Annotated in this window: 63 protein-coding genes and 2 tRNA genes (1 of these 65 cut by a window edge); 44 read left to right on the plus strand and 21 right to left on the minus strand. The window is 66.2% G+C overall.

Translation table 11 applies throughout. The annotated features are described in order from the left end of the window. The first annotated feature begins 304 nt into the window (after nt 1-304). From J7S20_RS15165 to J7S20_RS15180, 4 genes are all read left to right on the plus strand, one after another. Nucleotides 305-550, plus strand: a complete 246-nt coding sequence (locus J7S20_RS15165) for a hypothetical protein (protein WP_284055097.1) — start codon at nt 305-307, stop codon at nt 548-550. Nucleotides 551-577: 27 nt separating this feature from the next. Beyond that, complete coding sequence (locus J7S20_RS15170) at nt 578-1189, plus strand: hypothetical protein (RefSeq protein WP_284055098.1); 612 nt, start codon at nt 578-580, stop codon at nt 1187-1189. A gap of 105 nt (nt 1190-1294) precedes the next feature. Next, the gene (locus tag J7S20_RS15175) at nt 1295-1837 is read left to right on the plus strand and encodes a hypothetical protein (protein ID WP_284055099.1); all 543 of its coding nucleotides are present in this window, start codon (nt 1295-1297) and stop codon (nt 1835-1837) included. A gap of 27 nt (nt 1838-1864) precedes the next feature. After that, nucleotides 1865-2635, plus strand: coding sequence for a MobA/MobL family protein (locus J7S20_RS15180; RefSeq protein ID WP_284055100.1), 771 nt, complete (start codon nt 1865-1867; stop codon nt 2633-2635). Nucleotides 2636-2668: 33 nt separating this feature from the next. On the opposite strand, the gene J7S20_RS16375 is transcribed toward J7S20_RS15180, so the two are convergent. After that, on the minus strand, nt 2669-3157 hold the full coding sequence (locus tag J7S20_RS16375; RefSeq protein ID WP_430980957.1) for a helix-turn-helix domain-containing protein: 489 nt from the start codon (nt 3155-3157) through the stop codon (nt 2669-2671). Between the two features lie 230 nt (nt 3158-3387). Between J7S20_RS16375 and J7S20_RS15185 the strand changes: the two genes are divergently transcribed. Continuing rightward, nucleotides 3388-4632, plus strand: a complete 1245-nt coding sequence (locus J7S20_RS15185) for a hypothetical protein (protein WP_284055101.1) — start codon at nt 3388-3390, stop codon at nt 4630-4632. A 258-nt stretch (nt 4633-4890) separates the two neighbouring features. On the opposite strand, the gene J7S20_RS15190 is transcribed toward J7S20_RS15185, so the two are convergent. The 7 genes from J7S20_RS15190 to dapB all read right to left on the minus strand — a co-directional run bounded on the left by J7S20_RS15190 (nt 4891) and on the right by dapB (nt 9119). Further along, nucleotides 4891-5118 carry a hypothetical protein gene (locus J7S20_RS15190; protein WP_284055102.1) on the minus strand — a complete coding sequence of 76 codons (228 nt, stop codon included), beginning with the start codon at nt 5116-5118 and terminating at the stop codon, nt 4891-4893. Nucleotides 5119-5279: 161 nt separating this feature from the next. Beyond that, the gene (locus J7S20_RS15195) at nt 5280-6287 is read right to left on the minus strand and encodes a patatin-like phospholipase family protein (protein ID WP_347709244.1); all 1008 of its coding nucleotides are present in this window, start codon (nt 6285-6287) and stop codon (nt 5280-5282) included. Next, nucleotides 6284-6727, minus strand: a complete 444-nt coding sequence (locus J7S20_RS15200) for a hypothetical protein (RefSeq protein ID WP_284055104.1) — start codon at nt 6725-6727, stop codon at nt 6284-6286. The genes J7S20_RS15195 and J7S20_RS15200 overlap by 4 nt, the downstream gene beginning before the upstream one ends. Next, nucleotides 6724-7170 (minus strand): hypothetical protein, encoded by a 447-nt coding sequence (locus J7S20_RS15205; RefSeq protein ID WP_284055105.1) that lies wholly within the window; start codon nt 7168-7170, stop codon nt 6724-6726. Before J7S20_RS15205 ends, J7S20_RS15200 begins: the two co-directional genes overlap by 4 nt. Nucleotides 7171-7581: 411 nt before the next feature. Beyond that, nucleotides 7582-7658 (minus strand) — tRNA-Arg (locus tag J7S20_RS15210). Between the two features lie 79 nt (nt 7659-7737). Further along, nucleotides 7738-8394, minus strand: coding sequence for an endonuclease III (nth, locus tag J7S20_RS15215; protein ID WP_284055106.1), 657 nt, complete (start codon nt 8392-8394; stop codon nt 7738-7740). Continuing rightward, nucleotides 8391-9119 carry a 4-hydroxy-tetrahydrodipicolinate reductase gene (gene dapB / locus J7S20_RS15220; protein WP_284055107.1) on the minus strand — a complete coding sequence of 243 codons (729 nt, stop codon included), beginning with the start codon at nt 9117-9119 and terminating at the stop codon, nt 8391-8393. Before dapB ends, nth begins: the two co-directional genes overlap by 4 nt. 102 nt (nt 9120-9221) lie before the next feature. Here dapB and J7S20_RS15225 point away from each other — a divergent pair, with 102 nt between their 5' ends. Beyond that, nucleotides 9222-9926: an NAD-dependent deacylase gene (locus J7S20_RS15225; RefSeq protein WP_284055108.1), complete on the plus strand. Its 705-nt coding sequence runs from the start codon at nt 9222-9224 to the stop codon at nt 9924-9926. Between the two features lie 164 nt (nt 9927-10090). On the opposite strand, the gene era is transcribed toward J7S20_RS15225, so the two are convergent. The 3 genes from era to lepB are packed head-to-tail and all read right to left on the minus strand — an operon-like array spanning nt 10091 to nt 12529. Continuing rightward, nucleotides 10091-10996 (minus strand): GTPase Era, encoded by a 906-nt coding sequence (era, locus tag J7S20_RS15230; protein WP_284055109.1) that lies wholly within the window; start codon nt 10994-10996, stop codon nt 10091-10093. Between the two features lie 10 nt (nt 10997-11006). Further along, nucleotides 11007-11699 (minus strand): ribonuclease III, encoded by a 693-nt coding sequence (gene rnc, locus J7S20_RS15235; RefSeq protein ID WP_430980958.1) that lies wholly within the window; start codon nt 11697-11699, stop codon nt 11007-11009. Further along, on the minus strand, nt 11696-12529 hold the full coding sequence (lepB, locus tag J7S20_RS15240; RefSeq protein WP_284055110.1) for a signal peptidase I: 834 nt from the start codon (nt 12527-12529) through the stop codon (nt 11696-11698). Before lepB ends, rnc begins: the two co-directional genes overlap by 4 nt. Before the next feature lie 116 nt (nt 12530-12645). On the opposite strand from lepB, the gene pgi reads away from it, so the two are divergent. Continuing rightward, entirely contained in the window at nt 12646-14145 is a 1500-nt protein-coding gene (gene pgi, locus J7S20_RS15245) for a glucose-6-phosphate isomerase (protein ID WP_284055111.1), read from the plus strand. A 20-nt stretch (nt 14146-14165) separates the two neighbouring features. Continuing rightward, a complete protein-coding gene (gor, locus tag J7S20_RS15250) occupies nt 14166-15515 on the plus strand; it encodes a glutathione-disulfide reductase (protein ID WP_284055112.1) in 1350 nt (449 codons plus the stop codon). Between the two features lie 13 nt (nt 15516-15528). On the opposite strand, the gene J7S20_RS15255 is transcribed toward gor, so the two are convergent. Then, nucleotides 15529-16794, minus strand: a complete 1266-nt coding sequence (locus tag J7S20_RS15255) for a dicarboxylate/amino acid:cation symporter (protein ID WP_284055113.1) — start codon at nt 16792-16794, stop codon at nt 15529-15531. Between the two features lie 71 nt (nt 16795-16865). Here J7S20_RS15255 and glmM point away from each other — a divergent pair, with 71 nt between their 5' ends. The 5 genes from glmM to folP all read left to right on the plus strand — a co-directional run bounded on the left by glmM (nt 16866) and on the right by folP (nt 22871). After that, a complete protein-coding gene (gene glmM, locus J7S20_RS15260) occupies nt 16866-18206 on the plus strand; it encodes a phosphoglucosamine mutase (RefSeq protein ID WP_284055114.1) in 1341 nt (446 codons plus the stop codon). Between the two features lie 189 nt (nt 18207-18395). Then, nucleotides 18396-19604, plus strand: coding sequence for a bifunctional hydroxymethylpyrimidine kinase/phosphomethylpyrimidine kinase (gene thiD / locus J7S20_RS15265; protein WP_284055115.1), 1209 nt, complete (start codon nt 18396-18398; stop codon nt 19602-19604). 44 nt (nt 19605-19648) lie between these two features. Continuing rightward, a complete protein-coding gene (rnhB, locus tag J7S20_RS15270) occupies nt 19649-20290 on the plus strand; it encodes a ribonuclease HII (RefSeq protein WP_284055116.1) in 642 nt (213 codons plus the stop codon). Nucleotides 20291-20512: 222 nt separating this feature from the next. Next, nucleotides 20513-21646 carry a site-specific DNA-methyltransferase gene (locus J7S20_RS15275; RefSeq protein ID WP_284055117.1) on the plus strand — a complete coding sequence of 378 codons (1134 nt, stop codon included), beginning with the start codon at nt 20513-20515 and terminating at the stop codon, nt 21644-21646. Between the two features lie 97 nt (nt 21647-21743). Continuing rightward, entirely contained in the window at nt 21744-22871 is a 1128-nt protein-coding gene (gene folP / locus J7S20_RS15280) for a dihydropteroate synthase (protein WP_284055118.1), read from the plus strand. A 104-nt stretch (nt 22872-22975) separates the two neighbouring features. Here folP and J7S20_RS15285 read toward each other — a convergent pair whose 3' ends face one another. Both J7S20_RS15285 and J7S20_RS15290 read right to left on the minus strand, forming a co-directional pair. Beyond that, the gene (locus tag J7S20_RS15285) at nt 22976-24001 is read right to left on the minus strand and encodes a hypothetical protein (RefSeq protein ID WP_284055119.1); all 1026 of its coding nucleotides are present in this window, start codon (nt 23999-24001) and stop codon (nt 22976-22978) included. A 50-nt stretch (nt 24002-24051) separates the two neighbouring features. Beyond that, nucleotides 24052-25479, minus strand: coding sequence for a sigma-54-dependent transcriptional regulator (locus J7S20_RS15290; RefSeq protein ID WP_284055120.1), 1428 nt, complete (start codon nt 25477-25479; stop codon nt 24052-24054). Nucleotides 25480-25632: 153 nt separating this feature from the next. On the opposite strand from J7S20_RS15290, the gene J7S20_RS15295 reads away from it, so the two are divergent. From J7S20_RS15295 to J7S20_RS15335, 9 genes are all read left to right on the plus strand, one after another. After that, nucleotides 25633-25758 carry an aa3-type cytochrome c oxidase subunit IV gene (locus J7S20_RS15295; RefSeq protein ID WP_284055121.1) on the plus strand — a complete coding sequence of 42 codons (126 nt, stop codon included), beginning with the start codon at nt 25633-25635 and terminating at the stop codon, nt 25756-25758. A 1-nt stretch (nt 25759) separates the two neighbouring features. Continuing rightward, nucleotides 25760-26884, plus strand: coding sequence for a Re/Si-specific NAD(P)(+) transhydrogenase subunit alpha (locus J7S20_RS15300; RefSeq protein WP_284055122.1), 1125 nt, complete (start codon nt 25760-25762; stop codon nt 26882-26884). Nucleotides 26885-26911: 27 nt separating this feature from the next. After that, nucleotides 26912-27196 (plus strand): NAD(P) transhydrogenase subunit alpha part 2, encoded by a 285-nt coding sequence (locus J7S20_RS15305; protein WP_284055123.1) that lies wholly within the window; start codon nt 26912-26914, stop codon nt 27194-27196. Nucleotides 27197-27347: 151 nt separating this feature from the next. Continuing rightward, nucleotides 27348-28760, plus strand: coding sequence for an NAD(P)(+) transhydrogenase (Re/Si-specific) subunit beta (locus J7S20_RS15310; RefSeq protein ID WP_284055124.1), 1413 nt, complete (start codon nt 27348-27350; stop codon nt 28758-28760). A gap of 87 nt (nt 28761-28847) precedes the next feature. Then, a complete protein-coding gene (locus tag J7S20_RS15315) occupies nt 28848-29765 on the plus strand; it encodes a hypothetical protein (RefSeq protein WP_284055125.1) in 918 nt (305 codons plus the stop codon). Between the two features lie 82 nt (nt 29766-29847). After that, nucleotides 29848-30828 (plus strand): hypothetical protein, encoded by a 981-nt coding sequence (locus J7S20_RS15320; protein ID WP_284055126.1) that lies wholly within the window; start codon nt 29848-29850, stop codon nt 30826-30828. Nucleotides 30829-30930: 102 nt separating this feature from the next. After that, nucleotides 30931-31006: transfer RNA gene (locus tag J7S20_RS15325), tRNA-Val, on the plus strand. A 199-nt stretch (nt 31007-31205) separates the two neighbouring features. After that, nucleotides 31206-32033: a glycine/sarcosine N-methyltransferase gene (locus tag J7S20_RS15330; protein WP_284055127.1), complete on the plus strand. Its 828-nt coding sequence runs from the start codon at nt 31206-31208 to the stop codon at nt 32031-32033. After that, a complete protein-coding gene (locus J7S20_RS15335) occupies nt 32023-32847 on the plus strand; it encodes a methyltransferase domain-containing protein (protein ID WP_284055128.1) in 825 nt (274 codons plus the stop codon). The genes J7S20_RS15330 and J7S20_RS15335 overlap by 11 nt, the downstream gene beginning before the upstream one ends. Nucleotides 32848-32977: 130 nt before the next feature. Here J7S20_RS15335 and J7S20_RS15340 read toward each other — a convergent pair whose 3' ends face one another. The 3 genes from J7S20_RS15340 to J7S20_RS15350 form a co-directional block, all read right to left on the minus strand. Then, nucleotides 32978-33328, minus strand: a complete 351-nt coding sequence (locus J7S20_RS15340; RefSeq protein WP_284055129.1) for a hypothetical protein — start codon at nt 33326-33328, stop codon at nt 32978-32980. 74 nt (nt 33329-33402) lie between these two features. Next, nucleotides 33403-34230 (minus strand): glutaminyl-peptide cyclotransferase, encoded by an 828-nt coding sequence (locus J7S20_RS15345; protein ID WP_284055130.1) that lies wholly within the window; start codon nt 34228-34230, stop codon nt 33403-33405. A gap of 38 nt (nt 34231-34268) precedes the next feature. Continuing rightward, the gene (locus J7S20_RS15350; protein WP_284055131.1) at nt 34269-34832 is read right to left on the minus strand and encodes a helix-turn-helix domain-containing protein; all 564 of its coding nucleotides are present in this window, start codon (nt 34830-34832) and stop codon (nt 34269-34271) included. Between the two features lie 99 nt (nt 34833-34931). Here J7S20_RS15350 and J7S20_RS15355 point away from each other — a divergent pair, with 99 nt between their 5' ends. After that, nucleotides 34932-35417: a DUF6456 domain-containing protein gene (locus J7S20_RS15355; protein WP_284055132.1), complete on the plus strand. Its 486-nt coding sequence runs from the start codon at nt 34932-34934 to the stop codon at nt 35415-35417. Between the two features lie 24 nt (nt 35418-35441). On the opposite strand, the gene J7S20_RS15360 is transcribed toward J7S20_RS15355, so the two are convergent. Continuing rightward, nucleotides 35442-36077: a YqaA family protein gene (locus J7S20_RS15360; RefSeq protein ID WP_284055133.1), complete on the minus strand. Its 636-nt coding sequence runs from the start codon at nt 36075-36077 to the stop codon at nt 35442-35444. Between the two features lie 41 nt (nt 36078-36118). Further along, the gene (locus J7S20_RS15365; RefSeq protein WP_284055134.1) at nt 36119-38548 is read right to left on the minus strand and encodes a DUF2339 domain-containing protein; all 2430 of its coding nucleotides are present in this window, start codon (nt 38546-38548) and stop codon (nt 36119-36121) included. 115 nt (nt 38549-38663) lie between these two features. Here J7S20_RS15365 and dapF point away from each other — a divergent pair, with 115 nt between their 5' ends. The 5 genes from dapF (at nt 38664) to J7S20_RS15390 (ending at nt 42715) form a co-directional block, all read left to right on the plus strand. Continuing rightward, nucleotides 38664-39608, plus strand: a complete 945-nt coding sequence (dapF, locus tag J7S20_RS15370; RefSeq protein WP_284055135.1) for a diaminopimelate epimerase — start codon at nt 38664-38666, stop codon at nt 39606-39608. Nucleotides 39609-39640: 32 nt separating this feature from the next. Next, entirely contained in the window at nt 39641-40528 is an 888-nt protein-coding gene (locus J7S20_RS15375) for a DMT family transporter (RefSeq protein ID WP_284055136.1), read from the plus strand. 122 nt (nt 40529-40650) lie between these two features. Beyond that, nucleotides 40651-40803 (plus strand): hypothetical protein, encoded by a 153-nt coding sequence (locus J7S20_RS15380; protein WP_284055137.1) that lies wholly within the window; start codon nt 40651-40653, stop codon nt 40801-40803. A 149-nt stretch (nt 40804-40952) separates the two neighbouring features. Next, nucleotides 40953-41438, plus strand: coding sequence for a hypothetical protein (locus J7S20_RS15385; protein WP_284055138.1), 486 nt, complete (start codon nt 40953-40955; stop codon nt 41436-41438). After that, nucleotides 41435-42715: a DNA-packaging protein gene (locus tag J7S20_RS15390; protein WP_284055139.1), complete on the plus strand. Its 1281-nt coding sequence runs from the start codon at nt 41435-41437 to the stop codon at nt 42713-42715. Before J7S20_RS15385 ends, J7S20_RS15390 begins: the two co-directional genes overlap by 4 nt. A gap of 1 nt (nt 42716) precedes the next feature. On the opposite strand, the gene J7S20_RS15395 is transcribed toward J7S20_RS15390, so the two are convergent. Continuing rightward, nucleotides 42717-43241 carry a hypothetical protein gene (locus J7S20_RS15395; protein ID WP_284055140.1) on the minus strand — a complete coding sequence of 175 codons (525 nt, stop codon included), beginning with the start codon at nt 43239-43241 and terminating at the stop codon, nt 42717-42719. Nucleotides 43242-43318: 77 nt separating this feature from the next. Between J7S20_RS15395 and J7S20_RS15400 the strand changes: the two genes are divergently transcribed. From J7S20_RS15400 to J7S20_RS15410, 3 genes are all read left to right on the plus strand, one after another. Continuing rightward, nucleotides 43319-44092: an NRDE family protein gene (locus J7S20_RS15400; RefSeq protein WP_347709245.1), complete on the plus strand. Its 774-nt coding sequence runs from the start codon at nt 43319-43321 to the stop codon at nt 44090-44092. Beyond that, nucleotides 44089-44763, plus strand: a complete 675-nt coding sequence (locus tag J7S20_RS15405; protein ID WP_284055141.1) for a spermine/spermidine synthase domain-containing protein — start codon at nt 44089-44091, stop codon at nt 44761-44763. Before J7S20_RS15400 ends, J7S20_RS15405 begins: the two co-directional genes overlap by 4 nt. Nucleotides 44764-44834: 71 nt before the next feature. Further along, the gene (locus J7S20_RS15410; RefSeq protein ID WP_284055142.1) at nt 44835-45944 is read left to right on the plus strand and encodes a phage portal protein; all 1110 of its coding nucleotides are present in this window, start codon (nt 44835-44837) and stop codon (nt 45942-45944) included. Here the strand turns inward: J7S20_RS15410 and J7S20_RS15415 are convergent. Further along, nucleotides 45904-46098 carry a hypothetical protein gene (locus J7S20_RS15415; protein WP_284055143.1) on the minus strand — a complete coding sequence of 65 codons (195 nt, stop codon included), beginning with the start codon at nt 46096-46098 and terminating at the stop codon, nt 45904-45906. The genes J7S20_RS15410 and J7S20_RS15415 overlap by 41 nt on opposite strands. 46 nt (nt 46099-46144) lie before the next feature. Here J7S20_RS15415 and J7S20_RS15420 point away from each other — a divergent pair, with 46 nt between their 5' ends. The 13 genes from J7S20_RS15420 to J7S20_RS15480 all read left to right on the plus strand — a co-directional run. After that, complete coding sequence (locus J7S20_RS15420) at nt 46145-46453, plus strand: DUF6127 family protein (protein ID WP_284055144.1); 309 nt, start codon at nt 46145-46147, stop codon at nt 46451-46453. After that, nucleotides 46453-46929, plus strand: coding sequence for an HK97 family phage prohead protease (locus J7S20_RS15425; protein ID WP_284055145.1), 477 nt, complete (start codon nt 46453-46455; stop codon nt 46927-46929). The genes J7S20_RS15420 and J7S20_RS15425 overlap by 1 nt, the downstream gene beginning before the upstream one ends. Before the next feature lie 67 nt (nt 46930-46996). Beyond that, nucleotides 46997-48055: a phage major capsid protein gene (locus tag J7S20_RS15430; protein WP_284055146.1), complete on the plus strand. Its 1059-nt coding sequence runs from the start codon at nt 46997-46999 to the stop codon at nt 48053-48055. A gap of 78 nt (nt 48056-48133) precedes the next feature. After that, a complete protein-coding gene (locus J7S20_RS15435; protein WP_284055147.1) occupies nt 48134-48706 on the plus strand; it encodes a head-tail connector protein in 573 nt (190 codons plus the stop codon). Continuing rightward, the gene (locus tag J7S20_RS15440; RefSeq protein ID WP_284055148.1) at nt 48706-48912 is read left to right on the plus strand and encodes a hypothetical protein; all 207 of its coding nucleotides are present in this window, start codon (nt 48706-48708) and stop codon (nt 48910-48912) included. The genes J7S20_RS15435 and J7S20_RS15440 overlap by 1 nt, the downstream gene beginning before the upstream one ends. Beyond that, nucleotides 48909-49310, plus strand: coding sequence for a DUF3168 domain-containing protein (locus tag J7S20_RS15445; RefSeq protein WP_284055149.1), 402 nt, complete (start codon nt 48909-48911; stop codon nt 49308-49310). Before J7S20_RS15440 ends, J7S20_RS15445 begins: the two co-directional genes overlap by 4 nt. Nucleotides 49311-49339: 29 nt before the next feature. After that, nucleotides 49340-49747 carry a phage major tail protein, TP901-1 family gene (locus tag J7S20_RS15450; RefSeq protein WP_284055150.1) on the plus strand — a complete coding sequence of 136 codons (408 nt, stop codon included), beginning with the start codon at nt 49340-49342 and terminating at the stop codon, nt 49745-49747. After that, complete coding sequence (locus J7S20_RS15455; RefSeq protein ID WP_430980959.1) at nt 49747-50115, plus strand: gene transfer agent family protein; 369 nt, start codon at nt 49747-49749, stop codon at nt 50113-50115. Before J7S20_RS15450 ends, J7S20_RS15455 begins: the two co-directional genes overlap by 1 nt. Beyond that, nucleotides 50115-50312 (plus strand): phage tail assembly chaperone, encoded by a 198-nt coding sequence (locus tag J7S20_RS15460; protein ID WP_284055152.1) that lies wholly within the window; start codon nt 50115-50117, stop codon nt 50310-50312. Before J7S20_RS15455 ends, J7S20_RS15460 begins: the two co-directional genes overlap by 1 nt. After that, on the plus strand, nt 50305-50871 hold the full coding sequence (locus tag J7S20_RS15465) for a tail tape measure protein (RefSeq protein WP_284055153.1): 567 nt from the start codon (nt 50305-50307) through the stop codon (nt 50869-50871). The genes J7S20_RS15460 and J7S20_RS15465 overlap by 8 nt, the downstream gene beginning before the upstream one ends. A gap of 81 nt (nt 50872-50952) precedes the next feature. After that, nucleotides 50953-53262 (plus strand): DUF2460 domain-containing protein, encoded by a 2310-nt coding sequence (locus J7S20_RS15470; protein WP_430980960.1) that lies wholly within the window; start codon nt 50953-50955, stop codon nt 53260-53262. Continuing rightward, nucleotides 53255-54064 (plus strand): DUF2163 domain-containing protein, encoded by an 810-nt coding sequence (locus tag J7S20_RS15475; protein WP_284055154.1) that lies wholly within the window; start codon nt 53255-53257, stop codon nt 54062-54064. The genes J7S20_RS15470 and J7S20_RS15475 overlap by 8 nt, the downstream gene beginning before the upstream one ends. After that, a protein-coding gene (locus tag J7S20_RS15480; RefSeq protein ID WP_284055155.1) for a peptidoglycan endopeptidase crosses the window boundary here: on the plus strand, nt 54061-54220 show its start. The gene runs 281 nt beyond the window's last position; the window shows 160 of its 441 coding nt (coding positions 1-160); its start codon is at nt 54061-54063; the stop codon falls past the right edge of the window. The genes J7S20_RS15475 and J7S20_RS15480 overlap by 4 nt, the downstream gene beginning before the upstream one ends.

Below are 54220 nucleotides of genomic sequence, written 5' to 3' on the forward strand. Positions count from 1 at the left end.
TCCGCCCAAAACTACATCAGGCGCTGTAGTTATTACGCGCTTCGCACGTAACAACTACAGCGCCCGCCTTGCGGATTGGCTCGGCCCCGGTTCGGGGCCTCCAGGCATGACCTGCGAAGCAACGGTCGTGTCGCCGCTCCAGCGGCTCGGGGCGGCTCGCTCCGGCGGGCCTTGGGTTGCGCCAGCCCTTCGGGCGGCGCTGGGACAGGGCTTCTCGCCTGTCGGTCGAAGGATCGCATTGAGCGGAAAAAGACCCTGATCCGGTCCTTCCGGCGCCGGCCGTCCCCGGCATCGGAGACCGAAGATGGTTCCCTACAGCCAGGATGGCGATCCCATCCTCAATCGATATGCTCGCCAGCTCGAGGCTGACGCGAATAACTTCCGGGCGCTACGGCGCCTGCCCTCCATCGAAGAAATGTGGTGCGTACCGACGCCGGCCGCCGGGCCGGACATCGTGCTTGGCGTCGTCGACATCGAGACGACCGGCCTAGGCGACGATGCCAAGGTCATCGAGATCGCGATCACCAAGATCTCGCTGGTCGACGGGTAACTCGCCAGCATCGCGCCACCGTTAGTGATGGTGGAGAATCCCGGCGAGCCGCTCGCCGACGATATCGGGACGATCACCGGCATCACCGATGCCGAACTAGCCGGCCAATCGTTCGACGAAGAGCTCCTCGCGCATGAGCTTTCCGACGTCGATGCCCTAGTCGCATTCAACGCGAAATTCGACGGCCCGCACATGCAGCGCCGGTTTACCGGGCTGCGTCACCCCTGGATCTGCGCCCGCCTTGATTACGATTGGAGGGCGGCCGGATACGAGGGTCGGAGCCAGTCCGCGCTGCTCACCGAGTTCGGACTGTTCTATAAGGCCCATCGCGCAGCGATTGATGCATGGGCACTTGCTGTGCTCATCTCGATGCCTGCCCCGGATGGCCGGACCATCGCCGCGCACCTCGTCGACCGTGGTCGCGCGCTCGAATGCCGCATTGCGGCGAACGCCGCGCCGTTTAGTGTGAAGGACGACCTCAAGGCGCGCCACTATCGCTGGAACGCGCGCGAACGCGTGTGGTCGATTGATGTCAGGCAAAACGACGTCGGGGGCGAAATCGAAGCCCTAAAAGCGATCCATCCGGCAATCCGGCCCAGCCTGTCCGACATCGATTGGTTCAACCGTCACGCCGGGTGAGCGGCGCCCGCTTCCACATCACCATCATCACAATTCGACGTCCGGAACGGAGCGGCAAAAGAGGTCCGCATCCGTGCGGCGTCGCGCACATTAAAAGGAAATGAAATGAGCTTCTCCAACGTCATCCAGCGCCGTCAGGCGCTTGTCTTCACCCTGCGTGTTCTGCTCGGCTACCCGCGTCATCGTCCAATTTCGAATCCGACCGCGTTCCTTGCGGCAGGTCCGATCGACGCGGTCCTACGTCGTCAGCTGCAACGAATGGCCAGCGATCTAGGCCAGGATCTTGTGGTGGTGCACCTTGATCTCGAGACCGAGGAACCAACGAGCCTCTCGCTCGCGATCCGGCGCACCGACACCGTTGAAATCATTACCGGCTGCGAGCCCTATGCAGCGAGCGAAACGGCACCCCTTCAGCTTCTCGGCGACGGCGTCGCTTGGCGGATCGGCGAACGCCACGCGCTGACGGCGCGCAAGCCTCCGGCGGCGAAGCGTCGACCGCGCGGCATCGCCGTCGCGCGACGGCGCTGGCTGAGGGCCGCCGAACAACTCGGTTCTGTTCGCCTCGAAGGCGGCCGCCTGCTCGAGCGTGGCGCAAGCCTTGAAGCCTCGGTCGATACGAACGAGGCACTCGCGGCCGCCGCGGCCTGAGCACTCTTTTAGTCAACAGTGATAACGGTGCCGGTCGATCCGGCCGGCACCGAAACGGAGAAAGATATGCACGTCACAAAGGAAGACGTTGATGCGGTCCGGCGCAAATGGGGGATGCTTGCGAATGACGACGATGCCCCGGATTTCAAGATCAGGCCGATATCCGAGGCATGGCGATGGTCGTCGCGACGCCCGGCGTATCGAACCGCACATTGCAATGTGGCGTATATCTGGCGTGATGCATCGCCTATGGATCGGTTCGGGTCGATGCCGTCGAGTTTCGCGGAGCGACGGTTCGAACTTCGCGGTGCCGGTCTGCTCCTGCCAGCGAGTGCGCCCTCTTGGGCAGCCGAACCGTATCGCATCTGGCAGAACGCCGACGCAGCGACCGCCGCCACCGAAGATCCCACCGCAGTCTCTGCATGGCATGTGATGATGCAGATTCCGGACCGACTGCCAGCCACTGCATGGCGCTCGCTCGTGACCGGTTTCGCGACACGCGAGCTGATCCGCCGCGGCGCGGCGGTCGCCTGGGCGGTGCACTCCATTGAAGCAGACGGCGGATGGATCGTCGCGCCGCACGCGCATCTGATTGTCACGGCTCGCCACTGGCGGAACGATTATCGCCACGGCAGCCGGAACGACCGGTGGTGCGGAAGTTGGGCGCGGCAACGCTCGCTCCAGATGGCGTGGCGCCGTGCGTGCACAGTCGCTTTTCATACACCTGTCAGGGGAGCGGGCCCTATAGGATCGACCGATATTCTTCGCATTTCTGAGTCAACGCCTCGGCCGAGCTGAAGCCTAGAAGCGTTGCCAATGCTTCATTCGTAATTACAGGCTCGTCGTAATCCTGCGAACCTTGGCCTCCTCTAGCAGCGATACGGCGCGGGATAACGGACATTCCCCGCTCAAACCGCGACAGTGTCGCAGAACTGACGCCGGCAGCCTCAGTGCCTGCGCCAACGTGACGCCCGCTCGAAGCCTTGCGTCCCTCAAGCCTAAGCCGAGAGACGCAATCCCGGCCTCTCGCGCCATTACGACCGTGCCCCACCGGGGGCACAGGTCATAGATTTCGACCCCCAACGCGGTGGCAATCAACAGGAGTGTTTCCGCAGACGGACGCTGTCCGCGTTCGATTCTGGCAACCGTGCGATGATCCACGCCCGCCTTTCGCGCAAGTCCGCCTTGCGAAAGTCGACAGGCCTTTCTTTTCGTTGCGATTGTTGTGCCGACCCCGGCTGAAAGCTCAGCTCGTAAAAAAAACCGTTTCGGCGTTGCGCGGCATCTGAACCTTCCTGCCTTTGTCAGCAAATGGGGCACGTTTGCACTTTAGCGGAAGTTGGCGTTCCAAAACAGGTCGTGGCTTCGGTCGGTTCGGCTGCGGCGAAAGGATGGAAAATGAAAACACTCTCAGAAATCGCGCGCCGATGGTCGCGCGCGTCTGAAATCCAAAAGGGAATTCGGCTCGAAGCCGAGGACATCGACAGGATGAATGCGGTTGGCATCGGACTGAACCTGCTCACCGCCGCAGCAGAAGAACAGAGGAAAGCATGCGAAAGAAGGATGACCCCATCGTCTACGAGCGGGGAAAGTATCGGCTCGTCTATGACAGGCGAAAGGATGGGACGCTCCGCACCCCATACCTCCAGGTCGAATGGTATGATGCCGAAAAGCGCCGTGTCCGAAGCCGCTCAACGGGCACGGCGTGCCGTGAAGACGCCGAGCGCCAGCTAGACGCGATATACCTCGCCAGCGAGAAGGGTAAGGCTATCTGCCCCACATGCGGCCAGCCGCTGAACGGCGCCGATAACTACCTCGTCACCGAAGCGATCGAGGCCTATCTCGAAGCCCGGAAGGGGCGGACAAGCATCGGTGCCATCCGACCCCGCCTGGGCCACATCGTAAACTACCTCACCGACAATAGTCTGGTCGCGACGCAGTGCAACGAGATCGATGAGGACTGGATAGAGGATTTCCGCGAATGGAACATTCTTATTCCAGTCGAGCAGGGTAACGGTTCAACCCGCGAACGGGCGCCGGGCACCGTCGAGGCCAGCGTTCGACAGCTCGCAGCTGTCGTCAATTTCGCGAAGCAGAAGGGCCACACGCTTAAAGGCGCGCAGTTCAAACCGAAGAAGGCCGCCGAGGTTAGCCATACACCAACCTATCGGGCCTCGGTTCAAGAGCTTGCGAAGATGTTCCGCTATTGCACCGAGCCCGCCCGCAAGGATGGTGAAAGCGACAAGGCCTATACGAAGCGCATCGCAGGGCGCCGCCAACTCCTGCGATTTTTGCAGATCAGCGTCGCCACTTGGGCGCGGCCGGACGCAGCGCACGATGTCTCGACAGACCCCAGAAGGGGTCAATGGGATTCGCACCGCCGCCGGCTCAATCTCAACCCGCGTGGCCGTGCCCAAACGCGCAAGTATCGTCCCGTCGTTCCGATCGCCCGCCAAGTTGCGCCGCTGCTCAACGAAACCAAAGGCTATTTCGTCACGGTTTCCTCGGTTCGGCAGGCGTTCGAAGCGATGCAGGGTGCTCTCGCGCTACCGGGCGACCGTGAAGCCGGTTTGAAGGTCATCCGGCGCTCCATGGCGCAACTTGGCCGCGACCGTCTCGGGCGGACCGGATGGATCGAGGGCAAATACATGCTCGGCCACCACAGACCGGCCATTTCGGATCTCTACGCGATCGACGAGCCGGGCGACTATCCGCTCGCTCTCGAGGTCACCGAACAGATCATAGACGAAATCATCGCGCTGGCGCCGTTGGCGTTTGGTCCCGTCCAGGACTGAAAGGTGGACGCGACCGGCACTGAGGAGGCCCTGCTGGCCCCGGTCGATGGCCGCATTGCGCCCCAGTTGCGGTCGTTCACCGAGCCAGCCGCAAGTTGTGAAAGCAGACGTTCGTCGAGGTCAGGGCCCCGAACAAGATTGGGGGGGAAGGCGGCCTGACTGCTTTTGGTCCACCAGCCGACCGGCGACGCCCTGCACGACGGGAAGGATTCCGGCGAGAAGCTGCTCGATGTGGCTCGACACGCTGTCGGCGACAATTCACTTGCGCATCGAGCCGTCGGCCTCGACGAGGCGCTTATACCAGTGCGCCAGCGCGGGCTTGTCCTCGAGCGCCGTGCGCTGCGCGACCATTCCCATCTCGGCCATTTCCGCCCGCAGCTTTGCATGGATCAGGCGGGAGGGCTCCGGTGCCGAAGCCGCAAGTGCGGGCTTCAGCTCCTCGATCAGATCCCCCTCGTCGTTCTTGTCAGAGAAAGCGATGAACACGGAGTCCGTGCAGATATAGCGCTTGCCGCTGGCGTTCCACGACGGCGATAAGTCCTCGGGTGCGAAAGCGGTTCTAATGACCGCTTGTAGGTCCTTGCTATCGCGTGCTTACCGGCGACGATTTGCCGCTTGTACGGGCACCTTAATGCGCCAAGCTTGGCTCAGCGCAGGCCGAATAGTTCTCTTGTCGCGTCGACGGCGCTAGGCGCGGTTGCCTCCTCGGCCAGGAACAGCAGGGTCCGTGTCGCCTCTTCGGTCGCGAGATCAAGTGCCAGCACCTCGCCTTGCGCGGGAGCCGGTGTCGCATTAACCCGCAAATAATTACGACCAAACAGCGCGGCCGCCTGGGCGGTGACGAGCTTTTCCTGCGCGTCAAGGGTCATCGGCACCAGGTCGCCTTTCAGCCAAGCGGCGAGCCCGCGGCGGCCGATCAGCGACGGCGCTGCGCCCGCATCCGGCGCGGCAGTGCCGATCGAGAGGATGCGGAAGTCTGGCTGCTCCACGCCGCGCAACGCGGCCAATTCGGCGCAGCCGACGAGCTCAGGCGCGTTCGCGACTAGCCCGCCATCCACCAGTGTTCGCAGATTCAGATCGACGGCTGGGAAGTAGCCGGGCGCCGCTGCGGTCGCGCGTAACGCCACGCGCAACGGCAAGTCCGCGCCAGGCGTTCCAGGCCGGAGCGATGACATAAGGAAGGGTGCCATGCTCGTGGCACAGGTGGCGACCAGCACAAGTGGACGGGGAACATCGGCGACCCTCAGCTCCTTGTCGCCGCCTAGTATAGCATCGATCGCCGCTTCGAGTGCCTTTGCTTTGAACTTGGACTTGAGCAGCCCGCCGAGATGGCCTTTGGGTTTGCGCGCTATCGTCATCCGACCAACCTTGATGCGGTCGTCGAAGATCGCGGGCCCATGCTCGAGTATGGCGTCACGCATCGCTGCTGGGGAGCGGCCGATGGCGAGACCAGCCGCAACCAACCCGCCCACCGACGTGCCGGCAAAGAGCCGAACCCCGGCCATGAACGTCGGTCCGATGGCACATTCAAGCCGCGCAAGAACCTCGGCTGAGAACAGTCCGCGATAACCGCCCCCAGAGAGCGCAAGCACTCGCCACGGCTCTGGCTTCGGCATCGTCTTTACGCCAGACGGTAACTTGGTCGGTCGCCTCATGATTCCTCAATCGCAAGACCGTAGTCTTCTCGCAGCGTGTCGTTCCACTGACGGCGCGGAGTTAGGTAGATCAGGCCTAGGTCAGCCGCGGTGGCCACAACCAGCCGCTCTTCTGCGGACATCTCTTCCGGACCGTAGCCATAATCGTGCTGCAGGTTGAGAAGGAGGACCTTACCCCAATGCTCCAGTGCTTCACCCGACACCGCGGGCATTTGCCCCCCTGACTGGACCAGCAACTTGCGGAAGTTCGCGAGGTTGGTGCGCCATTTGCTGCGCTCGGAGGCCGAGAGCTCCGCGTCGAGTTCGATATCGGCGAGAATCCGCTCGAGCGACACCGCGCTTACTGCCAGGTCTGCCAGTTGGACCGGAGACATGCCAGCGCCACCGGTCACAAGATGGTCGAGCAGATAATCGGTCGCCGCCAAATAGCGGACAGTCATGCCTGTTCGACGAGCCGCGCGCGGCGGAGGAGTCCGCGTTCGGGCGGCCGATGTCGCCGTGCGGGTGACTTCAGCTCAGTCGGGGCATATGGCAGGCGTGAGACTGCGTCGGCCAACGTCAGCCCGCGGCGGTCCTCAAGGGTGGTCATCGCATCAGCCAGATTCTTAGCACTCATAATGACGATGGTCGCACCGTTGCCGGCGGTGACAAAATGGATCTCGCCCGCCGAGGCCTCGCGCAGCAGAGTCGGTAGCTGCGTCCTAGCCTCCTTGACACCCCAGACCTTCTTGAGGCTCATGTCACCCGGCATGCGGCGGTCATGGTCGAGGTTGAGCCGGTGGCCGACGTTGATCTCGACGAACTCGGCGATTGGCGCAAGCTTGTGAATGGTCTCGTCTTCCGCGACTTGCTCGAGCGTTTTCTTTGGCATCGTCGTCTCCACCTGAGTCGCGATTATGGCGAGTGTGACCACCATATGCAATGGCGGTGACCACAACCTTAACGCCCATCACGGAGGAAGGTTCGCTGCCCGGCAGGCTTTTACGAGATGCGCTCCGAAGATCGGCGGACCCAAGGGCGACGCAAGAGTTCGCGGGCAGCCGCCAGGCTGGAACCTGAAAAATGACGGAAGTTGGGACGCGGCGGCGGGCCTGAATGGCTGCTTGTGGTTCTTCCCGACTTCGAATGCCGCCGAAACGGGTGTCCGCTTAAGCTGTATCGTGACCCAATAGCTGCCAGTCGGCTGGCGGCGCAATCGCGGCCGCAGCCGCCCCGATTTCGCATGTTCCACCGCGTTTCACCGGAAACGCACCGGAACCCGAAGCGGGCGGTTCCAAAAAATTGGCGGAAAAGCTGGCGCACCCGACAGGATTCGAACCTGTGACCTCTGCCTTCGGAGGGCAGCGCTCTATCCAGCTGAGCTACGGGTGCGTGGCGCTCGCGCTTAGCATCGGTCGAAGGGCTGCGCCAGCCCGTTTGAAGCGTTTGGCGATATTGCGTGGCCCGACCGTCACCTGGCAGCCTTTTCCTCCGGCGCCGGCGTCTTCTTCTTGAACGCGCAAAGGTCGGCGACGATGCAGCGCCAGCATTCGGGTTTGCGCGCCTTGCAGACATAGCGGCCGTGCAGGATCAGCCAGTGATGCGCGTGCAGCCGGAACGGTTGCGGCGTGGCCTTGTCGAGCTTCAGCTCCACCGCGTGCGGCGTCTTGCCGGGTGCCAGGCCGGTACGGTTGCAGATGCGGAAGATGTGCGTGTCGACCGCGAAGGTTTCCTGACCGAAGGCGACGTTCATCACCACATTCGCGGTTTTGCGACCGACGCCGGGCAGCTGTTGCAGCGCATCGCGGTCGGCGGGAACCTTGCCGTCATGCTCGGCGATCAGCGCTTTGGAAAGCGCGATGACATTCTTTGCCTTGGTGTTGAACAGGCCGATCGTCTTGATGTGATCCTTCAGCCCGTCCTCGCCGAGCGCGACCATCTTTTCGGGCGTATCGACCTGCTGGAACAGCTCTTTCGTCGCGCGGTTGACGCCGGCATCGGTCGCCTGCGCCGACAGCACCACGGCGACGAGCAGCGTATAGTCGTTGACCGATTCAAGCTCTGTTTCGGGGTGCGGATTTTCCTCTGCCAGCCGCGAATAGAACTCGACGATGTCCGCCTTTTTCAAAGCCCGAGTACCTGGTCCATCGTGTAGCGGCCGGGCCCCTGCTTCGCGAGCCACAGCGCCGCGCGCACCGCGCCGCGGGCGAAGATGGTGCGGCTTTCGGCATGGTGCGACAGCGTGATGCGTTCTCCGTCGCCGGCGAAGACGACGCTGTGATCGCCGGCCACCGTACCGCCGCGCAGCGAGGCGAAGCCGATCGTCCCGCGCGCCCTGGCGCCCGTCAGCCCGGCGCGGCCGATGACGCTGGCGTCGGCGAGCGTGGTGCCGCGGCCCCCGGCCGCCGCTTCGCCGAGCATCAGCGCGGTGCCGGAGGGGGCATCGACCTTTTCGCGGTGGTGCATCTCGGTGAGTTCGATGTCCCAATCCTCATCGAGCCGGGCCGCCGCCTCGCGCACCAGCGCGGCGAGCATCGCGATGCCGAGCGAGGTGTTGCCCGTCTGGAGCACGGGAATGGCCCGGGCGGCTGCGTCGATCCGCTCATGGTGCGCCGATGACAGGCCCGTCGTACCGATGACGATTGGCGTGCCTGTCGCCTCTGCGGCGTCGAGATGCGCCTCGATCGCGCCGGGTGCGGAAAAATCGACCAGCACGTCACAGTCGCGCGCAAGTGCTTGCGGATCGCCGCCATGGTCGATCCCGCCGGCGAACTTCGCCCCCGCGTCGGGAATGACATCGGCAATCGCGGTACCCATGCGGCCGAGATGTCCGAAGATACCGATTGCCGTCATCGACTCGCTTTCCCCAAGTTATTCGCCAGGCATCGATCATAGGCGAAACGACGCCGGCGGGACAGGGCTTCCCAGCCCGATTGTCGCACCTATGTTGGGGGTGTGCGCGAGCTACGCAATATCGTCGTCCTGACCGGTGCCGGCATCTCCGCCGAAAGCGGTGTCGCGACCTTTCGCGGCCCTGGCGGGCTGTGGGAGGGGCACCGTGTCGAGGATGTCTGCACGCCCGAGGCGCTGGCGCGCGATCCCGAAACGGTGCACCGCTTCTATGACGAGCGGCGTGCCGGGCTGGCTACGGTCGAACCCAATGCAGCGCACCACGCGCTGGCGCGGCTCGACGCCGAATGGCGGGGCGAGCTGCTGATCGTCACGCAGAATGTCGATGACCTTCACGAGCGCGCCGGGGCGAAGCGGCTGCTGCACATGCACGGCGAGTTGCGCTCGGCACTATGCGCCAATTGCGGCGGGCGGCGGCACTGGCAGGGAGCGCTTGCACCCGGCCGCGATTGCGATGCCTGTGGCGAGGCGATGCTGCGTCCCGACATCGTGTTCTTCGGCGAGATTCCGTATCATATGGAAAGGATCGAACACGCGCTTGCCGACGCCGATCTGTTCGTGTCGATCGGGACGTCGGGCGCGGTGTATCCGGCGGCGGGCTTCGTCCAGAGCGCGCGCCGTCACGGCGCCGACACGCTCGAGCTCAATCTGGAGCCGTCTGGCGGGAGCATCTTCTTCGCCGAGAGCCGGATGGGGCCGGCGGGCGTGCTCGTGCCCGAATGGGTCGAGGAGGTTCTGGGCCGGCCGTGAACCGTCATGCCGAAGTCGTTTCGGCATCCGCTGCGGGTCTGGCGCGGGCGTCGATTGTCGGGAACCGCGCCAAGCGGCACGGTGGACCCTGAAACGAGTTCAGGATGACGACGTGGTCGGTTTTTCGCGGAGAAAGTGCAGACGGGGGCGAGCCGGAGACGGCTTCAGTCCGCCCAGTCGAGGCCGATTTCCTGATAGAGGCCGCGATCGTCTTCCCAGCCGGGCTTTACCTTGACGTGCAGATAGAGGTGGACGCGCGCGCCCATCAGCTTTTGCAGTTCGGCGCGCGCGGTGGCGCCGATTTCCTTGATCCGCTGCCCGCCCTTGCCGAGGATGATCGCGCGCTGGCTTTCGCGCTCGACGAGGATCTGCTGGTGGATTTCGACCGATCCGTCCTCGCGCTCCTTGTAGCGTTCGGTCTCGATCGCGCTGGCATAGGGAAGTTCGGCGTGGAGCTGCAGATACAGCTGCTCGCGCGTGATCTCGGCAGCGAGCATGCGGTCGGTCGCGTCCGACACCTGATCCGCCGGGAAATGCCACGGCCCTGCCGGCATGCGCGAGGCGAGCGCCGATTTGAGTTCGGGCACGCCGTCGCCGGTCGTCGCGCTGACGAAGAAGGTTTCGTCGAAGGCGAACTGTTCGTTGAGTTTTGCGGCATGGCCGAGCAGGCGCGGCTTGTCGGCGATATCGACCTTGTTAAGGACGAGGATCTTGGGCTCGCGCCGTTCGGCGAGCGCCTCCGCGATCGGGAGCACCTTGGGGCCGAGGCCACCCTTGGCATCGACGACGAACGCGATCGCATCGGCTCCTTCGGCACCGCCCCATGCGGCAGCGACCATCGCGCGGTCGAGCCGGCGGCGCGGATCGAAGATGCCGGGCGTATCGACGAGCAGGATTTGCGTATCGTCCTCGATGGCGATGCCCATCAGCCGTGTTCGCGTCGTCTGCGCCTTGGGACTGACGATCGCGACCTTCTGGCCGACGAGATGGTTCACGAGCGTCGATTTGCCGGCATTGGGGGCGCCGACGACGGCGACGAGGCCGCAGCGGGTTTCGGTCGATTCGGTCATTGCAGCGCCCTTAGCCCGATTTGGCTTTGCTTGTCGCCTCGAGTTGCGCGAGCAGCGCCTTGGCCGCCGCGGTTTCCGCTTCCTGTTTCGACGTGCCCTTGCCGGTCGCTTCGGCGAGCTTGCCGATGGCAACGCGGACCGTGAAATGCGGCGCATGGTGCGGGCCGGAGCGATCGACGACGCTATATTCGGGCGGGCGGCGATTGTGCGCGGCGGCCCATTCCTGAAGCCCGGACTTGGGGTGGGTGGGCGCGCGCGTCTGCGCATCGATGCGGTCGCCCCACGCGCTGCGGACGAAGTCGCGCACCTTGTCCAGCCCCGCTTCGAGATAGAGCGCGCCGAGCAGCGCCTCCATCACGTCGCCGAGAACATTGTCGCTGTGCGCGGCGCCGTCGTCGCGCGCCTGCTTGCCCAGCCTGAGATGCGGCACGACGCCTGCCTCGCGCGCGATTTCGGCGCAGGTCGCGCCCGATACGAGTACGTTCAGGCGGCGCGAAAGCGACCCTTCGGGTTCGTTGCGAAAGCGTTCGAACAGCCATTCGGCGATGATGAGCCCCAGCACGCGGTCGCCGAGAAATTCGAGCCGTTCGTAATTGGCCTTGCCCTGGCTGCCATGGGTAAGCGCACGCTCGAACCGGTCGCGGTCGCTCGGTGCGCAACCGAACGTCGCCTCCAGCCAGTCGCGCAGATCGGGGTCGTTCAAAAACCCTCCCCGATCCGGTTCCAGCGCGTCGCGGAGAACCACGTCCAGGGCAACACCCAGCTCGCCGTGCCGTCGGTCGACCAGAAGTTGACCACCGCCTTGCCCTCGAGATTCTTGATCGGCACGAAGCCGATACCTTCGCCCTCTACCTGCGGAAAGCGGCTGTCCTCGCTATTGTCGCGGTTGTCGCCCATCAGGAAGACATGGCCGGCGGGCACGGTATAGACCTGCGTGTCGTCTGCGATCGGCTGGTTGCCGAGATCGAGCACCTTGTAGCTGTACCCGCTGGGCAGTGTCTCGCGGTACTGCGGATAGTGGCAGATCGTCTTGCCGTTTTCGATTCGCTGGAAGACCGGCTCGCACGAGAAATTGGGCGTCACCGGCAGCGTGAAATCGGCGATGCGGACCTTGGGGATCGGCTTGCCGTTGAGGATGACCTGGCCGTTCCTGACCTGCACGGTATCGCCCGGCAGGCCGATGACGCGCTTGATCCAGTCCTCCTTGTTGGCGGGCGGCGCCTTGAACACCACCACGTCGCCGCGCTTGGGCGTGCCGGGAAGTATCCGCCCGGGAATCAGCGGCATGCTGAACGGCAGCGAATATTTCGAATAGCCGTAATTCCACTTGGTGATGAAGATGTAATCGCCGATCAGCAGGCGCGGCAGCATCGACCCCGACGGGATGACGAAGGGCGAGATGATGAAGCTGCGGATGATGAAGACGATCAGCACCAGCTTGACGACGAACCACGCGGTGTCGCGCGCTTCCGAATGCGGCTTGGCCGGTTTTGCCGATGCGCTGGGCGCGGCGGGATCTGCACTGTCTGCCATGCGCCAATGCTCTGCTGCGCGGAACCCAAGCCGTCAAGCCGCGCGTTACCGCTGGCAAGGCCGGCCGCGCGACGTTAGGGAAGCGCCGGCACCCCTTGGCTCGACAGGAGAATGACATGGCGAACGGCGACTGGTCGGCAATCGAGAAGCTGGAGCGCAAGCCGCTCGCGGAGCTTTTCGCGGACGATGCGAACCGCGTGTCGCTGCTGAGTCTCGATGTCGCGGGCATCCATTTCGACTGGGCCAAGACGCATCTGACCGCCGATGCGATCGACGCCTTCATCGCGCGCGCCGATGCGGCGGGCCTCGCCGAAAAACGCGATGCGCTGTTCGCCGGCGAAACCGTCAACGTGACCGAGGGCCGGGCCGCCGAACACACCGCCGAACGCGGCGAGGGCGCATCGGACAGCGTCGATCTCGCCAAAAGCTTCCATGCCCGGATGCGCGCGCTCATCGATGCGATAGAGGCCGATGCGCTCGGTCCCATACGCCATATCCTCCATGTCGGCATTGGCGGATCGGCGCTGGGGCCGGATCTGCTCGTCGATGCGCTGGGACGCGACAGCGACCGGTACGATGTCGCGATCGTCTCGAACGTCGATGGCGTCGCGCTGGAAGAGGCGTTTGCCAGGTTCGATCCGCAGGCGACGCTGCTCGTCGTCGCATCGAAGACCTTTACCACGACCGAGACGATGCTGAACGCGAACAGCGCGATTTCGTGGATGCGCCACGGCGGCGTTGCCGATCCCTATGGCAAGGTGGTGGCGCTGACCGCATCGCCCGACAAGGCGGTCGACTGGGGCGTCGACGAAACGCGTATCCTGCCATTTTCGGAAAGCGTCGGCGGGCGGTATTCGCTGTGGTCGTCGATCGGTTTTCCCGCCGCGCTGGGCCTTGGCTGGGACGTGTTCGAGGAACTGCTCGAAGGCGCGGCCGAGATGGACCGCCATTTCCGGTTTACCGATCTGAACGCCAACGCACCGGTGCTCGCGGCGTTCGCAGACCTGTATTACACGCAGGTCCGCGGCTGCGAGACGCGCGCGGTGTTCGCCTATGACGAACGGCTGCGGCTGCTGCCCGATTATCTCCAGCAGCTCGAAATGGAATCGAACGGCAAGGGCGTGACCGCCGAGGGCGAGAAGCTCGACCGGCCGAGCGCGCCGATCACCTGGGGCGGTGTCGGCACCGATGCGCAGCATGCGGTGTTCCAGCTTCTCCACCAGGGCACGCATCTGGTGCCCGTCGAATTCGTAGCGGCGGTCGAGCCGGGCGACGCGCTCGACCCTGATCATCACCGTCAGCTGCTGCTCAACGCCTTTGCACAAGGCGCCGCGCTGATGAAGGGGCGTGAAAATGCCGATGCGGCACGCGCCTATCCCGGCGACCGGCCATCCTCGACGCTGCTTCTCGACACGCTCGACCCGCGCACACTCGGCGCACTCATAGCGTTCTACGAACACCGCACCTTCGTGAACGCAGTGCTGCTCGGCATCAATCCGTTCGACCAGTTCGGCGTCGAGCTCGGCAAGGAAATGGCCAAGGCGGCAGGCGAGGGCGACCTCGACTTCGATGCTTCGACCAACGATCTGCTCGCACGCTCCTTTGGCGACGACTGACCAGCATTCCGGAGACGTACATGCCTTCCTACGACTATGATCTTTTCGTCATCGGTGCGGGCTCGGGCGGCGTGCGGGCTGCGCGTATTTCGGCGGCGCACGGGGCGAAGGTCGCGATTGCCGAGGAACACCGTGTCGGCGGCACCTGCGTCATTCGCGGCTGCGTGCCGAAAAAATTGCTCGTCTATGGCGCGCATTTCGCCGAGGATCTGCGCGATGCCGCGCGCTTCGGCTGGGAGGTGCCCGATCAATGCGCGTTCGACTGGCAGCGGCTGCGCGACAATGTGCTGGGCGAGGTCGACCGGCTGAACAATGCGTACAAGCAGACGCTGACCAACCACGGCGTCGAGATCATCCACAGCCGCGCGACCGTTTTCGGACCGCATTCGGTGAAGCTGGCCGATGGGCGCGAGGTGAGCGCGAAGACGATCCTGATCGCGACGGGCGCGCGACCGCATATCCCGAGCTGCCCGGGGCACGAGCATGGCATCACGTCGAACGAGATATTTCATCTCGACACGCTGCCGAAGCGCATCCTGATCGCCGGCGCAGGCTATATCGCCAACGAATTCGCCGGCATCTTTCAGGAATTCGGGACGAAGGTGACGCTCATCAACCGGACCGACGTGATCCTGCGCGGCTATGACGAATCGATCCGCGACCGCCTGCTCCAGATTTCGATGACCAAGGGCATCGACTTCCGCTTTCACGCCGAATTCCGCGACATCAGCAGGGGCGATGACGGATCGCTGACCGTCGAGATGATGGGGCACGACCCGATCACCGTCGATTGCGTTCTGTTCGCGACCGGCCGCGTGCCCAATACCGAAGGCCTGGGGCTGGAAAATGCCGGTGTGGAGATCGACGAAAAGGGCGCGGTGAAGGTCGATGCCCAGAATCGTTCAACCTGCGACAGCATCTATGCGGTCGGCGACGTCACCAACCGCGTCCAGTTGACGCCGGTCGCCATCCGCGAGGGGCAGGCCTTCGCCGATACGGTGTTCGGCGACAAGCCCACCACGGTCGATTATGACTGCATCCCGAGCGCGGTATTCAGCCATCCGCCGATGGCCGGCGTCGGCATGACCGAGAGCGAGGCGAAGGAAAAGCTGGGATCGGTAAAGGTCTACACCTCCGATTTTCGTGCAATGAAGAACGTGCTGGCCGAACGGAACGAGCGCGCGCTCTACAAGATGGTGTGCGACGGCGCGAACGGGAAGGTCGTCGGGCTGCACATGATCGGCCCCGATGCGCCCGAAATTCTGCAGGCGGCCGCGGTCGCGGTGAAGGCGGGGCTGACCAAGGACCAGTTCGACCAGACCGTCGCGCTGCACCCGAGCATGGCCGAGGAACTGGTGCTGCTGAAATAGCGGGCGGGCGCGGCTAGTCGGCGGCGAGCAGCGCGTCGGCCGCGCTCTCGGGCGCCTCGCCTTCTTCATCGACGATGACGGCGGTCACCGCGACGTCCATCATCACGTTGCCGATGGTGCGGATGATGTCGGGCATCGTCTCCACCGCGACGAGCAGCGCGAGCGGCGCGATCGGCACGCCCATCGCCACCGCGATCGGCGCGATCGAGCTGATGAAGCTGACCTGTCCGGGCAGGCCGACCGCGCCCATCGTCGTGATCGCCGCGGCGGCGACCCCGGCGGCAAGCTGGGCGGGACCCAGATGGATGCCGAAGACATGCGCGACATAGATTGCGACGGCGATGTTCATCACCGGACCCGTAAAGCGGAAGATCGCGACCGCCATCGGCAGGACGACGCCCGAACTGGCGACATGCAGGCCGACCTTTTCGGTGCTGCGCAGCATTTCGGGAAGCGAGGCGATCGACGACTGGGTCGAGGCGGCGACCGCCTGCGACGGCGCGACCGCGCGGGCGAAGCGGCCCAGCGGCACGCGGCCGAAGAAAAACGCGAGCGGATAGGCGATGAGCGAGACCACCGCACCGACACCCGCCACGATCAGGATATAGTGAACCAGCGCGCCGAACGCCGACGTGCCGGCACGCGCGCCGACGACATAGGCGAGCGCGAACACGCCGATCGGGCCGATCCACAGCACCCAGTTGATGACGATCAGCATCGCATCGGCAAGCGCCTGGAAGAAGCCGGTAAGGCGTTCGCGCTGGTTTTCGGGCAATTGCGTTACCGCGAAGGCGAAGACGGTGGTGAAGACGATGAGCGGCAGGAAGCTGCTGTTGGCGGCCGCCTCGACCGGGTTGGTCGGGATCATCGCCTGGAGAAATTCGGAAAATGGTGGAATCGGCCCGACCGGCTTCGCCGCGGCGAAGGTGTCGCGCAGCGCCGCCGCTGCATCGCCGGCGAGCGGGAACCAGTGGAGCGCGATCGGCGTAAGCAGCGCACCGAGGATCGACGATGTCCAAAGGAGCGCGATGAAGATCAGGATCGACCGCGTTGCCAGCCGGCTCGCACGCGCGGCCTTTGCCGTCGCGCCGATCCCGGTGACGAGCAGCGAGACGACGAGCGGCACGATCGTCATCTGGAGAGCGTTGAGCCAGGCGGTGCCGACCGGCTTGATATAGGCCGACCATGCGACCGCCGTGTCGGGGGCGAGTGCGGCGGCGCCGATGCCGACGGCCAGCCCGGCAATCAGGGCGATCAGAATGCGGGTGGCTCGGGACATGCTCGCTCTTTTTACCTTTGGTCGTTATCAACGGCTTCGACGTGTCGCGTAGCGTGAAGACGAGAGCAGGGATGGCAAGAAAATATTTTGGCACCGATGGCATTCGTGGGGTTACCAACCGTCTGCCGATGACCGCCGCGATGGCGATGAAGGTCGGCATGGCCGCAGGCGCGCATTTCCGGCGCGGCGATCACCGCCACCGCGTCGTGATCGGCAAGGACACGCGGCTTTCGGGCTATATGATCGAAAACGCGCTCGTCGCCGGTTTTACCAGCGTGGGCATGGACGTGGTGCAGGTGGGGCCGATGCCGACACCCGCCGTCGCGATGCTGACGCATTCGATGCGCGCCGATCTGGGCGTGATGATTTCGGCCAGTCACAACCCCTTCGCCGATAACGGGATCAAGCTGTTCGGCCCCGACGGGTTCAAGCTGTCCGATGCCGATGAGGAGGCGATCGAGGCGCTGATCGACGGCGAGGTGCCGCTCGCCCCCGCCGCCGATATCGGTCGGGCGCGCCGGGTGGAGGATGCGCGCGGGCGGTATATCCACGCCGCCAAGATGACCTTTCCGGAAGATCTGACGCTCGACGGGCTCAAGATCGTCGTCGATTGCGCCAATGGCGCGGCCTATCAGGTGGCGCCGTCGGCGCTGTGGGAACTGGGGGCGGAGGTCGTGACGGTCGGCGTCAGCCCCAACGGCAAGAATATCAACGACCGGGTCGGCTCGACCGCGCCCGATACGCTGTGCGAGACCGTTGTCGCGCACGGCGCCGCGATCGGCATCGCGCTCGACGGCGATGCCGACCGGCTGATCGTCGCCGACGAACGCGGCCATGTCGTCGATGGCGACCAGCTGATGGCGGCGATTGCCGGCGGCTGGGCGCGCGAGGGGCGGCTGAACGGTGGCGGGCTGGTTGCCACGGTAATGTCCAATCTGGGGCTCGAGCGCCATCTCGGCGCGCAGGGGCTGAACCTCGTCCGCACCAAGGTCGGCGACCGCTATGTGCTCGAGAAGATGCGCGCGAGCGGGTTCAATGTCGGCGGCGAGCAATCGGGGCATATCATCCTGTCGGACTATGCGACGACGGGTGACGGGCTGATCGCGGCGCTTCAGATCCTCGCCGAGGTTGTTCGCGCGGGCGCCCCGGCCAGCGAGGTTCTCAACCGGTTCGAACCGGTGCCGCAGCTCCTGAAGAATGTCCGCTTCGACGGCGGCAAACCGCTCGACGACGGCAAGGTGAAGGACGTGATCGCCAAGGCGGAGGAGGAACTGAACGGCACCGGCCGCCTCGTCATCCGCGCATCGGGCACCGAACCCGTTATCCGGGTGATGGCCGAAGGCGACGACAAGGCGCAGGTCGAAACGGTCGTCGATCGCATCTGCGAGGCGGTGCGGGCGGCGGCGGCATAGCCAGCGCACGAAAGATCGCGCGCCTTAAAACCCTTCCCTCTGTAAATGTTGGGAATGCGGTGGCACAGTCTTGCCCATGCCGATCCCGTGCCGTGCCTTGCTGACCAATGACCGCGCCGTCCGGGGTGCCGCGGGAAGGCGGGGCGAGGGGGGGCGTGGTGTAAACTTCGCTAACTTCCGGGTGCGGGCATGAGCGTTCCGCGCATCCTGATCGTCGCGGGGTCCGATTCGGGCGGTGGGGCCGGCATCCAGGCCGACATCAAGACGGTGACGATGCTCGGCGGGCACGCGATGACGGCGGTCACCGCGATCACCGCGCAGAACACGCGGGGCGTGCAGGCGGTACACGCTATCCCGACCGACATGGTGATGGCGCAGATCGATTCGGTGATCGACGATATCGGCGTCGATGCGATCAAGATCGGCATGATTGGTTCGGCGCGGACGGCACATGCGCTTGCCGACAAGCTGGCGGCGCTGCCCGACATGCCGATTGTGTTCGATCCGGTAATGGTGGCGACGAGCGGGGCGGCGCTGGCGGACACGCCGACAATCGCGGCGTTCGAACGGCTGATGGCGCTGGCGACGCTGACGACGCCCAATCTGCCCGAACTCGAAGCGCTGACCGACCGGGGCGTCGCGACGCGCGCGGCGCAGGTCAAGGCAGGCGCGGCGCTTGCCGAGCGTTGCGGTCGCGCGGTGCTCGTCAAGGGCGGGCACGGCGATGGCCACACGATCACCGACCGGCTGTTCAACGCGCATCCCGATCTGCCGCCGCTCGTCGAATGGAGCGATCCGCGAATCGACACCGACCAGACGCACGGCACCGGCTGCACGCTGTCGAGCGCGGTGGCGACCGAGCTTGCCAAGGACTGGTCGCTCGCCGATGCCATCGATCGCGGGCGGAGCTTCGTCCGGCTGGCGCTGCGCGAGGCGCCGGGGCTGGGTGCCGCATCGGGGCCGATGGGGCAGCAGTCGGTGCGCCTCGACCTCGGCCAGACGCGCTGGTCGCCGATGCTCAACCAGGTGACGGTGCCGGCCGACGATTTCGCGGCGAGCGAACATTTCTACCGGTTGCTCGGCCTGAAACAGATCGTGCGCACCCCGCCGCGCTATGCCCGCTTCGAATCGGAAGGTGGCGCGACGCTGTCGATCGAAGCGCGCGGCGAGATGGCGGGCGAGCCGGTCGTCTATCTGGAATGCGGCGATCTGGACGTGACAGTCGAGACGCTCAAATTGCTCGGCCTGAAATTCGATAGCGATCCGACCGACCAGAAATGGGGCTGGCGCGAGGCAAGGCTGTGCGATCCGGCGGGGAACATGGTCTGCCTGTATCAGGCGGGCGAAATGCGCCGCTATCCGCCCTGGCGGCTCGCCGAGGGCGATCCCGATGCGTAGCCGGACTTTTACCGCATGCCGCGACACGATAGTGGTGCGCGACCATGCCTAGCCGTAAACATGAAAAGCTCTATCCCGCACCCGTTTGCGGCGTGGACGAAGCGGGGCGCGGGCCGCTTGCCGGGCCGGTCGTCGCCGCAGCCGTCATCTTGCCGACACGCAACTGCCCACGCGGGCTCGACGATTCGAAGAAGCTGACCGCGACCACCCGCGCCACGCTATACGAGCGCATCCGCGAGCGCGCGGTCGTCGGCGTCGGCATCGTCGAACCCGACGAGATCGACCGGCTCAACATCTATTGGGCGACGATGAAGGCGATGACGCTCGCGGTCGAGGCGCTGGGGTGCCCGCCGGGGCATGTGCTGGTCGACGGCAACCGCCTTCCGCGCTGGAGCTACCCGGCGACGGCGATCGTCGGTGGCGACGCGCAGGCGATGTGCATCGCCGCCGCCTCGATCATCGCCAAGCACACGCGCGACACGATCATGATTCGCCACGCCGAAGCGCATCCGCATTATGGCTGGCATTCGAACAAGGGCTATGGCTGCCCGCACCATCTGAAGGCGCTGCGCGAACACGGCCCGAGCCCCCTGCACCGCCGCAGCTTCGCGCCGGTCGCGCAGGCGGAACTGCCGCTTGAGCAAGGTATCCAACCTCCGCCTTTGGTGGTTCGGTCCCGGCAGTAACTGCATGGCTGCGGCATTATGTCGACGCACGTGAAAGTGAGTCTTTCGCGCCACACCCCATCCCTTGTGCCTGTGGATAACTTTCGGACTCAACATCTTCCCGGATGCCATGATGTTCCGGACGTTAACCTTTCTTAACGCCTTGCCGTTAACCATTGTTCGCTTGACGGACTCTGCAGAATCCGCAGAAATCCGCCGCTCTCAAACGAAGGGGCAAGGGTGATGGGGGTTTTGGAAAAGGTCGCAGCGAAGCCGCGCGTGGCGAAGGAAGCGCCGTCAGCGCCGTTGCCGCTCGACACGATCCTTCAGGATGATTGTATCGCGGCGATGAAGTCGCTGCCGGCCAAATCGATCGATATGATCTTCGCCGATCCGCCCTATAACCTCCAGCTCGGCGGCGATCTCAACCGCCCCGACGGAAGCCAGGTCGATGCGGTCAACGATGCCTGGGACAAGTTCGACAGCTTCGCCGCCTATGACGCCTTCACCAAGGCCTGGCTCGCCGAGGCGCGCCGCATCCTGAAGGACAATGGCTCGATCTGGGTGATCGGCAGCTATCACAACATCTTCCGCGTCGGCACCGCGATCCAGGATTCGGGCTTCTGGATCCTGAACGACATCGTCTGGCGCAAGGCGAACCCGATGCCCAATTTCCGCGGCACGCGCTTCACCAACGCGCACGAAACGCTGATCTGGGCGTCGATGGGCGAGAAGGCGAAATACACCTTCAACTATCGCAGCATGAAGACGCTGAACGACGAGCTGCAGATGCGCTCCGACTGGGAATTCCCGATCTGCGGCGGGCCGGAGCGGTTGAAAAAGGACGGCCATAAGGTCCACCCGACGCAAAAGCCCGAGGCGCTCCTATACCGCGTGATGCTCGCGGCGTCGAAGCCGGGCGACGTGATCCTCGATCCGTTCTTCGGCACCGGTACCACCGGGGCGGTCGCCAAGCGGCTCGGCCGCCGCTGGATCGGCATCGAGCGCGAGGGCAATTATATCGAGGCGGCGCAGGAGCGTATCGACGCCGCGCTGCCGCTCGACGAATCGCAATTGAAGACGATGCAGGCGAATACGAAGAAGCCGCCGCGCGTCGCGTTCGGCCAGCTCGTCGAAAACGGCTATCTCGCCCCGGGCACCGTCCTCACCGACACCAAGCGCCGCTGGCAGGCGGTGGTCGGCGCCGACGGATCGCTCACCTGCGATGCGGTTTCTGGATCGATTCACAAGGTTGGTTCGACCATCCAGAATGCACCGTCCTGCAACGGCTGGACCTTCTGGCATTACGAGGCGGAAGGGGGGCTGAAGCCGATCGACGCGCTGCGCCAGACCTATCTGCTGGCGACGCAGCCCTGACGGCATCCTCCCTCCGGCCGAGGCTGGAGTCGCTGGCCGCAGGCGCTATGGATGCTGGCAGACGATCCCGGCTGTCGCCGGGATGACGGAGGAAAATGTGTCCGACTTCGCCAGCATCCCCGCGCATGCCGATCTCTATCTGCGGCCCGTGCAGTTCGTCGATTCGCCGATCGGCCTCGACGGCCAGGTCGCCCGGCTGGCGGGTGGGCTGGTGTGGTTCGCCGCCTATGAGCTGATCGCGGTCACAGGCGGGCGACGTGTCGTCCAGCAGCCGGTTCCCGTTGCCGGGTTCGAAGCGTTGCTCGATTCGGTCTCGGCGGCGCAGCGCGAGCGGCTGTCGCTGCTCGCCGAGCTTATTTCGGCGGCGCGCGCGCCGATCATCGCGGGCGAGCGCGTGTTGCGGCTCGATCAGCCGCTGGTGATGGGCATCCTCAACATGACGCCCGACAGTTTTTCCGATGGCGGCGCGAATATGGGCGATCCCGATGCGGCGGCGCAGGCGGGTTTCGACATGGGAACCGCGGGTGCGGCGATGGTCGATGTCGGCGGGGAATCGACGCGGCCGGGCGCGAAGACGGTCTGGGAGGGCGACGAGGTCGAGCGCACCCGGCCGGTGATCGAACGGCTCGCGCGGTCAGGCACGCCGGTGTCGATCGACACGCGCAAGGCCGCGGTGATGGAAGCGGCGCTGTCGGCGGGCGCGCATATCGTCAACGATGTTGCCGCGCTGCTGTGGGACGACCGTGCGCTCGAGGTGGTGGCGAAGGCCGGGTGTCCGGTCGTCCTGATGCACTCGCCCGAACCGACCAAGGGGCCGCATGGTGGATCGGGCTATGGCGACGTTCTGACGGAGACGTTCGACTGGCTGGAGGCGCGGATCGAGGCGGTGGTCGCCGGCGGCGTCGAGCGGGCGAAGATCATCGTCGATCCGGGCATCGGCTTCGGCAAGGCGATGCAGGACAATCTGGCGTTGCTGAACGGCCTGTCGCTGTTCCACGGGCTCGGCTGTCCGGTACTGCTGGGCGCAAGCCGCAAGCGGATGATCGGCGCGCTGTCGAACGAGGCGCCGGTGGGCGAACGGCTGGGCGGCTCGATCGCGCTGGCGCTGAAAGGGGCGGAGCAGGGCGTGCAGTTGCTGCGCGTCCATGACGTGCCCGAAACGGTGCAGGCGCTGCGCGTATGGCGCGGGATGAAGGACGCGGCGCTCGTCGGTCGGCCCGGGTGACGCTTCAGGGGTAATCTGGTTTCCCCGGCGCGCAGTTCGAGCACGTCTTCCGGTGCTTCGGTGCGGTTGGCGTGTGGCGGCGTGATGGGGATGTGGCTGTTCGGCTAAGCGCCTTGGTTGGTGGCAAAGCTGAGGTCGTGCAGCACGCCCTGATAGCCGGTTTGCGGTTTTTCATCGCGCCAGCTGCGTACAACGATGACAGTGCGCCCGCCGGCCGGAAGGAAGATGTAATCGGCGCCCTGTCCTTCGGCGCCCTCGCGTATGCGAAATCCGGTGCGGTCGGCGAGTGTCGCATCTTTCGCGCGCTTCGGACCGAAGCTGTCGCGCAGCGTGTCGATCGGCTGTTCGGCAAGCGCGAAGGCGAGCCCTGCTTCCTTTTCGGCGGTGCAGGTGGAGGCCTTTCCCGACAGGCCATAGCGGCAGCCATCATGGCCGAGCTTCGCCGCGCGCGCGACCGGCAGCAGCTTGGTCGCGGCAAGTTCGGTCTTGTGGTCGGGCGGGAGCGACACGGTGGTTTGTACCGCGCGCAGCCGATCGGGCCGGTAGCGATAGGTGAGCGGGCCGGTGCTGCCGAGCAGCATCAGGCTGTCGAGCGTCTTTTCGGCGACCTGCGCCATGTCGTTGGCGGGGGGATAGCTGAAATGCGCGGTGACGAGCCGCATGGCGTCCGGCCGGGCGAGGCGCAAGGCGACGCGATTGCCGACGCCGTCGCGCGCGGTGGCGCGCCAGGTGGTTGCGGTACGATTGACGACGCTGACATCGCTCAGCCCCTTGCTGGCCTGCGCGATCTGGCTGGCAAAGCTCTGACCCAGCGCGTTGTGCGTGCCGAAAATGCGCAGCGATGCCGTACCGCTGCGAAAGACGCGGCCGTCATTGTTCTGCGGCGCCGCTTCGGCGGTGAAGCCGGGCGGCGTGGCGATGGCATAGTCGAAGCGGCGATTGGTGTAGCGCGCCCATTCGCCCGTCGGGGTGGGCGTCGGTGCGGGCGCTGCACGAGGCTTGTCGAGGTTCGCGGTCGGCGTATTTCCAGCAGGCGCTCGATCGGGCGAGCGTTGCGGCGCTGGTTGGTCGCTACCCTGCGAACACGCGGCCAGAGCGACAAGCGCGGCGGTCGGAAACAGGTATCGCATGCCCCATCAAGGCACGCGATCGGCGCGTGGTTCCGAATCGCCTGCTCTTGTCAGGCGGCGTGCTGGTCGATGCCGAGTTCGCCGAGCTTGCGATACAGCGTCGAACGGCCGATGCCGAGGCGGCGCGCAACCTCTGTCATGCGGCCGCGATAATGGCCGATGGCGAGGCGGATGACATCGGCCTCGATATCGCCGAGCGCGCGCAGGTTGCCGTCGGGATGAAACAGCGTGACGCCGGCATGGCCGGTCTGGCGTTCCTTGCCCGATCCACCCGCCGGGATGCCGATCGCCAGTTCCGCGATCTGCGGAAAATCGGCGCGGGTGAGCGCTTCGCCCTCGCAGAGCACCGCTGCACGGAACAGCGCGTTGTGAAGCTGGCGAACATTGCCCGGCCAGTCATAGCTGGCGAGCAGGGCAAGCGCGTCGTCGGTAATGCCGAGCGGGCGCAGGCCCGGTTGCTCGGCGATGCGGCGCAGCAGGTGGCGCGCGAGCGGGGCGACATCGCCGCTGCGTTCGCGAAGCGGCGGGATCGTCACCTGGACGACGTTGAGGCGGTAATAGAGATCCTCGCGGAATCGCCCGGCCTCGATTTCCTCGCTGAGCGTCTTGTTGGTCGCAGCGATCACGCGGACATCGACATGCAGCGTGTGCCGCGCGCCGATCGGCTGGATCTCGCCCGATTGCAACACGCGCAGCAGCTTTACCTGCGCATCGACCGGCATCTCGCCGACTTCGTCGAGGAACAGCGTGCCGCCATCGGCTTCCTGAAAGCGACCGATCTTGCGTTCGAACGCGCCGGTGAAGGCGCCCTTTTCGTGACCGAACAATTCCGATTCGACGAGATTTTCGGGAATGGCGCCGCAATTGACGCGCACCATCGGCTTTGCATGGCGAGGCGATGCGGCATGGATGGCATCGGCGATGACTTCCTTGCCCGCACCGCTTTCTCCTTCGACAAGGACAGGAACGCGCGCGCGCGCCGCCTTTGCCGCGATGGCGAGCGCGGCGCGGAATTTGGGCGCGGAGCCGACCACCTCGTCGAAGGCGAGCGGCTGCGACATTTTTTCGGTGAGCGGGCGCAATTCTCCCTTCGCCTCTTCGCCGATCGCCGAATCGAGCGCGGCGAGCAGGCGTTCGGCGGCGATCGGCTTGACCAGGAAATCGGTCGCGCCCGCGCGCATCGCGCCGACCGCGTTCGACACAGACCCGTTGGCGGTGAGCATCAGGATCGGCAGCAGCGGACGGTTGGCGCGGAGTTCGGCGATGAGCGCCGCTGAATCGCAATCGGGCGCCCAATGGTCGAGCAGGATCGCGTCGAGCGCCATCCCGTCGGGCGTGCCGAGTGTCGCCAGCGCCATTTCGGCGTCGTCGGCAAAGACCGTGCGCCAGCCACGCCGCGCGGCAATCGCGGCGACAAGCCGGCGCTGTGCCGGTTCGTCGTCGATCAGCATCAACAACCGCTGTCCTTCTCGCGTCATCTGCCGGAATGTCCCTGTTGTCCCGTATCTGGTCAGTGGTGATAGGCAGAATGGGTAAAGGTCAGCTTAAATCACAAAGGTCGCGGAAGGGCTTGAGGGGGCGGGACCACACGGTTATTGATTCGTAACGAAACTATTGCCGAGGGGATTGCCATGGCCGGCGAAGGCGACATGCAGGCGCATGAACAGACATATAATTCGGTCATAAACCTGCTCAAATACGGCGCGGTCATCTGTTTCCTGATCGCGTTTTTCGTTATCTGGCTGATCGCCGGCTGACGTGAAGATCGCGGTCCTCAAGGAACTGGCCGAAGGCGAACGCAGGGTCGCCGCAACACCCGAAACGGTAAAGAAATTCACCGCGCTGGGCGCCGATATGGCGGTCGAGACGGGGGCGGGCGAAACCGCTTCCTACAGTGACGACGCATATCGCGAAGCGGGCGCCACCGTCGGCGCGCGCGGCGACGTGCTGAAGGGCGCGGATGCGGTGCTGGGTGTGCAAGGCCCCGATCCCGACAGCCTTTCGGGGCTGGAAAACGGGGCGTGGCTGATTGCGGGACTCAATCCCTTTGGCGAACGGGCGCGGATCGATCGCTATGCCGAGCTGGGTGCGGAGGCGCTGGCGATGGAGTTCATGCCGCGCATCACGCGTGCGCAGTCGATGGACATCCTGTCGTCGCAGTCGAACCTTTCGGGGTACAAGGCGGTCCTCGACGCGGCCGCCGAATATGGCCGCGCCTTTCCGATGATGATGACCGCGGCGGGCACCGTGTCGGCGGCGAAATGCTTCGTGATGGGCGTCGGCGTGGCGGGGCTTCAGGCGATCGCCACCGCCCGCCGGCTCGGCGCGCAGGTGTCCGCCACCGATGTCCGCGCCGCGACCAAGGAGCAGATCAAGTCGCTCGGCGCCAAGCCGATCTTCGTCGAGGAAGGCGGGATCGAGGGGGAGGGCACCGGCGGCTACGCCACCGAGATGTCCGACGAGTATAAAAAGGCGCAGGCCGAACTGGTGTCGGGGCATATCGCCAAGCAGGACATCGTCATCACCACCGCGCTGATCCCGGGCAAGCCCGCGCCGCGCCTTATCTCCGACGCGCAGATCGCGACGATGCGGCCGGGCAGCGTGATCGTCGATTTGGCCGTCGAACAGGGCGGCAATGTCGAAGGGTCGGTGCCCGGTGAGATCGTCGAAAAGCACGGCGTGAAGATCGTCGGACACAGGAACGTGCCGAGCCGGCTCGCCGCTGATACGTCGGCGCTGTTCGCGCGCAACCTGTATAATTTCCTGTCGGCCTTCTGGGACGAAGACGCGAAGAAGCCGGTGTTTCCCGACGATGACGAGATCGTCCAGGGCGTTCGCGTGACGAAGGACGGCAAGGTCGTGAGCGAGAGGCTGCTGGGCTGAGGCACCCGAAGGAGGGGCGACGGACGAATGGATTTCATCAGCATATTGTCGATCTTCGTGCTGGCCTGTTTCGTGGGCTATTACGTTGTCTGGTCGGTGACGCCGGCGCTCCACACGCCGTTGATGGCGGTGACCAATGCGATTTCGTCGGTCATCATCGTCGGTGCGCTGATCGCGAGCGCGGGCGCGGGCGAGGCGGTGGCGAAATGGCTGGGGCTGGCGGCGGTGGTGCTGGCGAGCGTCAACATCTTCGGCGGCTTCGCGGTGACCGAGCGGATGCTCGCCATGTACAAGAAGAAGGAACGGTCTTGATCCTCCCCGGCACGGGGAGGGGGGCCATGCGAAGCATGGTGGAGGGGGCTCAGCCGGTGGCGCTGTGGACTGAGGGGGCGCGTGTGTGGCGTCGCCCCTCCACCACGCGCCTGCGGCGCGCGGTCCCCCTCCCCGTGCCGGGGAGGAATTGATGCACGAAGCAGCACCAGTCAATCCGTGGGTGGCGCTGGCGTATCTGGTCGCCGGCGTCTGCTTCATCCTTGCGCTGCGCGGGCTGTCGAGCCCCGAGAGCAGCCGCCGCGGCAACCGTTTCGGCATGGTCGGCATGACGATCGCGATCGTCACGACGCTCGTCACGCATGACATTGCGAGCCTGCCCGAGATCGCCGTCGCGGTGCTCATCGGCGGCGGTGTTGGCTTCGTCATAGCGCGGCGAATTGCGATGACCGCGATGCCGCAACTTGTGGCGGCCTTTCACTCGCTGGTGGGTATGGCGGCGGTGTTGGTGGGGTGCGCGGCCTATTTTAACCCGGCGGCTTTCGGGATCGCCGAAGCAGGCGTCATCTTCCCCGTCAGCCGGATCGAGATGGGGCTGGGTGTCGCGATCGGCGCGATCACCTTTTCGGGCTCGGTAATCGCTTTTGCCAAGCTGAACGGGAATATGTCGGGCAAGCCGATCCTGCTGCCCGGCCGGCATTTCCTCAATCTCGGTACATTGGCGGTTATCCTGGGGCTGATCGCCTATTTCACGCAGGACCAGGCGCCCTGGATATTCTGGACGGTGACGGTGCTGAGCTTCGTCATCGGCTTCCTGCTCATCATCCCGATCGGCGGGGCCGACATGCCGGTCGTCGTGTCGATGCTCAACAGCTATTCGGGCTGGGCGGCGGCGGCGATGGGGTTCACGCTGCACAATACCGCGATGATCATCACCGGCGCGCTGGTCGGCTCCTCTGGCGCGATCCTGAGCTACATCATGTGCCGCGCGATGAACCGCAGCTTCATCAGCGTGATCGCCGGCGGCTTCGGTTCCGACAGCGGCGGCGGGGCCGAGGGGGCGGAGAAGATCGACCGGCCGTGGAAGCGCGGCAGTTCCGAGGACGCGGCGTTCCTGATGAAACAGGCCGAACAGGTCATCATCGTCCCCGGATACGGCATGGCGGTGGCGCAGGCGCAGCACGCGCTGCGCGAGATGGCCGACAAGCTGAAGGAGGAAGGCGTCACGGTGAAATACGCCATCCACCCGGTCGCGGGGCGGATGCCGGGGCATATGAACGTGCTGCTCGCCGAGGCGAATGTGCCTTATGACGAGGTGTTCGAGCTCGAGGACATCAATTCGGAGTTCTCGCAGACCGATGTCGCCTTCGTGATCGGTGCGAACGACGTGACCAACCCGGCGGCAAAGACCGACAAGTCGTCGCCGATCTACGGCATGCCGGTGCTCGATGTCGGCAATGCCAAGACGGTGCTGTTTTCGAAACGGTCGATGGGCGGCGTGGGCTATGCCGGTGTCGACAACGAGGTCTTCTACCAGGACAACACAATGATGCTGCTCGCCGATGCCAAGAAGATGGTCGAGGAGATCGTGAAGGCATTGGATTGATCCGGGGGAGCGGTTCGTTCACGATCGCGTGAAATCGCTCGGCCAGCGGCCATGCGGGGGCGTGGCGGGCCGGGACAAGGGGGAAATATGCTGGATATCGGGGAAGCGATCGGCGCCGGGTTTCGGGTGCTGCGCGAACGGCCTGTCGCCGGGCTGATCTGGGCCGCGGTCTATTTCGTGGCGACTGCGATCATCGGCGCGATCTCGCTGCCGCTGATCCGTCAGCAGATGCTGGCGGCGCAATCGGGCGATTTTTCGGGTGCCGCGCCGTTCATGGTCGAGGTGCAGGCGCTCAACATCCTGATGGTGCTCGTCATGCTGGTGCTGTGGTCGGCGAGCTACCGCGCGGTCCTGCGTCCCGAGGACGACCGGTTCGGCTATCTTCGACTGGGCGGAGACGAACTGCGCCTGTTCCTGCTGTCGCTCATATTCCTGATCGTCGCCGTCGCCGTGCTGTTCGCCGTTTCACTGCTGTTCGGAGTGCTGGGCGCCGGCGCGATGCTGGCGATGGGCGGCGGAAGGGGCGGCGGTGCGAGCGCGGGCGGGATATTGATCGCCGTCGTGCTGAGCATCGCATTGCTTGCCGCTATGGTCTTTCTGTCGGTGCGCTTCGCGCTCGCCTTTCCGCTGACATTCCAGCGCCGCAAGATCGTGATCGGTGCGGCCTGGCGGCTGTCGCGGGGTAGTTTCTGGGCGATGCTGGTGGCGTTCCTCGTCGTCGCGGTGATCTACATGATCCTCGCGACGCTGGTCACGCTCATCACCGGGGCGGGCTATCTGTCGATGATGGCGAGTTCGTTCAGCGACCCTGCGCACATGGGCGAGGCCGCGCGGCAGATGATCGATTCGCGACTGGGCGGACTGACCGCGATGAGGGTGCTGAGCTGGGTGCTGAGCACCGTCGCGGGAACGGTGTGGATCGCGATGTCGGGATGCGGGCTGGCCGATGCCGCCCGGCAACTGACCCCCGATTCGGCCGAGGAAATCGCAGCGATCTGGGAGTGAGCGTCGCGGCGGCCGGCTATATCCGTATCGGATGTATCTCGGCTCAACCATTCCGGATCAATCGGGCATGGAAGGCGAACAGATGACGAACCCGGAGTTGCCGATGCCGCCTTCCGCCAATGTCTCGGACGGATTTCGTCCGATCCCGTCGGTCTTCGCGATTCTCGGCGACGCCGCCGCCGAGCGGTCTGCGCAGGAGGCGGTGACGCTGGCCGGTGCGCGGATCGTGGCGAGCGTCGGCTTTGGCGAAGCGCGCGACCGCCTGGAGATGCAGGCAGCGCTCGACGTGATCCTGATCGATGCGATCGGCGCGCACGCGGACGATGTCGATGCAGCGCTGGGCGTCGTGCTCGATACCGCGCGCGAAACCGGAGCCCGGATCGTGGCGATCTTCGAAGAGGAGCAACTCGACGCAATCGCGGCGCCGCTGCTGGGCGAGGATGTGCAATTGCTGTGCGCACCTTCGCTGGCCGAGCGGGCAAGTGCGCTTGCGCTTGCCGGGCGGAGCGGACGCGCGGTGTTTCACGACAGCGGTCGCGAAAACGAGGCGACGCGGCTGCGGCGGCTGAACGAACAGGTCGCGGAAATCGCACAGGCGCTCGCCAAATTGACGCAGGAAGACGATTCCTACGGCAGGCAACCGTTGCGCGATCGTCAAAGCGACTATGCGCCGCCGCCGATCGCCGAAGCGGAAAGGTCAAATGCCGTGCCGACCGATGTCAGCGCCGCAGAGGTTCGCGACGTCATCCGCTTGCGGCGCTTGCGCGCGCGCTTCTTCGATGCCGGGCTGTTTGCCGACCCGGCCTGGGACATGCTGCTCGACCTGTTCGCGGCGCGACTGGAACGGGCGCGGGTTTCGGTATCGAGCCTGTGCATCGCCGCCGAAGTGCCGCCGACAACGGCGCTGCGCTGGATTTCCACGATGACCGAGGCCGAGCTGTTCGAACGCGAGGCCGACCCCCATGACCGGCGGCGCGCCTATATCGTGCTGAGCGAACGCGCCGCCGACGGCATGTCTCGCTATTTCGCTTCCGCCAAGCAGGCGCAGCTGGCACTTGCCTGAGCCCGGCGCCCGACCCGGGCGGCCAAAAGGCGCTGTTGGTCGTTGCTTCTCGCGAGGGGCTTGCCGCTGGCGTCGGCTTGGCCTATCGCCCGCGCACCGGAAGGGCGGTTAGCTCAGTTGGTAGAGCATCTCGTTTACACCGAGAGGGTCGGCGGTTCGAGCCCGTCACCGCCCACCAGATACCCAGCATCCTGAAATCGTTTAGATAAGCGTGCGCTTTCGAAAGTATTTTCGGAATCGTGCACACTTGGTTTGCCAATGGCCGCAGGCTTTGTTCTAATACCCGCCAACAATCCAGCGCTGCACTACCTTCCGCCCGGCCGTTTTGGCCGCGATTTTGCGGCTGCCACGCGATCGCACAACGCAAGAGGTACGCTATGCCATCAAGCAACGAACCGGGCGTTTTCGCGCCTGATGCCAAACAGGATTATGGCGACGACCCCAATTCGGTCCGTAATACGGAGCATTACAAGAACGAATATGTTCGCGGCTTCGTCGACAAGTGGGACGAACTGATCGACTGGGATGCCCGTGCCGAAAGCGAGGGGCGATTCTTCATCGACGTTCTGAAGGCCCGCGGAAAGAAGAGCGTTCTCGACGTTTCGACCGGAACGGGCTTTCATTCGGTACAGTTGCTGAAGGCCGGGTTCGACGTGACCTCGGTCGATGGGTCGGCCGAGATGCTGGCAAAGGCGTTCAAGAACGCGATGGACCAGGATCTGATGCTGAAGACGGTCCATGCCGATTGGCGCTGGCTGAACAAGGATGTCCACGGCAAATATGACGCGATCATCTGCCTGGGGAACAGCTTTACCCATCTGTTCGAAGAGGATGATCGCCGCCGGGCGCTCGCCGAGTTCTACGCCGCGTTGAAGCATGACGGGATTTTGATCCTCGATCAGCGCAATTACGACCGAATCCTCGACGACGGATTTTCGACCAAGCACAAATATTATTATTGCGGCGACAAGGTTTCAGCAGAGCCCGAATATGTCGACGATTCGCTGGCGCGGTTCAAATACAGCTTCCCCGACGGGTCCGACTATCACCTGAACATGTTCCCGATCCGCAAGGATTATGTTCGCGGACTGCTGCGCGATGTCGGCTTTCGCAAGCTCCACACCTATGGCGATTTCATGGAAGAGGGCGAGGAAAAGGCCCCCGACTTCTTCGTTCACGTTGCGGAGAAAAGCTATGACGGTTGATGCAGGCGTCGCCACCGCGCGCGATTATTACGACAGCGACGAAGCCGATGATTTCTACAACACCATCTGGGGTGGCGAGGACATTCATGTCGGCATCTATGACAACACCAGCGACATTCGCGAGGCGAGCCGGGCGACGGTCGACCGCATGGCGGAAATGCTGGGCGACATGTCGGGCAGGACGCTGCTCGACCTCGGCGCGGGATATGGCGGCGCCGCGCGGGTGATGGCCCGCGACCACGGAGCGAAGGTGACCTGCCTGAACGTCGCGATGGTCGAGAATGAACGCAACCGCGAGCTGACCAGGGCGGCGGGGCTGGAGGACAAGGTCGCGGTGGTCGACGGGTCGTTCGATGCGATGCCGTTCGACGATGCCGGTTTCGATGCTGCGTGGAGCCAGGATGCGATCCTCCACGCGCCCGATCGCAAGGCGGTGCTGCGCGAGGTAGCACGCGTGCTGAAGCCCGGCGGCGAGTTCATCTTCACCGACCCGATGCAGGCCGACGACCTGACCGATGACGGTGATTTGCAGCCGATCTACGACCGTATTCACCTGCCCAATCTAGCGTCGTTCGGATTCTATCGCGAGGAGCTCGGCAAGCTCGGCTTCGACGAAGTGGCGGTCGAGGATCGCAGCGCGCAGCTTCGCAACCATTATGCGCGCGTGGCGGAAGAACTGTCGGCACGGCGCGACGAGGTGAAGGCGGGTGATGCCTTTGTCGACCGGATGCTGCAGGGTCTGTCGCACTGGGTCGAGGGCGCCGATGCCGGCAAGCTGACCTGGGGCATCATGCACTATCGCAAGCGCGGCTGACACGCGCCTTTCGCTGCTCGCGTGAAGGACGGGCCGATCTGACGTGCCGGTAGGGCGGGGTACCTCCCCACCGGCACCGATTCGGACCCAGGTCGCAATTCGGGCACATGCACCGCTGCGATTTTGGTGCCTAATCCACCGAGTATTCGGGCTGTCCGTTCTTGATCCGCAGCGTCAGATAGGCGTTGTCGCAAAAGTCGATGCCGCGCCAGATCAGCGGGTCGCCGCTCGAAAATTCGGCGCGTACATCATATTTGCATTGGTCGTCGGCGCGCGGGAAAAAGACCGAAGATCGCTTGGTATCGGCAAGCTTGTCATGCTTCAGCCGGTTTTCAGCCCAGTCGGTCTGCCCGGTAGGCTGTACCTCAATCTTCGTGATTGTCCGGCCGGTCGCGTTGGTGATCAGAAAATCAAGATTCTGCGCGTTCGCTTGCGAGGCGACGCAGAGCGCGACCAGCACCATTGTACGGCGTATCATCATGCTCATCCCCTCCTAGGGAGCGGCGATCATGCGCTTTTGTGGCTACGCCGACAAGTTCGCAACCTTGCGGATGTTCAGGGGCGACTGGTCGGTGGTGATTCTGCAGAAACAGCCGGACTGGCCCTATCGTGCATCCGGTCTGCGGAGGATTGGTCCTCTGTCATGCCCTGCGGCAGCGCGATCTGATACAGATGGGGCCAGTTCTTGCCGGTGATGTACAGCCGGTGGTGACGCCGGTCCCACGCGATACCGTTTGCGACCGAATCGATATCGTGCAGATCGAGCGAGGCGACGATTGCCGACAGGTCGATCCAGCCGATCACCTTACCCGAAACGGGGGCGATGCGGGCGATGAGCGGGCGCATCCAGATATTGGCCAATATCTCGCCATTGACGAATTCGAGTTCGTTCAGGCGCTGCACCGGCCTGCCGCGCCACGTAACCTTGAGCCGGCGCACGACGGTTTGCGTGTCGGGATCGAGGAAGCGCAGCGTGGCCGTGCCGTCCGACAGGATCAGATGGCGGGCATCGCTCGTCATGCCCCAGCCTTCGCCCGTATAGGCGAACTTACCCGTCGCACGCAGATCGGGCAGCGACCAGATGAACCCCCGGCCGCCATGCCAGGTGACGCTGAACAGCCGTTTCTTCCACGCAGCGATTCCTTCGCCGAACAGCGGCGGCGCGATTTCGGTGCTGGCGAGGATGTGACCGGTTTTGGGGTCGATTCGGCGAATGAACGAGGTGCCCGCCTCTCCCGTGCTTTCGTAAAGCGCGCCGTCGTGAAACAGCAGACCCTCGGTAAAGGAGCTGGTGTCGTGCGGGAGGATAGCGAGCACTTTTGCCGGTTCGATGGGTGTGTCGGCGGCAGCGTGCAGTGGCGTCTCGGCAGCGGTGAAGGCCAATGGTGCGGCGCAGGCAAGCGCCAGGGCCAATGCGCGGATCACAGCGGGCGCACCAGCTGTACCGCGCACGCGATCCAGGGCGGGTCGGTAATTACCTGTTGCCGCGCACCGGCGCCCGGCGGCAGCAGATGCAGGCGGTTGTCGTCGCGGCCGATCAGGCGACCAAAGGCGAAGCGGCCGGCAGGGCGGGGGACGAGGATGTCGCGGTTGAGCGCTTGGGCGAATGCATCGGGGGCGAGGCGTTCGCACCAGATTTCATCGCCGGAACGATAATCGCCCGCGCCGCCCGCAACGGTGACCGCGACCAGCCCGGCACCGGCATGGGGCGGGGTGATGCTGGCCGGGTGGCGCGGGGCCGCCGCGCTCGCGCCGTCGAGGATCGCTGCGACCGGGATGTCGGGGCGGTCGGGGAGCTGAACGAGGTCGGCGGCATCGACGTCCAGCGCGGCGGCGATGCGGTTGAGCCATTTGACCGATACGGTGCGCGTTCCCGTTTCGAGGCGACCAATCGTCTGCGCGGTGGTCGGCGGGTCACAGCGTTTTGCGACGTCTTCCAGCGTCAGTCCCTTGGCGCGGCGGACTTCGCGGATGGCGGTAATCATGTTGCAGTCTCGCTGAAATAACCAAATCGGTTTTTCACTTTCCTACATCAGGGCCGATCTGGCAACCCTGTCGCGAATCGAACGGTGTGGGGAGCGACGATGCGCGAATTGGCGGAACGGGCGATCGACAATAGCGGCGTGCGACGCGACCTGCCGCTGAAGGGCGCGCGGCGCGGGCGCAGCGTGACGGTGAACATGGCCGAATCGCCGCTGTCCTGGCTCCGCTCGCGCAAGTTGATTACGGCGCGGCACTATGATGCAGGCGAACGGCTTCGCGACGATTACGAACGCGCGTCGCTGGGGCCGAGCGTAACGATGCGCTGGGACGCATCTCCAGCGGCGAAGGGCAGGCGCGGACCGCCCGAAGCGAGCGATCCGACGACCGCGCAGCTTTCGGCGAAGCAGCGCTTCGACGCGGCGCTCGCGGCGGCGGGGCCGGGCTTGCAGGACGTGCTGTGGCGCGTGGTGTGCGCCGGCGAAGGCTTGCCGGCGGCGGAAAAGGCGCTCGGCTGGCCGGCGCGCGCGGGCAAGCTGGTGCTGATGCTGGCGCTCGACCGCGTAGCGGATTTCTATCGGATCGGGTGAGGGGCTTCGACCGGCGGTCGGCGATCAGCGCGGGGCGCCCAGCGTCGCCTTGCTGCACTGGTCGCCCGCGCCGTGACCACCCTCCAGCTGGCCGATGAGAAGGATCCCGCCGACCACCAGCACGACGAACGCGATGGTGAGCAGCGCGAGATATTTCTCGATAAACGCCTTTGCCCATGCGCCGAACAGGCGGAAAAGCAGCCCCACCACCATGAATTGAAATCCGCGGCTGAGAATGCTCGCCCAGATGAAGGTGAACAGGTTCATGTGGATGAACCCGGCAGTGATCGTCACCAGCTTGAACGGGATCGGCGTCGCACCCTTTATGAGAATGAGCTGCCAGCCATATTCGCGCAGATAGCAGGCCGCGACCGGGAATTTCTCGGTCAGGCCGAGCGCTGCGAGCAGCGACTGACCCACGCTTTCGTAGAGGAAATAGCCGATCGCATAGCCGAACACCCCGCCCAGCACCGATGCGACCGTGCAGATCGCGCCGAAGCGCAGCGCGCGCTTCGGGTTGGCGAGGCACATCAGCCCGAGCAGCGGATGCGGCGGGATCGGGAAGAAGCTCGATTCGATGAAGGCGAAGAGGAACAGCCAGCGTTCGGCATGCGGGTGCCCCGCCTTCGCCAGCGTCCAGTCGTAAAGGCGGCGCAACATGGGGCGGGGTTAGCCGAGGGCTTCGCGCTTGGGAAGAGGGGTCAGGCGTCCGGGACGGCGGCAGGCTGTGGCCCGGCTAGGAAGCGGCCATAGGCCCAGCCGATGCCGATGAGTGCGAGGCCAAGGCCGAGGAAGGAGAGAATGCGCAGCACCCCTTCGAGCGCGGAGGCGTCGATCAGGAACACCTTGAGCGTGACGATGGTGAGAAGCGCAAGGCCGAACAGCCGCAGATCATGTCGGCCGGCGGCAATGCCGCGCCACAGCCAGCCGAGCGCAAGCGCGAGGAGCGCGGCCGAATAGCCCCAATTCTCGCCAATGCCGATCGGGCCGGTCAGGAATGCACCATGCGCGGCCTGACGCACGGCGGCGAGGATGGCGAGGATGGTGACGAGCGCGGCGGTGCGGCGGGTGGTGATGCCGGGCGGCAACGTCCAGAACCACAAGGCGGTCAGCCCGGCGTCGGCGACGGCGAGATTGAAAAGCGGAAGCGGGCCGACCCATTGTGCGACCAGCGCGGGGTTGGCGATCAGGCAGTCGAACCACACAAAGCGCAGCGCGCCCAGCAGCAGGAGCGTCCGGCCGAGCGATGCCGCGCGGCCGGACCGGAGCAAGGCCCAGCCAGCGCCGAGACAGGCCTGCGTGATGATCGCGCGTTCGAGGAAGCCGACGGCTTCGAAGCGCGTCGTTGTGGCGATGGCGAACGGCTGCTTGGCGAACGCATAGAGCGCGAGCAGCGCAAGCGTGATCGCGGCGGTGAGCGTTGCGGCGCGGAAGCGCGCGAACTGGCGGCGATCGGCAAGCGCGATCGCTATGGCGGTGGCCGACGGGACGGCCAGTGCGCGGGCGACCGCCCCGAGCGAGGGCAGCATCGGATAGGGGAGCAACTCGCCCATGATCGAGCGCGCGATCAGATCGGAAAAGCCGCTCAGCGGGACGAAGGCGCAGAACAGGCTGGCCAGGAAGGCGAGCGCGGGGAGCTTGGCGACATCGCCGTCGCCGGTGCGGTGCGCCCATGCCGCGAGCGCGTCCATGGCGATGGCGAGTGGGACGCCTGCCCAGGCGAAGCCAAGCAACTGGGTGGTGCCGAGCACGAACAGTGCGGCCGCCAGCGCCGCGCCGCCGATCAGGCCGGGATCGCGCTGGCCCGTGCGATCGTGGTCGTGAACGCTGCGTGCCGCACATGCCAGCGCGGCGACGAGGAAGAGGGCGGCCCAGATCGCGGGCGTGAAAAGCCCGTCGGCGAAGGCGTAGAGCGTGGTGATCGGCAACGCGGTGCCGCCGAGCGCGACGAGCGCCCATTGGCGATGTCGGCGCGCATGGAGGTGCCCGGGGACTGCGAACAGCACCGTTGCCACCGCGACCGCATAGGGCGTGATGCTGCGCTCTGCGTGGATCAGCGCCGCGGCGGTGAGGAGGAGAACGAGCAGCAGCGCGGCCGAAACGCCCGGCAGATAGCACGCATCGCGCCATGCCAGCGCGACTGCGGCGGCGGCGAGCGTCAGGTAGAGCGCCCATGCGAGCAGATCGAAATCAAGCGCGGGGGCGAACAGGATCAGCTGGGCGAGACCGGCGACCAGCGGCGCGATCCGCACCCAGACAGGCAGCGAACCGCCTTGCGGAAGCGAAACCGAGGCGCCGATGGCAAGCAGCACGACGAATGCGCCGACGCCCGCCATCCGGTTGTCGGCGAGCATGAAGAGCAGGAAATTTGCCCAGGCGAATCCGGCGGCGCAGGCGGCAAGCGCGAGCCAGGCCCAGCCGCGCCGGATAGCGAGGCCGAACAGCGCGGCGATCATCAATGCCAGATAGACGAGGAGCGGCGCGAGTCCGGCGGCGTCGAAACCGGCGACCAGCGGCGCTGCGAACCCGCCGACGAGCGCCATGATCGCGGTCGGCGGCCCGTGGCGCAGCGCGAGGAACAGCGCGAGCGCGGTGATCGCCAGCATGACGATGAAGGCGGAGAGCGGCGCGACCAGATGATAGAGCGCAGCGGCCATGTAGAGCGTGGCATAGGCCGACGCCACGCCCGCACCCGAAAGCGCCTGGCCGACGCGCGGATCTTCGCGAAACAGCGCAAGGCGGTGCGACGCCTCGCTCGCCGCGATCAGCGCCAGTGCGAACAGCCCGGCGAGTGCGGTGCGCACGCCGGGGCCGAGCAGGCCGATTTCGACTGTATAGCGAACAAGGAAAAAGCCTGCGAAGACGAGTGCAGTACCGCCGATCCAGATCGGCAGGCGGCCACCGATCAGCGTTTCGAAATTGAATCGAGGACGCGGCGATTTGGGCAGCTTTGGCGCGGTCTCGCGCTGCGGTTGGACGCGGCGCGGTGCGGCGGGGGCTTTCTCCGGCTCCGTCGCGGCGGACGTTGGCCGTGCGGCGTCGATGCGCTGTTCGAGGCGTCTGACACGGCGCTGCAGGCGTAGCAGCGCGGCGAACAGGGCGCCGATGAGGATGAGAAGAAAGGCGGTCACGCTGGCTCCGGCACTGGCGCGGTGTTGTTGCACAAGCCGCGGAGCGCGCAAAGTTCGCAGTCGCGATGTGCGATTTGAAGGTGCGCGACGCGACAAGGAGGGTTAGGGGCGGAGCATGCGATTCGCGTTCATCAAATGCCATGGTTCGGGCAATGATTTCCCGCTGATCGACGCGCGGGCGATTTCGCTGGACGATGCGCAATGGGCGACGGTGGCGCGCGCGCTGGCCGATCGCGAGGGGCCGGTCGGCGGCGACGGACTGCTGCTGCTGACCGCTGGTGACGATGCGCACCCGTTCGGGATGCGGATGTTCAATTCGGACGGCAGCGAGGCGGAGACGTGCCTGAACGGCCTGCGCTGCACCGCGCGGCTGGGATTCGAGGTGACGGGGCTGGACGCAGCCCAGATCCGGCTGAAAACGAGCGATGCGCATGCCGAGCGCGCCGAGGAAATCGCGCCGGGGGTCGAATCGATCACGACACGAGCTGGGCCGGTGGCGACCGATCCGGCGTCGGTCGGTCTGAAGGTCGATGCCGAGCGCGTCGTCGACATGACGGTCGAGGGATTGCCGAGCGAGCGGCGTTTCACCGCGCTCGCCATCCCCAATCCGCATCTAATCGCGTTCGTCGAAGCGGTCGACGAGGCCGAGCTGGTGGCGCTGGGCGACTGGTGCGAGGCGGGACCGGCGCTGGTGCCCGGGCGCATCAATGTGAGTTTCGTCGCGCTGCGCGATGACGGGCTGTTCGTCAGAACCTATGAGCGCGGCGTCGGGCTGACCGATAGCTGCGGGAGCGCGATGGCGGCATCGACCTTTGCCGCCGGGCTGACCGGGCGGGTGGCGTTCGGGCGCGAGATCACCGTGCATAATCGCGGCGGGCTGGTCCGTGCGCGCGCCGATGCGCCGGACGCTGGCGGGATGGTGTCGATCACCGGCAACGCGACCTTTCTGTACGATGCGAGCATCGACGTCGATCCGGCGACGGGGGCCACCAGCGAGTTCGTGCAGCATAATCGCCGCGAGGACGAGGCGGACGCCTGGGACGCGGTGGCGCGAAGCTGACCTGAACCCAACTATCTGATAGGGCATGCGCGATGCCGGCTCGTTCGTTCATCCTGCTGACGATCATCTGTTTTGTCTGGGCGCTGAACGTCGTGGTCAGCAAGGTGGTGATCGACACGATGGGCGTGCCGCCGATGTTCTATGCCGCCGCGCGGTCGCTGGTGGTACTGGCGGTGCTGTTCCCGTGGTTGCGCCCGATCCCTGCCAATCTGCTGCGCATCGCCATCGTGACGCTGTCGGTGAGCGGGGGCGCCTTCGCGCTGTTGTTCCTGGGGCTGCGATATTCGAGCCCGGCATCGGCGGCGGTCGTCAACCTGCTCGGCGCCCCGCTGACCGTGGTATTCGCGATCCTGATCCTGAAAGAGGTGATCGGATGGAAGCGCGGCGTGGGCATCGGGCTGACCTTTCTGGGCGTCGGCGTTGCGATCGCGTCGCCTTCGGGAATGCAGGGATCGTTCGGCCTGATCTTCGTCGGCCTGTCGGCAGCACTCGGCGCCTGGGGGTCGGTGCTCCTGAAACGGATCGACGTTTCGCCGCGGCGATTGCAGGCATGGGCCGGGCTGACATCGACGGTGGTGCTGTTTCCGCTGAGCTTCGCGACCGAATCGCAGCAGGTCCACGCGTCGGTCGCGGCAGGGTGGCCATTCGTCGCGGCGCTGCTGTTTTCGGCGGTGATCGTGTCGGTGCTGGCGCACACTGCCTATTTCAAGATGCTGAAGGACTATGACGCGAACCTGATCGCGCCGCTGACGCTGATGACGCCGATGATGACGATCGCGCTGGGCGCATGGCTGACCGATGATCCGGTCGGGCCGTTCCTGGTGGCGGGCGCGGTGATCGCGGCGTCGGGCGTGCTCGTCATCATGCTGCGCCCGAGCCGCCTGATCCCCAAATCGCGGCTCGTGCGCGCCAGGCTGTAGCGCGCTCCCCACGAAAGCTGCGCCGGAGCGAGGCATTTTGCGACCAACCGAGCATCGCCTTGCAGCAGTTGCGGGTTTTACCCTGAGCCCCCCGGTTGTGAGGGGCTTTCAGGAGAAGAGTGATGGCCAACCGGAACAAGCAGGGCGGTCAGGGTCGTGGACAACAGGACCAGGAACGCCAGCAAGGGATGGAGCGGCAGCAGAACAAGCAGCAGCGCCAGCAGGGCGACAAGGCCCAAAAGTCGCAAAAGCCGCAGCGCGATCAGGACCGCTGACACTAGCGAATCCCAGGATAACCAAATAGGCAAAAACTGCTTGACATCGTCACGCTGTTTAGGTACATAAGAGGAACGCTGACGAATTGCGAGTCGGGGCCGGGCGCTGGTGAGGCGCTTCGGCCCCATTCTGTATCCGGGGGGATGCGATGGCGGGGACGCGGGGCAAGCGGGTGCGGCGGCAGGTGAAACGCCCGTCGCTGGCGGTGCGCAAGGCGTGCTTTCTTGAGGTGTTGCGGCAGACCGGCATTGTCAGCCGCGCCGCGCGCGAGGCCGGGCTGGCGACGTCGACGCTCTACACGCACCGGGCAAAGCAGGCGAAATTCGCCCGCGACTGGGACGCGGCGATGGACGAAGCGCTCGACGAGGTCGAGGCGCAGCTGATCGAACGGGCGCGCTTCGGGGTGGAAAAGCCGGTTTATTATCGCGGCGAGATCGTCGGCAATGTCCGCAGCTATTCGGACCAGCTGGCGATGTTCCTGCTGAAGGCAAGACGGCCCGAGGTATACGACCGGCTGCATGGCGGCGAAGCGCGCGGCCCGGCGATGCGCACGATCACCGATGCGGCGGCGAAGGTGGAGGTGCTGCGGCGGCTCGACCGGCTGACCGACCAGAGCGACGATGGCGACGAATGAGGTCGCGCGCAGCCGAGATCGCCAATGGCGATCGCAAGCGGTTCGAGCGGCAGACGCGCGACTGGCGCGCGGCGCTGTTCGATTGGAGCCTATGGGCCGATCCGCGGCAATTGCCGCCGCCGGGCGACTGGCGAGTGTGGCTGATGCTGGCGGGGCGCGGTTTCGGCAAGACGCGCACCGGCGCCGAATGGGTGCGCGCGCTGGCGAAGGACGGCAAGGCGCGGATCGCGCTGGTCGGTGCGACGCGGGCCGATGTGCGCGCGGTGATGATCGAGGGCGAGAGCGGGATCATGGCCTGTGCGGGCGAGGAGGACGCGCCGCGTTTCGAAGCGTCGAAGGGGCGGCTGGTGTGGGCGAGCGGCGCGCAGGCCGCGATCTATTCGGGCGAGAGTCCCGACGGCCTGCGCGGGCCGCAGTTCAGCCATGCCTGGTGCGACGAGATCGCCAAATGGGCCTATGCCGGCGAGGCGTGGCGCAATTTGCAGATGGCGCTGCGGCTGGGCGAGCATCCGCGCGCGCTGGTGACGACGACGCCGCGGCCGATCCCGCTGTTGCGCGAGCTGATGGCGCAGGCGGGCACGGTGGTGGTGCGCGGGCGGACCGATGAGAACCGGTTGCTGCCCGATGCTTTTCTCGACGCGATGCGCGAGAGTTATGGCGGCACGCGGATCGGGCGGCAGGAGCTGGACGGCGAGCTGATCGAGGATGTCGCGGGGGCGCTGTGGACGAGAGCGCTGATCGAGGCGGCACGGGTGCGCGAGCGGCCGGCGGTGCGGCGCGTCGTGGTCGGCGTCGATCCGCCCGCGGGCAGCCAGGGCGATTCGTGCGGGATCGTCGCGGTGGCGCTGGGGCGCGACGGCTTCGCCTATGTGATCGAGGATGCGAGCGTGGCGGCGACCTCGCCCGAAGGATGGGCGCGCGCGGCGGCGGCATGCGCGGTCAGGGCAGGCGCCGACCGCGTGGTGGCCGAGGCGAACAATGGCGGCGACATGGTGCGCAGCGTGCTGATGGCGGCGGACACCGACCTGCCGCTGAAGCTGGTCCATGCCAGCCGGGGGAAGTCGGCGCGGGCCGAGCCGGTGGCGGCGCTCTACGAAGGCGGCAAGGTAAGCCATGTCGGCGCGTTTCCGGCGCTGGAGGACGAGATGTGCGGGCTGGTCGCGGGCGGCGGCTATGAGGGGCCGGGGCGTTCGCCCGACCGGGCCGATGCGCTGGTCTGGGCGCTGAGCGAATTGATGCTGAAGCGGCAGGGGAGCGCGGCGGTGCGGGTGATGTAAGCTAGTTGGTATCGACCGACTTTACTGTTCTCTCCATCGATCCGCTCTGAAACCGAGTTAGCCAACCCGAGGCGTCGATTAGCCGCCCGCCCAGAAAGGTGAATTTGATTGGGTAGCTGAAAGCGTTTTTCTTATCGATAAACTCTACGGTGACTTCATGGCGACCGCACGGGTTATCGATAGGCGTTGGTATCGACGACCACAGCTGGAAGCGATAGCTGTCAGCTTGCATGTCCGACGCCATGGCACGTGCACCAGCAAGCGATTTGCCCATCGGACGTCCGACATCGCCGGCGCCAAGCGAAAATGTTGCGTTCGCGTCGACGACCTGCCGCAATCGTGGCTCGTTGCCCGGCTTGGAAGCCAGTTTCATTATTTCCACAGCCTTCTCACTTAACGCGGTGTTCAGTTGTCCGATCGTCGTGATGTCCGCCTCTTCGCAACCGCTCTTTGGCTGGGAAGTTTGCGCCGGAGGCAGCGAAACCGACAGCAGCGATAGGACTGCCGGCATGATCAGCGTGTTCATAGAGAGATGATGCCCTGCGTCGATGAAGGCCGCAAATTGCTATTTACCTGTTGTTCCCGTTTGTCCCTCGCGCGGCTATGGCGGGCGCCATGTGTGTATTGGCGCTGGCGTGGCGGACGCATCCGGAATGGCGGCTGGTGGCCGTGGGGAATCGTGACGAATTGCATTCGCGCGAGGCGCTGGCGCTGGCGCGGTGGGAGGATGCGCCCGGGGTGATTGCCGGGCGCGATGTGATGGGTGGCGGGACGTGGCTGGGTGTCGAGGAGCGCGGGCGGTTCGCGGTCGTTACCAATGTGCGCAATCCCGACGGCCCCGACCCGGCGAAGCTGTCGCGCGGGGCGCTGGTGACGGACATGCTGACGGACGGGAGCGGGGCAGCGCTGACGGTGCGGCCGGAGGCGTATAATCCGTTCAGTCTGATCGCGGTCGATGGCGGGCACGCGCACCTGATGACCAATCGGCCCGAGGCGCTGGTCAAACCGCTGGCACCGGGGATGCACGGACTGTCCAATGGCGTGATGGACGCGCCCTGGCCGAAGACGGCGAAGCTGGAGCGGGCGCTCGCCGGGTGGATCGAGGCGGGGAGCGGGGATACCGGTGCGCTGTTCGATGTACTGGCGGACGAGACGCCGCCGCGCGGGATGGTAGAAGGGGAGGATGAAGCGGGCGAGCGCGAGCCGGTGGCGTCGCCGATCTTCATTCGCAATCCGGTATATGGCACGCGCTGTTCGACGGTGGTGACGGTGGATGCGGACGGAAACGGCGTGATCGCGGAGCGGCGCTTCGACGGCGAGGGTAATGCGACGGGCGAGACGCGGATCGACTTTCGCTGGCCGGAGATCGCGGAATGACGCCGCGCGAGCTGATCGACACTGCCGAGGTGCCGGGCGGCGAGCCGCTGCGGCTGTTCCGGCGCGGCGGCGACTTCATGATCGTCATGGACCGCAACGAGCTGATGAACAGCCGGATGAGCGGGTCCGAAGAGGCGCTGAGCACGCTGACCGCCGAGCGGTTGCGCGGGCGCAAGGGCCAGCGCTGGCTGATCGGCGGATATGGCATGGGTTTCACGCTCAGAAAGGCGCTGGGCGAGCTGGGCAGCGATGCCGAGGTCGTGGTCGCCGAGCTGGTTCCCAAGATCATCGAGTGGGCACGCGGGCCGATGGCCGAGCTTGCCGCCGGGTGCCTCGACGATCCGCGCGTGCGCGTGGCGATCGACGATGTCGGGCGCGTGATCGGCAAGGGGCGCGGGCGCTATGATGCGATCCTGCTCGATGTCGACAACGGGCCCGACGGGATCGTGCGCGCGGGCAATGACGGGCTGTATTCGGATGCCGGGCTGGCCGCGGCGAAGGCGGCGCTGACACCGGGCGGGGTGCTGGCGGTCTGGTCGGCGGCGCCCGATGCGGCGTTTGCGCGGCGTCTGAAGGCGGCGGGGTTCGCGGTCGATGAGCGGGTGGTGCGGGCGCGGGCGAGCGGCAAGGGGCCGCGGCATGTGATCTGGCTGGCGGGGAAGCGGGGCTAGCGGGCGGCGGCGCTTCTCGATTTCGCTCGAAGCGAACGGGGTCCGCGGGTCCGGATTCTTGGAGAACTTGCATGAAATGGTTCGGTCGGAAATCGGCCGGGCGCGATGGTGCGCGTCCGGTGTTGTCGCGGAGCGGGACGGTTCCGCTGATCGGCGAGTGGCCGCGCAGTTACGAGGCGCAGGTGCGCGAGGCCTATATCGGCAACGCGGTGGCGCAGCGGGCGGTGCGGCTGGTCGCCGAGGGGGTCGGCGGGGCGCCGCTGGCGGTGGCGGATGACGGCCTGCGCGCGCTGGTGACGGCGACGTCGGGCGGGCAGGCGCTGCTCGAGACGGTGGCGTCGCACCTGCTACTCCACGGCAATGCCTATGTGCAGCTGCTCGGCGACGGCGCGGGCGGGGTGGCGGAGCTGTTCGCGCTGCGCCCCGAACGGGTGACGGTCGAGCCCGATGCGGGCGGATGGCCGGTCGCCTATCGCTACCGCGTCGGCGAGCGGGTGACGCGGCTGGCAAGCGAGGATGCGGGCGGCCGGTCGGCGGTGGTGCATGTCCGCGCGTTCAATCCGGTCGACGATCATTATGGGCTCGGCTGCCTGGGCGCGGCGGCGGGGGCGGTGGCGATCCACAATGCCGCGGCGAAGTGGAACAAGGCGCTGCTCGACAATGCCGCGCGGCCGAGCGGGGCGCTGGTCTATGACCCCGGCGACGGAGCGACGCTGTCGGGCGACCAGTTCGAGCGGCTGCGCGCCGAGATGGACGGGGCGTTCGCGGGTGCCGCCAATGCCGGGCGGCCGATGCTGCTCGAGGGCGGGCTTCGCTGGCAGGCGATGTCGATGACGCCGGCGGACATGGATTTCGTCGGGCTGAAGGCGGCGGCGGCGCGCGAGATCGCGCTGGCGTTCGGTGTGCCGCCGATGCTGCTGGGGCTGCCGGGCGACAATACGTACGCCAATTATCGCGAGGCGAACCGCGCGCTGTGGCGGCTGGCGATCCTGCCGCTGGCCGACAAGATACTGGGGGCGCTGCGCCAGGGGTTGTCGCCGTGGTTCGCGGATGCGGCGCTGTCGGTCGACCTCGACCGCGTGCCGGCGCTGGCCGAGGACCGCGAGCGGTTGTGGGTGCAGGTTTCGGGGGCGGAGTTCCTCACACCCAGCGAGAAACGTGCGATCCTTGGTCTGGATTGACGGGGATGCGGCAGACGCGGGCGTCGGCGTCCCAGATGCCGCCTGCACGCTCGCATTTATAGTCGAAGACCGCGTCCGACCACCAGAGCCAGGCAAGCAGCGCGGCGAGCACCGCGAGAGCCATGAACAGGATTTTGCCGGTCGAGGGGCGCATGCGCTGCTGCGTAGGCACGTGACCGCGATCGGGCAAGGAGGTTGTGATGACCAACGAGCCGGTATTGGCGCAGTTGCTGGACCAGGCCGAGGACGAGGGCGCGGACCTGGTGACGCTGCGCGCGATCGTCGAGGAAGCGGGTGAACTGGGCGCGGCGCGGGCGCTGAAGCGGCTGGGGCTCGAGGATTCGGCGGCGGCGAAGGATATGGCCGAGCTGCGCGAGCTGCTGGGCGCGTGGCGCGATGCCAAGAAGTCGGTGGTGAAGGCGCTGATCGGCTGGATCGTGCGGATGGGGCTGGCACTGGTGCTGGTCGGGCTGGCGGTGCGGCTGGGGTTCGGGGGATGGGTGAAGTGATGGCTGAGCTAGTGTTTCGCGGCGGTCCCCCTCCACCGTCCTGCGGACGGTCCCCCTCCCCGTGCCGGGGAGGATATGTGCGCTTTGCCGGTTATGCGGCGGTGTTCGATGCGCCGGATCGCGGCGGCGATGTGGTGCGGCGCGGGGCGTTTGCGGGGGCCGGGCGCGAGGTGCCGCTCTTGTGGCAGCATAAGGGCAAGCCGGTCGGGCGGATTTCCGTGCTGGGCGAGGATGCGCGCGGGCTGCGCGTGATCGGAGCGGTCGACGAGGCGAAGCTCGGGCGGCTGGTACAGCGCGGCGCGGTGACGGGGCTGAGCTTCGGATACCGCGCGCGGGCGATACGCCGAGGAACATACCGGGAACTAGTCGGGCTCGACCTGATCGAGGTGAGCCTGGTGGCGCAACCGATGCAGCCGCTGGCGCGGGTGCATGCGGTGGTCGGGGGTGGCGGGGCTGCCCTCTCCAACTTCGCCTAGGCGGCTGCGCCGCCGAGGCTTCGTATCCCCTCCCGCAGGCGGGAGAGGAAAAATGGGAGAATAATATATGAGCGATACGGATATGGGCGTGCTCGAGGCGAGCTTTGCCGAGGAAGAGGCGAAGGGCGTGCGCACGCCGCGGCCGATGCTGATGGGCGGCGGTGAGCCGGGCGGCGATGCGTTCGGTAGCTTCCTGCGATCGGGTGCGGGCGCGCTCGAGATGAAGGCGATGTCGGGGGCGAGCGGAGCCGAGGGCGGCTATGCCGTGCCGCAGGAGATCGATCAGGCGATCGATGCGACGCTGAAGAGCATCTCGCCCATTCGCAGTATCGCCAATGTCGTGCGCGTCGGATCGGCGGGATATCGCAAGCTGGTGGCGAGCGGAGGCACGCCGTCGGGCTGGACCGCCGAGACCGCCGGGCGGCCCGAGACTGATACGCCGGTCTTCAACGAAATCGCGCCGCCGATGGGCGAGCTCTATGCCAATCCGGCGGCGAGCCAGGCGATGCTCGACGATGCCGCGTTCGACGTCGAACAGTGGCTGGCGGGCGAGGTGGCGATGGAGTTCGCGCAGGCCGAGGGGGCGGCGTTCGTCAGCGGATCGGGCGTCAACCGGCCCAAGGGGTTCCTCCAGTCGCCGGTCGACAGCGCGGGCGATGCGACGCGCAGCTTCGGCACGCTGCAATATGTCGCGAGCGGTGCCGATGGCGATTTCGGCAGCGATCCCGACGCGGCGCTGATCGACCTCGTCCAGAGCCTGCGCAGCCCGTACCGGCAGGGCGCGGCGTTCGTGATGAACTCTTCGGTGCTGGCACGCATCCGCAAGATGAAGACCGCGGACGGTGCGTTCCTGTGGCAGCCGAGCCTGGCGGCGGGGCAGCCGGCGACGCTGCTCGGCTATCCGGTGGTCGAGGCCGAGGACATGCCCGACATCGGCTCCGGATCGCTGTCGGTGGCGTTCGGTAACTTCAAAGCGGGCTATCTGATCGCCGAGCGCGGCGACACGCAGATCCTGCGCGACCCCTATTCGAACAAGCCGTTCGTCCATTTCTACGCGACCAAGCGCGTCGGCGGGATGGTGTCGAATTCGGAAGCGATCAAGCTGATGAAGTTCGCCGCGGCCTGATCGGTCGGGACGGATGTGGGGGCGTCGGAGCAGGTCCGGCGCCCCTTTTTGTTGCCGGATTGGCTGGGGGACAGGGCGATGGGATTGAGACCGGCACGTGGCGGAGCGGTGGTGCTGGACGACGCCGATCGCGCGGCGGCACTGGGCGAATTACGCGAGTGGCTGCGCAGCAGCGGCGACAGCGACGCGGTGCTGGCGACGCTTGTCGAGACCGCGCTTGGATTGGGCGAGGCGTTTCTGGGGATGGCGTTGATCGCGAGGGATTTTCGTGACGTGATCCCGGTGTCCGGGGCGTGGTCGGCGCTGGACATGATGCCGGTGACGACGATCGGCGAGGTGCAGGGCTTGCCGGCGGACGGCGCAGCCTTCGTGCTGACGGCGAGCAGCTATGCGATCGATATCGATGGCAACGGCATCGGCTGGGTGCGGGTGATGCAGCCCGGATCGGCGGGGCGCGTGTCGGTTGCCTATCAAGCGGGCGTCGCAAGCGACTGGGCGAGCCTGCCGGAACCGGTGCGGCAGGGCGTGGTGATGCTGGCGGCGCATTTGCGGCAAGCGGCCGACGGTGTGGGGGCAACGCCGCCGGCGGCGGTAACGGCGCTGTGGCGGCCATATCGGCGGATGCGGCTGAACCACGCGGTACGGGCATGATGGCGCGGCTGACAGGGCGCGGGCGCAAGGCCGGCGCGCGGGCGGTGGACAGAAAGGCGCGCGAGATCGCGGCGGCGGTTCGCGAGGCGGCGCCGGGCGTGCGCGTGGCGCGCGAGGGCGATGACGTGGTGCTGAGCGGGCGCGGGGTCTGGCGGCGGAGGCTGGGCGATCCTGCGCTGCGCTGGATCGGGGGGATGTTGCGATGAGCGTACGGAGCCTTTTGCAGGCGGCGCTGGTGACGGCGCTGTCGGGCGCGCCCGAGGTGGGCGGCACGGTGACGGGCGTGTTCGACGCGCCGCCGCCGCGCGCCGCGTGGCCGTTCGTGCTGGTCGAGGAAACGGTGCTCGCCGATTGGGGCGCGAAGGACATTGCCGGGCGCGAGGGGCGGGTGCTGGTACTCGCCGAGGATTCGGGCGAACGACCGGTGCGGGTGCGCGCGCTGTGCGATGCCATTCGCGATGCGCTGAGCGACATGCCGCGCGACCTGGGCGAGGGCTGGCGGATCGTGACGGTGCAGCCGCTGAAAAGCCGGGTGGTGCGCGCCGGGCGCGAGCGCTGGACCGGATCGGTCGAGGCACGCGTGCGGCTGTTGCGGCTCAACTGAGATTTTCAACACGAACGAGGAGATGCGCGATGGCGGCGGAGAAGGGCAGCGCCTTTCTGCTGAAGGTGGGCGATGGCGGCGATCCGGTGGGCTTTGCCACCGTGGCGGGCCTACGGACCACGCAGATGTCGGTGGGCGGCGAGATGGTGGCGATCACGTCGAAGGATTCGGGCGGTTGGCGCGAATTGCTGTCGGGCGCGGGTGTGCGGTCGGTAAGCATATCGGGGGCAGGGGTGTTCACCGGATCTGCTGCCGAGGGCCGCGTGAAGGCGAATGCGCTGTCGGGCGTGCTCGACGATTACCGGCTGAGCTTCGAGAGCGGCGAGACGATGACGGGCAAGTTCCTTGTCACGCGGCTTGATTATGCCGGGGATTATAATGGCGAGCGCAACTACACGCTGAGCCTGGAAAGCTCCGGACCGGTGGTGGCGGCGTGATGGGGGTGGCTGGTGCGACTGCCCGCCGTGCTGACCCTCTCCCCACCGGGGAGGGGGGATCTGGCGCAAACCCCGCGCGGGGCGAGGCGGCGATCCGCGTGGGCGGCGAGCAGGTCGTGCTGCGCCCGAGCTTTGCCGCGCTGGTCGCGGCGGAGGAGGAACTGGGGCCGCTGTTCGCACTCGTCGAGCGGGCGGCGGCGGGGCGGCTGGCGCTGAGCGAGATGGTGGCGCTGTTCTGGCACTGCCTGCGCGAACGGCCCGAGGGGCTGAGCCGCGATGACTTCGGAGAAGCGGTTGCGGCGCAGGGTCTGGCGGCGGCGACGCCGGTGCTGAAGCTGCTGCTGGGGCAGATATTGGCGGGGCGGTGATGGACGCGCGGTTTGCTGACGCCGCCGCGCGGCTGGCCGGCGTCGCCGGGGTGATGTTCGGATGGTCGCCCGATGCCTTCTGGGCGGCGACGCCTGCCGAACTGGGCGCGCTGGTAGGCGCGCTGCGCGGCGATGCGGGCGAGGGGATCGACCGGGCGGCGATCGACCGATTGCAGGAGATGTTTCCCGATGGATGAGGAAATCGAACGGCTGATCGTCAGCGTGCGGGCCGATACGCAAGGCTTTGCCCGCGACGTCGATACGATGCGGCAGTCGCTGGACGGGCCGTTCGCCGACGGGGTCGGACGAGCCGGGCGGTCGCTGGAAACCGCGCTGTCGCGCGCGCTGCGGACCGGCAAGCTGGGCTTTCAGGATCTCGAGCGCGTGGCGACGGGGGTGCTCGATACGATCGCGACGAGCGCGCTCAATTCGGGGCTCGATGCGCTGTTCGGCAGGTCGGGCGGGGGCGGCGGCATCCTGTCGTCGCTGCTGGGCGCGGTGGTGGGCGCACCCGGTCGCGCGACGGGCGGGCCGGTGTCGCCCGCGCGACCCTATTGGGTCGGTGAGAGCGGACCCGAGCTGTTCGTGCCGACGGCGAGCGGAAGCATCGCGCCGGCGCAGCAGGGCGGCGCGGCGCGCGACGTGCGGGTGGCGATCACGATCAACAGCGGTGGTGGCGAGACGTCCAAGGCGCTCGCCCGGTCCAGCCGGCAGGTGGCGCGCGCGGTGAAGGCGGCGCTGGCGGGGGTGGAGTAACGGCATTTTACGGGGGAGCGGGCGCGTTGGGGGCAGAGACTGCCCCTCTCCCTTGCCCTCTCCCCGAGGGGAGAGGGAATCTTGGGCTATTCGCTGATGGCGGCGCGTGCCGGGCAGCGCGAGGGGGTGGTCTCTCGCTTCGACCCGGCCTTCTGGACGGTCAATTTCCCGCGGCCGATGATGGCGAGCGTCGTCACCACCGCGCCCGGCGGCTTGCGCGTCGATTGCACCTTTTATCGCAAGGGCGATCTGGCGGGGCTGATCTGGGCGGCGGAAGATGCCGACGACCATCCGCTGCTCGCCTATGCCACCGACCGCGACTTTCGCGGATGCCGACTGTCGTTTCGCTGGCGGTCGTCGGGGCTCGCGGCGCTCGACAGCGTGGCGGGGGCGGTGCTGACGATCGAGGGCCGCGATCAGGGCGGCGCGGCGCGATCCTGGTATGTGCGGCTGTGGAACTATGCGAGCGGGACGGGCGAGGATGCGGCGGTCGCCATCGACTTTGCGAATGTCGATGGCGGCTATCTGTTGCCGGGCGAGGCCGATCCGGTCTGGGCGGGCGATGTCGACCGGATGTTCGTGTCGCTGGTGTCGCCCGATTATGCCGAGGGCGATGAAAATGCGCTGGTGGCGCCGGTCGAGGCATGGGCCGAGCTGACGGAGATTGTCTGCGAGGGGCCGGGCGCGGTGTTGGCGATCGGCGATGGGGTGATGCCCGAACACGGGCTGTCGATCGCAACCGGTTATGACGACAGCTATCACATGACGCCCGAGCGGTTGCTGCGGAACGCGCTGCACCTCGGCTATCGCGGGTCGATCAACCACTATGTCGGGATGAGCCATTATTTCCGGCTCGAGGCGCTATATGGCGGCTATTATATAAGTCTGGCGGGTGGGGTGCTGAATGCGCCGTGCGCGGCGTGGCACCGCGATTTCGCCGAGCGCGCGGCGGCGCTGGGATACGGGCTGATCTGGTCGCTGTCCTACGAACTGCTCGACCAGCATTGCTGGAACGACTGGAAGCAGCGCGCGGCCGACGGATCGCCAGCACATACGGGGTGGCAGCCGCCATCGGCGTTGCTGTCGCCGGCGCATGACGGGGCGATGGGATATCTGCGCAGCGTGGCGCGCGCATTCGTCGCGATCGGGCGCGATGCGGGGCTGGCGGTGCGGTTCCAGGTCGGTGAGCCGTGGTGGTGGGTAATGGCCGACGGGCGGCCTTGCCTATACGATGCAGCGGCCAAGGCGGCATTCGGTGGCGATCCGCCGGTCATCGCGAACGTGCGCGCGCCATTGTCGCAAGCGGAGACCGATCTGCTAGACCGGGCGGGCGAGCTGTTGGCGGCATCGACCGCCGCGCTGTGCGATGCGGTACGCGAAGAAGCATCGGGGGCGGAGGTGTTGCTGCTCGCCTATCTACCGACCGTGCTCGATGCGCAGGCACCTGAGCTGAAGCGCGCGAACCTGCCGCTGGGATGGCAGCGTCCCGCGTTCGATATCCTTCAGCTCGAAGATTACGACTGGGCGGCGACGGGCAATGGCGCCGCGACCGCACGCGGTGTCGCGGCGGCCGAGGCGCGGCTGGGCTATCCGCCGCAGGAACAGCATTATTTTTCAGGCTTCGTGCTGCGCGCAGAAGATGCCGGGCAGTGGCGCGCGATCGATGCCGCCGCCGAGGCGGGGCGGGCTCGCGGGGTTGCCGCGACCTTCGTCTGGGCGCTGCCGCAGGTGATGCGCGACGGATATCTGCATTTCGACGAGGAGACAGACGTGCAAGCGTTCGACGATGTGCTGTTTCCGCTGGCGCTGGGACGCGAGGCGGAAGTTGCTCCAGAGGTGTCCACGGCGATCGTGACGAGCGCGGGCGGGGCGGAGAAGCGCAATGCCGACTGGTCGTCGGCGCGGACGCGCTACGATGTCGGACCGGGGGTGCGGTCGGAAGAGGATATTGCCGCGCTGCTCGCCTTCTTCCGTGCGCGGCTTGGACCGGCGCGGGGGTTTCGATTGCGCGATCCGTTCGATTGGGCGTCGGGCGACGGCGATGCCGTGTCGCCGACCGACCAGCCGATCGGAACGGGCGACGGAGTTGCCGTGCGGTTCATGCTTGCCAAGCGCTATGGCGAAACAGTGCGGCGGATCACGCGGCCGGTGGCGGGCAGCGTCCGGATCGCGGTCGATGGTATCGAGACGCACGGCTTCACACTGGAAAGCGAAGGCCGGCTGCTGCTCGACGATCCGCCGGGCGAGGGGGCGGCGGTGACGGCGGGGTTCCGCTTCGACGTGCCGGTGCGCTTTGCCGAGGACAGCCTGTCGGTCAACCGCGCGACCTTCATGGCCGGAGCCGCGCCATCGGTCCCGCTGATCGAGATTCGCGAGGGCGGTGATGGCTGACTGGCTGGCGGGCGCGCTGACGACGATGACATTGTGCTGGAGGCTCGACCGGCGCGACGGGGTGACGATCGGGCTGACCGCGCATGACCGCGACCTGATGGTCGGCGGCCTGACCTATCGTGCGGCGCCGGGGATGACGCCGTCGGCGGTGAAACGCAGCGCGGGGCTGGATGTCGATACGATGGATGTCAGCGGTGCGCTGGGCCATGGTGCGATCGCGGAGGCGGATCTGCTTGCCGGTCGCTGGGACGGCGCGCGCGTGACGCTGTTCGCGCTCGATTGGGAATCGCCTGACGAGACGATCGAGATCGGGCGCGGGACGATCGGCAATGTCGAGATGCGCGAGGGCGCCTTCACCGTGGAGCTTCGCGGGACGACGGCGCGGCTGAACCGCGCCGTGGTCGAGGAAACTTCGCCCGCCTGCCGCGCTGAGCTGGGTGACAGCCGGTGTCGCGTCGCGATGGCGGAGCGGCGGCGATTTACCCGGGTGGTGTCGGTGGAAGATGTGACGGTGGTGCTCGACCGCGCGGAAGCGGCAGCCAATGCCTATGGCTGCGGCGTCCTGCGCTGGTTCTCGGGCGCCAATGCCGGGCTCGACGATGCGATCGCCGCGTCCGACGGCGCGGTGCTTACGCTGCGTCGTCCGCCGCGGTTCGACGGGGCGGGGGCGCTGGTCGAGACGATCGAGGGATGTGACAAGCAGCTTTCGACCTGTGTCGAGCGCTTTGCAAATGCGATCAATTTTCGGGGCGAGCCATATCTGCCGGGCATCGACCTGCTGACGCGCTATCCCGGCGCATGACCCGTGCAGAGCGCGTCGTGGAGGCGGCGCGCGGCGCGGTGGGAAGCCCGTTCCGGTTGCACGGGCGCGATCCGGTGCGTGGGCTCGATTGCGTCGGACTGGCGGCATGGGCGCTGCGCGGCGGCGGGGTGCTGGCGGAGATTCCGCAAGGCTATG

This window comes from Stakelama marina (assembly GCF_018122655.1).
In the GTDB taxonomy this organism is placed as follows: domain Bacteria; phylum Pseudomonadota; class Alphaproteobacteria; order Sphingomonadales; family Sphingomonadaceae; genus Sphingomonas; species Sphingomonas marina.

Coding starts and splice junctions, on each gene's coding strand:
- J7S20_RS15315 (WP_284055125.1), top strand. CDS start 28,848: ATGCTGGATATCGGGGAAGCGATCGGCGCCGGGTTTCGGGTGCTGCGC.
- J7S20_RS15375 (WP_284055136.1), top strand. CDS start 39,641: ATGCCGGCTCGTTCGTTCATCCTGCTGACGATCATCTGTTTTGTCTGG.
- J7S20_RS15380 (WP_284055137.1), top strand. CDS start 40,651: ATGGCCAACCGGAACAAGCAGGGCGGTCAGGGTCGTGGACAACAGGAC.
- J7S20_RS15425 (WP_284055145.1), top strand. CDS start 46,453: ATGGCTGAGCTAGTGTTTCGCGGCGGTCCCCCTCCACCGTCCTGCGGA.
- gor (WP_284055112.1), top strand. CDS start 14,166: ATGCCTTCCTACGACTATGATCTTTTCGTCATCGGTGCGGGCTCGGGC.
- J7S20_RS15175 (WP_284055099.1), top strand. CDS start 1,295: ATGAGCTTCTCCAACGTCATCCAGCGCCGTCAGGCGCTTGTCTTCACC.
- J7S20_RS15335 (WP_284055128.1), top strand. CDS start 32,023: ATGACGGTTGATGCAGGCGTCGCCACCGCGCGCGATTATTACGACAGC.
- J7S20_RS15330 (WP_284055127.1), top strand. CDS start 31,206: ATGCCATCAAGCAACGAACCGGGCGTTTTCGCGCCTGATGCCAAACAG.
- dapF (WP_284055135.1), top strand. CDS start 38,664: ATGCGATTCGCGTTCATCAAATGCCATGGTTCGGGCAATGATTTCCCG.
- J7S20_RS15475 (WP_284055154.1), top strand. CDS start 53,255: ATGGCTGACTGGCTGGCGGGCGCGCTGACGACGATGACATTGTGCTGG.
- J7S20_RS15460 (WP_284055152.1), top strand. CDS start 50,115: ATGGACGCGCGGTTTGCTGACGCCGCCGCGCGGCTGGCCGGCGTCGCC.
- J7S20_RS15185 (WP_284055101.1), top strand. CDS start 3,388: ATGCGAAAGAAGGATGACCCCATCGTCTACGAGCGGGGAAAGTATCGG.
- J7S20_RS15320 (WP_284055126.1), top strand. CDS start 29,848: ATGACGAACCCGGAGTTGCCGATGCCGCCTTCCGCCAATGTCTCGGAC.
- J7S20_RS15435 (WP_284055147.1), top strand. CDS start 48,134: ATGGGATTGAGACCGGCACGTGGCGGAGCGGTGGTGCTGGACGACGCC.
- dapB (WP_284055107.1), bottom strand. CDS start 9,119: ATGACGGCAATCGGTATCTTCGGACATCTCGGCCGCATGGGTACCGCG.
- lepB (WP_284055110.1), bottom strand. CDS start 12,529: ATGGCAGACAGTGCAGATCCCGCCGCGCCCAGCGCATCGGCAAAACCG.
- J7S20_RS15350 (WP_284055131.1), bottom strand. CDS start 34,832: ATGATTACCGCCATCCGCGAAGTCCGCCGCGCCAAGGGACTGACGCTG.
- J7S20_RS15355 (WP_284055132.1), top strand. CDS start 34,932: ATGCGCGAATTGGCGGAACGGGCGATCGACAATAGCGGCGTGCGACGC.
- J7S20_RS15440 (WP_284055148.1), top strand. CDS start 48,706: ATGGCGCGGCTGACAGGGCGCGGGCGCAAGGCCGGCGCGCGGGCGGTG.
- J7S20_RS15430 (WP_284055146.1), top strand. CDS start 46,997: ATGAGCGATACGGATATGGGCGTGCTCGAGGCGAGCTTTGCCGAGGAA.
- J7S20_RS15295 (WP_284055121.1), top strand. CDS start 25,633: ATGGCCGGCGAAGGCGACATGCAGGCGCATGAACAGACATATAATTCG.
- era (WP_284055109.1), bottom strand. CDS start 10,996: ATGACCGAATCGACCGAAACCCGCTGCGGCCTCGTCGCCGTCGTCGGC.
- J7S20_RS15445 (WP_284055149.1), top strand. CDS start 48,909: ATGAGCGTACGGAGCCTTTTGCAGGCGGCGCTGGTGACGGCGCTGTCG.
- thiD (WP_284055115.1), top strand. CDS start 18,396: ATGAGCGTTCCGCGCATCCTGATCGTCGCGGGGTCCGATTCGGGCGGT.
- J7S20_RS15385 (WP_284055138.1), top strand. CDS start 40,953: ATGGCGGGGACGCGGGGCAAGCGGGTGCGGCGGCAGGTGAAACGCCCG.
- J7S20_RS15465 (WP_284055153.1), top strand. CDS start 50,305: ATGGATGAGGAAATCGAACGGCTGATCGTCAGCGTGCGGGCCGATACG.
- J7S20_RS15255 (WP_284055113.1), bottom strand. CDS start 16,794: ATGTCCCGAGCCACCCGCATTCTGATCGCCCTGATTGCCGGGCTGGCC.
- rnhB (WP_284055116.1), top strand. CDS start 19,649: ATGCCTAGCCGTAAACATGAAAAGCTCTATCCCGCACCCGTTTGCGGC.
- J7S20_RS15305 (WP_284055123.1), top strand. CDS start 26,912: ATGGATTTCATCAGCATATTGTCGATCTTCGTGCTGGCCTGTTTCGTG.
- J7S20_RS15170 (WP_284055098.1), top strand. CDS start 578: ATGGTGGAGAATCCCGGCGAGCCGCTCGCCGACGATATCGGGACGATC.
- J7S20_RS15450 (WP_284055150.1), top strand. CDS start 49,340: ATGGCGGCGGAGAAGGGCAGCGCCTTTCTGCTGAAGGTGGGCGATGGC.
- J7S20_RS15290 (WP_284055120.1), bottom strand. CDS start 25,479: ATGACGCGAGAAGGACAGCGGTTGTTGATGCTGATCGACGACGAACCG.
- J7S20_RS15415 (WP_284055143.1), bottom strand. CDS start 46,098: ATGCGCCCCTCGACCGGCAAAATCCTGTTCATGGCTCTCGCGGTGCTC.
- glmM (WP_284055114.1), top strand. CDS start 16,866: ATGGCAAGAAAATATTTTGGCACCGATGGCATTCGTGGGGTTACCAAC.
- J7S20_RS15165 (WP_284055097.1), top strand. CDS start 305: ATGGTTCCCTACAGCCAGGATGGCGATCCCATCCTCAATCGATATGCT.
- J7S20_RS15195 (WP_347709244.1), bottom strand. CDS start 6,287: ATGAGGCGACCGACCAAGTTACCGTCTGGCGTAAAGACGATGCCGAAG.
- J7S20_RS15420 (WP_284055144.1), top strand. CDS start 46,145: ATGACCAACGAGCCGGTATTGGCGCAGTTGCTGGACCAGGCCGAGGAC.
- pgi (WP_284055111.1), top strand. CDS start 12,646: ATGGCGAACGGCGACTGGTCGGCAATCGAGAAGCTGGAGCGCAAGCCG.
- J7S20_RS15360 (WP_284055133.1), bottom strand. CDS start 36,077: ATGTTGCGCCGCCTTTACGACTGGACGCTGGCGAAGGCGGGGCACCCG.
- J7S20_RS15200 (WP_284055104.1), bottom strand. CDS start 6,727: ATGACTGTCCGCTATTTGGCGGCGACCGATTATCTGCTCGACCATCTT.
- J7S20_RS15410 (WP_284055142.1), top strand. CDS start 44,835: ATGAAATGGTTCGGTCGGAAATCGGCCGGGCGCGATGGTGCGCGTCCG.
- J7S20_RS15405 (WP_284055141.1), top strand. CDS start 44,089: ATGACGCCGCGCGAGCTGATCGACACTGCCGAGGTGCCGGGCGGCGAG.
- J7S20_RS15400 (WP_347709245.1), top strand. CDS start 43,319: ATGGCGGGCGCCATGTGTGTATTGGCGCTGGCGTGGCGGACGCATCCG.
- J7S20_RS15275 (WP_284055117.1), top strand. CDS start 20,513: ATGGGGGTTTTGGAAAAGGTCGCAGCGAAGCCGCGCGTGGCGAAGGAA.
- J7S20_RS15310 (WP_284055124.1), top strand. CDS start 27,348: ATGCACGAAGCAGCACCAGTCAATCCGTGGGTGGCGCTGGCGTATCTG.
- J7S20_RS15340 (WP_284055129.1), bottom strand. CDS start 33,328: ATGATGATACGCCGTACAATGGTGCTGGTCGCGCTCTGCGTCGCCTCG.
- J7S20_RS15455 (WP_430980959.1), top strand. CDS start 49,747: ATGGGGGTGGCTGGTGCGACTGCCCGCCGTGCTGACCCTCTCCCCACC.
- J7S20_RS15395 (WP_284055140.1), bottom strand. CDS start 43,241: ATGAACACGCTGATCATGCCGGCAGTCCTATCGCTGCTGTCGGTTTCG.
- J7S20_RS15390 (WP_284055139.1), top strand. CDS start 41,435: ATGAGGTCGCGCGCAGCCGAGATCGCCAATGGCGATCGCAAGCGGTTC.
- J7S20_RS15285 (WP_284055119.1), bottom strand. CDS start 24,001: ATGCGATACCTGTTTCCGACCGCCGCGCTTGTCGCTCTGGCCGCGTGT.